Source organism: Chryseolinea soli (assembly GCF_003589925.1).
Taxonomy (GTDB): Bacteria; Bacteroidota; Bacteroidia; order Cytophagales; family Cyclobacteriaceae; genus Chryseolinea; species Chryseolinea soli.
Map to the genome: position 1 here is coordinate 1,728,378 of NZ_CP032382.1, position 57,671 is coordinate 1,786,048.

The window sequence follows — 57,671 nt, forward strand, 5'->3', positions numbered from 1 at the left end:
TTGTGAGTTTGGTACTTTCTTAATAGTGCTTTCCGCAGCGCGACAGAACGTCAAAACAAAGCCCATCTCTCTAACACTTTTCATGGAGTGTCAGACAAATGGGCTCACTGAACCTAATGTAGAAAAGCAAACACACTTTTCCAATGAGGTGCCTGTTTAATTCTTCCGCATCGACTCCAAATCCCTGAGAGCATGGAGTTGATCTTGCGCAAAACACGAGACAAAATTTAAATTGACCTGCTAATGGAAAGATCCTCCTTCGTCTCTTTAAACCGGAAGATAAAAAAACAAAACCCTGCATCCGTTGTTGTAACATACAACAGATGAAGAAACCATTGCCTGCGCAATAGGAATTTGTCTCTGACGAGCGACAACTTATGATACAGCAGGTCCGCGAGCCCTTTACGATCCTTAAAAAATCATTCCAGCTTATCAGCAACTCCAATCCCCTGCTGCTGTCGGCGGCAACGGCCTTTTTCACGACGTTCGCCTTAGCGCCTGTCCTGATCAATTTGAGCCACTTGTTAAGTCTTTTCTTCCGGGAAGACGTCATCCTTTCCAAGCTGTCTGCCAAGTTGATCACGGCGTTTGGAAAAAAAGCTACTCACGCCATAGAGCGCATTGTTGAGAATTTCTTGTCGTTGGAAACCAGTGCCTGGGTGACGGCGGCGTTAGCGGTGTTTTTCTATTTCGTGGCCACCACCTGGCTCAGTGCCATCCGGCAATCGATCCACCAGTTGTGGAGCATTCGAAAGAAGCCACATCAGAAGCTCCGGTATCATATCAAAGAGCGCCTTATTGAAATTGGATTGATCCTGCTTATCGGCGGGTTATTTCTCATCACGGTAGGGATAGACTACGGGCTGGTGAACCTGCGAAAAGCATTCGGCGGTTTTGTTCCGAAGTTTTTGTTTTCAGCATTAAACATTTTGCTTTCCATGCTGATCATCTCTACGTGGCTCGCGTTCGTGTATCGCTTTATGCCGGAAGCGCGTGTGCGTTGGCGGGTAGCGTTGGCAGGAGGACTGTGTACGGGTTTACTTTTTGTTTTAGGGCGCTTCGGTATCACGAAAATATTAGTAGAAGGAAAGTTGGGCGCGCTCTTCGGGCCGTCCAGTTCCATTGCTATTATTTTGCTGTTCATCTTCTACTGCTCATTCATTCTGTACTTCGGCGCTTCGTTGACCTACGAATATGCCAAAGCTACCGGTCACCCTATCCGGCCGGGTAAATTAGGGGAAAAATACAGCGAAGAATTGGTCGAGGCCGGCACGAAAAAGAGGCCGGCGCACTGACTTTTCCGGTCGGGATCAAAAAAAATAGATAACAAACCGGGCGATAGCGGGTTAAAAAAATAAAATTTCCGTCCATCGCTATGCCGTTGAGAATCCGGTTGCTTTTTGTTGTCATGCTTTGTACCTGCCGCGCACTGGCCCAGGAGCGGGATAGCGTTGAGAATTCGGTTGAGCATCAAAAATTTCTCACGCTGGTGAATGCCAACCGCGAGCAAAGCTACGTCACGTTCGGCAGCGGCATAGGCACCCTCGAGCCGCTCATCTGTGAAGCGCGGTTGTCGCCGAGCTATTTTTTCACGGGACAAAAACGCAGCTGGGCGCTCATGTTAAACCCTCAAGTGCAAATTCGCATGCTCAATAAAAAATCGTATCCCATACGAAACCCGAGCTACAAAGTGTACATCACCTATTACCACGACATCAAATTCTGGCAGACCAGTTTTCTAAAAAAAATTCTCTACAGCAACGCCCTATGGTATGCCGCCGTGGCCCATCACTCCAATGGCCAGGAAGGGACGTTCTACATTCCCGACGACTCCACGCATGCGCCAAACCTGAAAAACGGAAATTTCGCAACCAACTTCCTGGAGTTCGGGGTGTCGTCCTATCACCTGGAGAAGATCGGGAGTAAAAATTTTTCTATTCGCGAAATAAAAGTGTGGGCCGAGATCCATCCCCCTAAGGGGTCGCTCAAAGAAATGAGGGAGAGCTACGGCTTCTACCGCCTCTATGCCAAAGCCGGATTCCTCGGACCCATGCGCAAAAGAAAAGGCGACGCCGTAAACCGCTGGTTGCAGCAATCCAGTATCGAATTGAAGGGCGGGTGGATCATGGGAGAGATGAACGGAGCAAGCCCGCTCCAGGCGTCGCGACGGCTTGTCATTGATATCACGTATAAATATTATCCGACATGGTTTGATGAGATCGCTTTCTTCTTACGATTCTACCGTGGACAGGACTACTACAACATTTATTACCTGAACGGCGAACTCACACAGCTGAGCATTGGGATCACATCCAACATTATGAATTTTCAGAAGGCAGTGAAATATCTGGAATAACGATTGTTGCCCTTCCGGGGCAAGTGTGGATTTCTTACCCACTCCAAAAATCGTCGACCCTGCCGTGCGACGAGCCTACTGTCATTGTCGTCCTGGCACGGAATTTTTGGTTTTTTCCGAAAGGAATAGGGAAGACCAGCCCTGGCGTTACGAGGGCGGTTTCCTGAAATCGTTTCTGTTCACTTTAATCCTTACCGCTATGAGCCCCTTCACTTTATTTCACATCGACATGGCCACGCTCAACATTCAGAGCCCCGCGTTTGCGCACAACGGCTATATACCCGCGAAGTACACTTGCGATGCTGCTGGCGTCAATCCCCCGCTGACCTTCAGCGACATCCCCGAAAAGGCGCAAACCCTGGCGCTCATCATCGAAGACCCCGACGCACCCCATGGTACTTTTGATCACTGGCTGTTGTGGAACATTGCGCCCACCAACGCGATCGATGAGAACAGCGCGCCCGGCGAACAAGGATTGAACAGCCGACAGCAAAGCGGCTACACCGGTCCCTGCCCGCCACAGGGCGTGCACCACTATCACTTCAAACTATTTGCGCTCGACCTCACACTCGACCTGCCCGGTGGCGTGGATAAACATACGCTGTTAAAAGCTATGGACGGTCACGTGATCGGCACGGGCGAATTGATTGGCTTGTATAAACGACAATAATGTAAAATCAAAATTTCAAAATTATGCCTTGGACAAAATCAGATTATCCCGATTCGATGAAGAATCTCCCCGAAGCGGTGCGTGACAAAGCGATTGATATCGCCAACGCCCTGCTGGAGGAAAAGCACATGGACGATGGCATCGCCATTGCCACGGCCATCAGCCGCGCCAAAGACTGGGCCGCCAACCGCGACCTGGAAACAGAACGACCCGATGCCTCCGAAATCACCGACGTGAAACAACACGGTGAAGACCGCTACGTGGTGCCCCACGAAAAAGAATGGGCCATCAAAGTGGAAGGGGAAGCAAAAGTGGAGAAAGTGTTTCACACCAAAAAAGACGCCGTACGCCAGGCACGCCGCGAAGCGCGTTCGGTGAACGGTTCGCTCACGATTCAACAAAAGAATGGCAAAGTAGAGAAGCGGATCTCGTACAATCCGCGGAAAACCGCCGTGAAGCAAAGCTGATCGCGCGGATCGCATTTCAAATAGCAAGAGGCTGCCTCAGAAGGACAGCCTCTCGTTTTTTGTTTAGCCTATGCCGTGCGAAATGACAATCCTTCGGCCGCGAGCGCTTTTCGCAGCTTGGGGATGCTGCTGGGGCCCATGCCATGCAGCATCAGGATCTCGCGCTCGCTTCGCGACGAAAGTTGTTTGAGTGTGCTTATCCCTGCATTTTCCAGCGCGCGACGCGCCGGGGCACCAAGGAGGGCGAGAAAGCCGCTGTCCGGTTTGCGTTCTTGTTCGCAAACCGGGCAGGTCGGGCAGTCGGTGCTTTTGTAATATGTGTGACCTTGTTCACAAACCCGCAGGTTCTTCTTCGAAGGAGGCATTACTAGGCGTTGGCTTCTGAATATTTTTTAAAGTTGTCGAGAATGGCCTGCCAGCCACCGCGTTGCATCTCGATGGGGTTGATGGTCTCGGGGTCAAACGTCTCCGTGATCAGCGTTTCGGCGTCCCGTGATCCAAAGATTATTTTCACTTTGCGGCCATCGGCGATGGTGTACTCCACTACTTTGTGGGGAACCACGTTGGTGTAGGTGCCTTCGAAGTCGAAGCTGACGCTACCGTCTTTGGCGGCCATGGTGGTTACGAATTTACCGCCCGTGCGCAAGTCGTTTTCGGCTTTGGGTGCATGCCAGTCGTCGGAGGGTGAGCACCATTTTGTGATGTGTGCCGGCTCGAACCAGTGCTTCCACACTTTTTCTACAGGGACTTTTACCAATGCTTCTACGGTGATCTGGGTTTTTGTTGCAGTTTCCATGATAGGATATGTTTTGGTTTTTGTTTGCGTTTATGGATACAAACATAACGCACAAAACCGGCCCCGGAGTTGGCAAAAAGCGACTTTTTAGCGGGTCGATTGCGACAAGATCCTTTTTCCATGCCTTTCACTGCACGTCCTTTTTTTGGTGGAAAGCGAGTATTTCAAATTATGAAATAAAATTTCCATATTTGAAATATCATTCATTGTGGAGCACACACGATTTAACATGATAACCAAGATCAGAACCGCGGCAGAATACAAATTGGTGATGAAGAGCATCGAAGCTATGCTCCAAACCGCGACAAAAAAGGGAGGCTTCCACAAGCTTTCTAAAGATGAGTCGGCGACACTGGCTAAACTCTCCAAGCTGGCTGAAACCTACGAAGACAAAGACCTTCAGCTGATGCCCATAAAGCCGAAGACCATACAAGAAGCAGTAGAATTCAAACGCGCCGAAAAACGCCTCACTCAAGCCAAGCTCGCCAAAAAACTTGGCATCGGGGCACCCAAACTTTCGCAGATCCTATCCGGCAAACGCGAACCCGACGTGGTTTTCCTCAAAGCCCTTCACAAAGAGCTTAATATTGACGCGGAATTCCTGCTGACGCATGCCTAGTGCGCAACGCGCTACAACAAGCTCGACGGACTATAGCCATACAAATTCTTGAACGCGGTGGAGAAATGCGATATGTTCTCAAAGCCAACCTCGTGATAAACGTCCGTAGGCCGCTGATTTTTTTGTGCAATCAGAAAATGGGCCTGCTCCAATCTTTTCTTTAACAACCATTTCTCGGGAGAGGAAGCAAAGATCTTTTGAAAGTCGCGTTTGAATGTGGCCAGGCTCCGGCCCGTGAGGCTGGCAAACTGGTTTAACGAAACGTGATAGGTAAAATTCTGATTCATGAACGCCTCCAGGTCTATTTTGAAAGGTTCGGTGAAATCGAATAGAAAATTCTTCAAGTTCGGATCCCGTCGCAGCAGGAGCTCGATCGCTTCCTTGGTTTTTAATTCGGCCAATGCGGGCGAGAGTTGGTCGGGCTGGTCGAAGTAGGGCAACAACGAATCGAAATAACTTTTCAGGAACGGGTCGCGCGACAAGTTGATCATGGTTTCTCCGGTGTAGCGCCCGGGGGCGTGAAGGTTGTGCTCGGCACGATAGCGTTTCAGGGAGTCCTGATCCAGAAAAATGTTGATCGATTTGAACGGCGCGCCATCGGGGCCGGGCGCCTTGATGGTCTTGGTGAGCTGATTTTTGCGGATGAGGCCGATGGTACCTTCTCCGAAAACCTGCATGCCCTGGTTGGTATAGAAGTGCGATTCACCCGACACCACATAGCCCAGGGCATGCTCGACCACCAGTTGCTCGTTACTTCGTTTCTTGTGCTCGACACACGAATACAGGATATTATGTTGAAGCTGATGAATCATAGACCACTGCCAAGTTACTTCATTTGACTCATGATCATTTTATCCATCATGCGATCGGATAGTAGTTTCCGCGCGATGACCGCCGGCTTGGCCAGGTAGCCTCCCACATAACGTGCCTTGGGCCGTTTGGCTTCGATCGCCTTGCGGATCAGTTCGGCAATGACGATGGGCTCGGGATTTTTCTCTTCCGTCGCTTTAAAAGCATCCGCAAATTTATCGGCGAGCGGTTTGTAGGCCGTATGCCCTGAAACTTTCACGAGACTATCGAAGGCAATGCGGCCCCATTCCGATTTCACGCCACCGGGTTCGATGAGGATCACGTCGATGCCAAACGGCTTCACCTCGTTGCGCAGCGTGTCGCTAAGTCCTTCCAGGGCAAACTTGCTGGCATGATACCAACCTCCCAACGGCGTGGCGATCTTGCCCCCGATCGAAGAGATGTTCACGATCTTGCCGCCCTGTTGTCGACGCATGTGGGGTAACACCAACTGGATGAGACGCGCGGCACCAAACAAGTTCACGTCCAGTTGATACTTCGCGTCTCTCATGGATACATCCTCTACCGCGCCGTAGGACCCGAACCCGGCGTTGTTGATCAGCACATCAATGCGTCCCTCGTTGGCGATGACCTGGCGCACGCCGTCGGACATCGATTCATCGTCCGTCACGTCCATGGCGAGCAATTTCACGCCGTAGGTTTGGAGGTCACTCATTTTGTCTACACGCCGGGCGGCGCCGTACACCGTGTAGCCGTGTTGTGTTAAAAACCTGGCAGTTTCTTTGCCCATGCCGGCGGAGGCGCCTGTGATGATGACTACTTTTTTCATGATTATTTTTCTAAAATTTGAGCTGTCTTATTTCTTCGAGATACTTGCGGTTGCGCTTCATCGAAAACAGTTCGACGCCAACGCCCAGGAGACCAATCAAGAGCAGTCCAAGTCCTACGCCCTTCTGTAATTGCTTTTGAGCGAGCGTAAGTAACGCTATGCCAGCAACCGCCGCCACTGAGAATGTTACCAAACCCCCGATATAGGCCGTGGCCATTACTTTTTCCATTCGGCTCACCTCAGATCGTTGCAGGTCGACGTTGCTCGCCACGGGCATCTCCCTGGTGTGCAGTATCCGGCGGTTGTTGTAAAACACGGTGACGGTGGTTGCCAAAACGATGAGTGCACCGGCACTCGATAGTGCATACCCCAGGCCCCGCTGCAAACTCGTGTCGCCAGCGGTGCGCCATAACCCTATCGCAATAACAATAACGGTTGCGCCCAGGGCGATGCCCCAGGTTGCACCCTGTTTTTCGCTTGCATAATATTGAAGGATGTGTTCTTTCATGACGATCCCGTTTGATACTTCAAAAGTCGGTGGCGGCGGATTATTATTGTTTCGCCACCAGCTCAAAGTATTTTTCCCACCGGCTCATGCGCTGGATCACCCCGTTGGCGTCATTCCTTAAACTTTAAATTCCAGTTTTGCGGCTTACACGCATCTTATTATCTTTGCCGCCGTTAAAGTTGAATACTTAACACCATGATCACGAATCGCACATATCAAAACGAAACTGTCGGCAAGGCTTTTATCAAAGCCGTTCTTGCCAGCAGCCACATCGTCTTTATAGTAGACGGGGAGGCTTGCGTGTTTCCGGATGAAAGAGGATAGTGATATGGGTTATACCTATATATAAAAAGAGCCTCTCCCATTCGGAGGGGCTTTTTTATTGTCTCCCCTTTATTTTACTTCTCCAATACACATCATAAAAACAGCTATGACACTATCATTGAAATTAATAATCAACGAAATACTCACCCTGTCAGAGACATAGGTATCCGGTACGTCATGTGCCCGCGAAGCCTCTCATCTCTGATGGGAGGCTTTTTTTATGATGTGAAATCACTACGACAATTATTCTTTACTGTATTACAAGATGAAAACGAACAGACAAATACGAAATATAGGGATCATGGCCCACGTCGACGCGGGCAAGACCACCGTTACCGAACGCATACTTTATTATACCGGCATGATCCATAAAATGGGAAGTGTCGACGAAGGAAACACCACGATGGACACCGATCCGCAGGAAGCAAAACGCGGCATCACCATTTCGTCGGCGGCCATCACCACCTATTGGGAAATGAATGGCGCGTCGTACCAGATCAACCTGATCGATACGCCTGGGCACGTTGACTTCACGGCGGAAGTAGAACGCTCGCTGCGTGTGCTCGATGGCGCCGTGGCGGTGTTTTGCGCGCGATCGGGCGTGCAACCACAGTCGGAAACCGTTTGGCACCAGGCCGATAAGTATGGTGTGCCGCGCATCATCATGGTGAACAAGATGGACCGGCAAGGTGCCGATTTCATCCGGGTCGTAAACGAGATCCATGAAAAGCTCAACGTGGTGGCTGTGCCGGTACAACTGCCGCTTGGCGCGGAGGATTCTTTTAGCGGCGTGATCGATCTTATCGGATGGAAAGCGCTGCAATGGAACAACGCCGATGGAAAATCCTTCGAGGTGACGGACATTCCAGCGACGATGCTGGAATTGGCTGGTCATTGGAGGCAAAACCTCCTCGAGCAACTGGCGCTGGTGGATGAGACGATCTTCTCCAAGTTTACCGCATCCATGTCGGTGACCGAAGACGAGATCCGAAGGGCGCTGCGAAGCGCTACGCTGTCGTTACAAGTAACGCCAGTGTTGTGTGGAGCGGCCTTCCGCAACAAGGGTGTGCAACCTTTGCTGGATGCCATTGTAAACTATTTGCCCGCTCCTGCGGACGTTGCCACGATAACCGGAATTGATCCCGAAAATCGTCAGGCAATGAAACGCAACACGGATTTGGATGCGCCGTTGACGGCCCTGGTGTTCAAGGTCATTGCCGACGACTATGTAGGCAAACTCGTGTTGGTGCGTGTGTACTCGGGTTTCCTGGAAAGCGGACAACACGTGCTGAACAGCCGCACCGGCAAAAAGATGCGCATGAGCCGCTTGCTCAGAGTTCTTTCCGACAGGTTCGAACCCGTCGAGACACTCCAGGCCGGCGACATCGGTGCCTTGATGGGATTGAAAGACGCTCGTACAGGCGATACGTTGTCTGATCCTTTGCATCCCTTGCAACTGGAGAGCATGGACTTTCCTGCGCCGGTGATTGGCTTTGCCATTGAAGCAAAATCGACCGCCGATTCCAACAAACTGGGTGAGGCCTTGTCGAAGGTGGTGGAAGAAGATCCGACGTTGAGCGTCGAGGTCGATCCGCAATCGGGACAAACTGTCCTGAAGGGCATGGGCGAACTTCATTTGGAAGTGGTGCTGGAGAAGCTGGCGTCGCGCTACGATGTGATCGTCAACAAAGGCGAACCACGCATTGCCTATCGCGAAATGCTGACCCAAGCCGTTGTGCACCGCGAGGTGTTCAAAAAACAAAATGGTGGCAGTGGAAACTTTGCCGAAATCCATTTTGAATTGATCCCCACCGCGGAAGGCGCGTCAGGATTGGAGTTCGTGAACGATGCGAAAGGCGGGGCCATTCCACGGGAATTTATTTCTTCGGTGAAGAAAGGTTTCGAAGAGGGCATGCGCAATGGCGTGTTGGCCGGCTACCCCGTTGAGGCCATGAAGGTGCGCCTCTTCGACGGCGCGATCCACCCGAAGGACTCGCACGCGCAGGACTTTGAAATGGCCGCATGGCTGGGCTTCAAAGAAGCTGCCCGAAAAGCATCGCCGAAGCTGCTCGAGCCGCTCATGCGTGTTGACGTTCTGACACCGGAAGAATACACCGGCGCGGTAACGGGCGACCTGAACCGGCGACGGGCGATCATCCGTGGCATCCATGCCAAAGCAAATGTTCAATGGATCGATGCCGAGGTTCCATTGGCTGGTCTGTTCGGGTACGTCACCGCGCTGCGAACTCTTTCCTCCGGAAGGGCATCTGCTTCGTTGACGCTGAGCCGGTACCAACCGGTTCCCGGCAACATCGCCGGGCAGATCCTGGCAAAGGAAATGTGAGCTTGATCAACAGGCCTTCGAAAGGAGGCCTGTTTTTTTGCCCTGTTTAAGGCGCACTTAAATCAATGAATTTTTACAATTCCTCCTATCGCTTCGAGCATAATTTTACAATAAAAAAAATGAAAACGATTCGAATCACCGCGATCGCGATGGCCTTGTTCAGTTGCCTTCTCGCTTTCGCTCAACAACCTTCATCCATTGCAAGTCAAACGTCAAAAACAAAAGCCATGAAACAGATCTTCATCGACAAATTCGTCCTCCCGGAAAATGCAAAAGCAGAATTCTTTCAACGCATGAACTATAACCGCACATTCCTCAAAACCCAACCTGGATTTATCAGCGACGCGGCCTATGAACGCACCGACGAGCAGGGGAACCTGGTCGTTGTGACGGTGGCGGTTTGGGAAAGCGAGGATGCCATCGCCAAGGCAAAGGCCGCTGTGCAGAATGAATACAAGCGCATCGGATTTAACATGCCCGCCATGCTAGAGCGATTAAAGATCACGATCGAACGGGCCACGTACCACGAAATTGGGGAGTAAATAAATAAGTATCCCAGGCATTCCGCCTGGGATACTTACCTTTTGAAATACAGATGTCCTTTACATCTCGTGCAAAAACGTTGGCCTTAGAACTTAAAATTGGAAAGCAAAAAGCACTCTGGATCCTGTGAAAGCAGGATTTTTTTATTTGGCCCGGGCAACATTTCGTTGCGGCCTGTCAAAAAATCCATCAAAATATTTGCGTAACCGAACGGTTTCATTATGTTTGTAACCGATCGGTTACAAATAAAAAAATCATGCGCAGAGACGTATTTCAGGCCATTGCGGATCCCACGCGGCGGCAGATCATCAACATGATCGCCCATAAGCAGTTGAACATCGACGCCGTGGCCGGAAATTTTGATGTGAGCCGCCCGGCCATTTCCAAACACATCAAGATCCTTACCGAATGTGGACTGGTGGTGATCCACCAGCAGGGACGCGAGCGTTTTTGCGAGGCGCGGTTGGAAAAATTGAACGAGGTGTCGGATTGGGTTGAGCAATACAGGAAGTTCTGGAACACCAGACTGGACGCGCTGGAGAGCTATCTCAAGGAACTACAAGCCAAAAAAACAAAGCGGACGCGAAAGAAATGACGCGTTGCAGCGGTTTAAAAAGAAGATACAAGACCTCATATTCTCCATTCAAAAAGAAAAAATCATGGCACAAAAAAATGAACTCATTCACGAGCCCGTAAGCAGCGAGCTCGTGATCACCCGGCTCATTGCCGCCCCGCGTGCATTGACCTTCAAAGCGTGGACAGACCCCAAGCATCTTGCGCAATGGTGGGGTCCCAAAGGCTTTAGTGCTCCCGTTTGCCGGATGGATCCGCGCCCCGGTGGCGCCATTTATATTGAGATGCGCGGCCCGGATGGCGTGCAGTTTCCTATCCAGGGCACCGTGCGCGAAGTGGTGGTCCCGGAGAAATTTGTGTTTGTCACCACCGGCTTCGAAGATGCGCAAGGCATTCCTCAAGTGGAAATACTCAACACAGTGACCTTCGCTGAAGAGCAAGGCAAAACCCGGCTCACGCTCCGTGCGTCTGTGCTCCGCGCCACACCCGAAATGGCCGAGTCCATCGCGGGCATGGAAGAAGGTTGGACTCAAAGCCTGGAACGTTTCGAAACGCTTGTTCCGGGTTTGCTGGCACCGGTAGTGTGCGAGCGCACCTTCCATGCTCCGATCGCCACGGTGTGGAAGGCCATCACGAATGTGAACGATATGAAGCAGTGGTATTTCGACCTCGCCGAGTTCAAACCGGAAGTTGGTTTCACGTTTGAGTTCACGGCGGGCTCTCCCGAAAAAACCTATCTGCATCGTTGCAAGGTCGTGGAAGTCGTGCCTGGAAAAAAGCTGAGCTATAGTTGGGAGTATCCCGGCAACGAGGGTTTGTCGTACGTGACGTTCGAGTTGTTTGATGAGAACGGTAAAACCAAACTGAAGCTCACGCACGAAGGCGTGGAGACTTTCCCGTCGAAGGAAAATGCAGACTTCGCCAAGTCGAGCTTTACACAAGGTTGGAACGAGATCATCAATACGATGTTGAAAAACTTCCTGGAACCTGCATCCTGATGCCCTGAACATGACGCGCGGTATCGCGGTGCAAGCAAAAAAAATAGAACCATGCATACGATTATGTCAGAACCCAAAAGCGTAGAGGTTTTCAAAACGAATGTAAACGAGCGCGTGCATGCGCGGCAGCTCGTGGCGTTGCTCCAACAGCACTTCCCGGGCAGCCGCATCAATTTCGACCTCGACGATTGCGATAAAGTGCTGCGGGTGGAAGGTCACAACCTTCGGGCCGGTAAGGTGATGGACCTGGTGCAGGAAAACGGATTTCATTGCCGGATCCTCGAGTAACTTCTGTTCTCGTTTGGATATCTATAGGGCTGCTCAGGATGAGCAGCCCTTTTGCTTTGTGTCGCTGTTTCATTAAGGGAAGATTTGGGTCATCGTTGCACTTCAACGGCATTTTCAAATAAGAAAAATTTTGCTACTTTTATTTTCCACCTAAATCAATACCGTTTTGGAGTCCTCATCCGTTGATTCGCCAACTGAAACGTTGGTTTGTGAAAATTGTAAAGCCGTTAATTCAGCCACCCAAAAGTTTTGTTCGCGATGTAGTTTCCCGATTGGGGGAACGAGAGATGAACAGATGATCTTCCGGAGCAACATCGCCGTCCGGACACGCCTGCTCAAAGAATCAGAGCGAGGCATCAGCACCTGCAAAAAATTGCTGTATGTATTGGCGGCGATAAACCTCATCCTGGGACTCGTTGCCGGTTTTATGGCGGACGATTTTCCCACGATGATCTCCAGCATTTGTCTGGCCTTGCTCTTTCTCATCCTGACGGCCTGGGCCGATCGCAATCCCTTTGGCGCGATCCTAACGGCCTTCATTGTTTACCTCACGCTAAATGTGGTGGCCATTATTGACAATCCGGCGCTGCTGTTTCAAGGGTTATTATTCAAAATAATCTTCATCGTAGCGTTTGTAGGCGGCATCCGATCGGCCCGGCAAGCCGGGGTGCATCGGGCAGAACTGGAAAAATTAAAAGGCACCGGAATTGGAAACCACTGAGCCGCTCCCGGAGCCGATGCCGACTTGCCCAAATTGCCAGGGCATCGTTCAAGCAACCGACAACTTTTGTGGACACTGCGGCAATTCACTAGCCATCGCGAGCGATCGCGACCGGAAGGAAGATGTGTTTGACGTTCTCACGCCTACGTTGGCGTACTATTTTATAACGCTTGTGCTGCTGGGCATCTACAAGCTCACGTCCGTTTTCCCCGAGGGCTTCGAGGGCATCGTGATCATCACCGTCATTGACGTGGCCATCGTGATCGCGTTTTGGGGTAATTATTTTCAAACGCTCAAGCCGTTGTTTTCCTTACGAGGACTGAGTCTGACCGTCATGGCGCTCACCATATTGGGTGCGGTGGCGGGCAGTGTGGTGGTGTCGGTCGTGGCCAATTGGATCAATCTTTCCATCCAGGACGATGTGTTCTACAGCACGTATATGTTCCAGGACACCGCGTATCCCTTTTTATTATCCACGCTCTTCATTGCCGTGCAGCCCGCGATTTTTGAAGAGGTCGCTTTCCGCGGATTTTTGTTTGACAATATCCTCAAAGTAACGCCCGGAAAAAGCACCGTCTACATCACCGGGTTTGTTTTTGCCATCATCCACCTCAACATCATCAGCCTGCTCTGGCTCGTCCCGCTGGGATTGGTGCTGGGCTTTTTAAGGGGTAAGTATAATACGCTTTGGTATGGAATGATCGCTCACTTCACCTACAATTTTTCGATCACGGTGTTTGAGTTCCTGGGTTGGTTTTGATGCGGATCGTCCGTAAATCAACATAAACGCAAAGCCACAAAGGACGCACTCCTATCTTGTCGCTCACTGAGAATCCTGTAGCGTACAGGAATTTCGCCAGCGGGTGGTTGAGCTATAAACTTTATTTAATCGCCGCCTTTCTTCTCTCCATTTGTAGCACTCTAATTTTCGTGTATCTAAACACATTTCCCGGATCAGCACCCTTTGTTGGCTTAAAGCCTTTCGGATAACCCTTTGTCAGTACAACTCGTCCTGTTACTTCAACTACGACGGGAAGATGCTCCCCGTCAAATAGAGTGTCTACTTTCATTAGGTTGTCATTGGACGGCTCTAAATAATAATAATCTTTGTTCTCTTTTTCCGTGTCTTCACTCCACTGTGCACACGTGCAAGAAATGACATTGTAATATAGTGTCAACGTTTTCTCTGACTGGTTTTGGGGAATCCTTTTGTCAACTTTACGTTTTGTCTGTGCCAAACAAAACGTAAAAATTAGCAATGTAAAAAACAGGAATTTCATTTTTGAGTGTTTATATAAAATGGCTACTAAACGCTTGACTTTCAATCACTACTTCATGAGGCGCATCGGAAGATACCTTTCTATTCGTGATTCCCGGTTAAGTTCCGGTGTACCTGGAAAGATCAAGTTACACTAAAATAAAGAATCCTAGATCAATTGCGAGCTCCGTATAGCTCAAGATCGTTGACCTTGAGCCTCGCGGTTCAATTATTTTAGCGCGAAGGCACCCTAAATTCGTTCGCTCATTGTACGAATGCGAACAATCCCGCCCATGAAAAACCGCGTTCCCACAAGCGCCATGCACATTTATAATCCTGGCACAAATTTTAATACTACGGATAGGAATTAATTATGGCCGCATGAAAAAATTCCAGCTGGGCGAATTTGAAGAAGTTGTATTGCTCACCGTGGGTGTGTTGTACCCCGATGCCTATGGCGTATCCGTCAAAAAAGAAATCGAAGAGCGCCTTTCGCGGAAGGTGAGTGTGGGCGCGCTTCAATCGGCACTCAAGCGATTGGAAGACAAAGGCTACCTGAAGTCGTCGGAGGGGGAGGCCACACAGGAGCGTGCCGGCCGCCCGAAACGCTACTTCACCATCACGGCCCTCGGGCGCAAAGCCATGGAATACACCAAGCGCACGCGCGACGAGCTGTGGGCTGCTATTCCGAAGATGGCCTTACACCCGAAAATGACCGGCATATGAAGGCGCAAGAGCCTCATCCGCCACGCTTCCTGTTGAGATTCTTCCGCTGGTTCTGCCACCCGGAATTGCAAAAATATATTGAAGGCGACCTGCTTGAACTTTACAACGAACGGCTACAGCAGAGCAGTAAACGAAAGGCCGACTGGAGAATGGCAGGCGACGTGCTCCTGTTGTTCCGTCCATCCATCATTCGCCCCACACAAAGTGTTGACTACATAAATCCGCATGATATGTTTAAAAATTATTTCAAAGTAGGGATCCGGAATATTCTCAAGTACAAAGTATTCTCTTTCATCAACGTGTTCGGGCTTGCTGTGGCCATGTCGCTTTGCATGCTCATCATCCTCATGCTGGCGGATCAGCATCGCTATGATGCTTTTCACGAAAAGAAAACCCGCATCTATCGCATCCTGACCAACTATGAAGGTTCACGCCAAGGCTACGCCACGTCGCCTTACCCGCTGGCGGCGGCACTGAAGACCGAGTATACCGTCGCCGAAGATGCTGTCACGCTCATGCCGGGCGTAGGCGGCGATGCCACCTATCAGCAACGCATCGCCACCATGCGCGGCTATTTTGCAGATCCTTCGTTCTTCAACGTGTTCAGCTTCGACCTGGTACAAGGCGATAAAAAGACGGCGCTATCCGCTCCGTTCTCCGTGATCATCAGCAAGGCGCTGGCCGAACAACTCTTTGAACATGAAAATCCGCTGGGCAAAGTGATCGACTTTTCCGACCGGCAACTTGCCTTTCCGCTGGAATACGATGGCATCGGAGCCGCTCCGGTTAAATGGGGAAGCCTCACGGTGACCGGCGTGCTGGATCCAACAGCCTATAAATCGCATCTCGCATTTGATGCACTGGTCTCCACTTCTACCCGACAGGCACTGATCAATGAAAAGAAAGTGGAAGACCTCAGCAACAATTGGGAATTTTTTTATCGTGCTTATACCTATGCGTTGGTTCGACCGGATAAAAATGAAGATGATCTGAATACGGCCCTGTCCGACCTGGTGGCACGCAAATATGCCAACTTGAAATTCGACCAGGTGAAAGGATTCAATCTAACCGGTCAGGCATTGACCGATATTCAAACCAACCTTCAAGGCAACGACGTCAACAACCGGTTGCCACGCATTGGCTATTATTTTCTTTCCATCCTCGCCGCCATCGTTATGGTATTGGCTTGTCTGAACTACACCAACCTCTCAACGGCGCGCGCCTTGACGCGGGCGAAGGAAATTGGCGTACGCAAGGTAACGGGGGCGAATCGATCGGCGCTTGTTTTTCAATTTCTCAGTGAATCGATCATCACCTCGTTGCTGGCACTCGGTATGGCTGTTATGCTGCTTCTTTTTATCGCACCGGCCTTCAAGGGACTTTGGGTGAATCAGTATTTGAATTTTGAATTGCCTTCCACGTTCGAAGTGTATGGGATCTTTATTGGGTTTGCTATCGGCGTGGGTATCGTGGCGGGTTTGTATCCTGCGTTTCACTTGTCGTTGTATCAGCCCATCAAGGCGTTGAAGAACCTGGGTGGCGCGAGTGCAGGAAAGTTGGGGTTGAGAAAAGTGTTGAGTGTATCGCAGTTTGTGGTCTCGTTGTTTTTTATCACGACGGCCATCCTCATCTATCAGCAATTCAAACATTATCTTGAATTCGATTACGGATTTACGTCGAAAAATATTGTTAATGTTCAACTCCAGGGACACGACTACCGGAAAATCGCAAACGCGATGAGCACCGTGCCGGGCGTGTCTACCATCTCCGCCACCGACCTCATCCCCGCCGGAAACACCAACAACAATTGTGAGGTTCGTAAGATGAACACCTCCGGCGACTATATCTCGATGGGCAAGCTGACAACCGATGAAAATTTTACCAGCACGCTGGATCTCAAAATCATCGCCGGTAAAAATCTGCCCGCCGTGAGCGACTCGACTTCGCGTTTTATCCTGGTGAATGAAACGGCCGTGAAAGAAATGGGCTACGCCCACCCGGCCGACATTCTTGGCGAGGTGTTTGAAACCAAATTTGGCGGTGAGCTTTTGGAAGTGGTCGGGGTTGTAAAAGATTTCCGGTACAGGCTTTTGATCAATCAGCATGAGATCGGGCCGCTGGTCATGCAAAACAATCCTTCGAGTTTTGCTTTCCTGAACGTCAAGATCGCCTCACCCAACCTGATGGCTACTGTCGGAAAGTTGGAGCAAACGTGGAAGCGCATCGACCCGGTGCATCCTTTCCGTTATCAATTCTATGATCAACAACTGGCATCCTTGCACCAGGGGATATTTGACCTGGTGTCGATACTGGGTTTTATTGCCTTCCTGGCCATTACCATCGCGTGCCTGGGATTGCTGGGCATGGCCACGTATGCCTCGGAACGGCGCACCAAAGAGGTGGGCATCCGCAAGGTGTTGGGAGCCCAGGATAGCAGCATCGCCCTGTTGCTGTCGAGAGAATTCGTGTGGATGATCGCGCTCTCCATCGCCATTGGTGCACCGCTGAGCTATTTTGTCAACAACCTGTGGTTGCAAAGCCTGCCCAACCGGATCGAGTTTGGGATGGGTATTCTGATGCTGGGTGTCGCGATCTTGCTGGCCCTGGGCCTGATCACCATCGGTTCACAAACCTGGCGCGCGTCCCGTGCCAAACCGGTGGATGCATTGAAGGTTGAATGATGGGGAACCACCCGGCACTGCCCGTTGTTAGAGAGGCATCACTGAATATCACGCGTTATGGCAAAAGGCAGTTTTGCAGAATTGATTGGCAGCGAGAAGCCCACGGTGGTGGACTTCTCGGCCGAATGGTGTGGCCCCTGTAAAATGATGGCACCCATCCTGGAAGATTTGAAATCCAAGATCGGCGACACCGCCCGCATCATCAAGATCGACATCGATAAAAATCCCCAGGCCGCACAGGCCTACCAGGTACAGAGTGTGCCTACCCTGATCGTCTTCAAAAACGGAAATCCGGTGTGGCGTCAATCAGGCGTTGTGCCTACAGAGTACCTGAAGCGCGTGATCGATCAGCATCTGTAAATCATCCTATTTCAGCGGTTCTGTATTGCCTACCACTGCCCGGGAAAAACATACGTTGAGCCAGAGATACCCACCCAATCCCGCCATCACCGATGCGATCATGATAGCGATCTTGGAAGTATCGATGAAAGCAGGATCGTTGAAGGCCAGCAACGTCACAAAAATGGACATCGTGAAACCGATGCCGCCAAGGATGCCCACACCGAAAATATGCTTCCAGTTCAAATCGCCCGGCAGGGCGGAGAGTTTGAGTTGAGCGGCCAGGAAAGAAAACAGGAAGATCCCTATCGGTTTGCCCACGACCAGCCCCAACAAAATGCCCATGCTATTGGAGGTGAGCAAGCCTTGAAACCAATCGTTAGGAATGACCACGCAAGTGTTGGCCAGTGCAAACAAGGGAAGGATCATGAAGGCGACCGGGCGATGCAGCCGCTGTTGCAAAATATAGGAAGTAGATTTTTCATCACCGTTTCCAAACGGGATGGCAAACGCCAGCAACACACCCGAGATGGTAGCGTGAATACCTGAGTGGAGCATAAAGTACCACATCACCACGCCGCCCGCCAGATACGGAATGAGGTTCCTTACTTTGAGCCGGTTCAAGATCAGCAGCGCGCCGAACACCGACAACGCCACGAGTAAATTGGTCCACGCCAATGCGTCGGTGTAAAAAAAAGCAATCACCAAAATGGCGCCGAGGTCGTCGATAACGGCGAGGGCCGTAAGAAAAACCTTGAGCGAAGCCGGCACACGATTTCCCAACAGCGAGAGTGCCGCCAGGGCAAAAGCAATGTCCGTGGCCATGGGAATGCCCGCGCCGCCTTGCGTGACGGTTCCCCCATTCAAAAGATAATGGAGACCTGCCGGCACTAACATTCCTCCTAATGCAGCAATGACCGGCAGCAGGGCAAGCTTCACGTTGGACAGTTCGCCGATATACACTTCACGCTCCAGTTCCAGGCCCACCAGCAAGAAAAAAATCGTCATCAAGCCATCGTTGACCCAATATTCCACCGGCTGACCACCAATCGTATATTCCCAGATGTGTACATAAGATTCGTGCAAAAAAGAATTGGTGAGCAACAGCGAAAACACCGTGCAACCCATCAGCACCATACCGCCGGCTCTTTCGCTGTGAAAGAAATCGTTGAACAGTTTTGTGATCTTCAGATCCTGTACGGCCATGCTGTGTTGAACGGGTTAGGCCTCTGCTCCGTCGTTGTGATAATATTCAGGCACTCTGGTTTTGTTTCGCCAGGACCACATCAATAAAAATCCGATGATCGCTCCGCCAATATGTGCAAAGTGAGCGATGCCTCCTCCAAAAATCGAGACCCCTGTAACGCCCGAAAACAAATCCATCGCGATCAGCGCGGGGATGAAAAACTTGGCGGCGATGGGCACCGGGAAAAAGATAAGGGCAAGTTTGGCATTGGGGTATGTCATTCCAAAGGCGACCAGCACACCATAGATGGCGCCGGAGGCACCCACGGCGGGCGTATTGAACAAATAGTAGAAAGTAGCCAATTTTTCCTCCGGGAATACCAACAAGGCCTCAACGCCCCGTCCCGTGCTCAAAAGATGCTGAATATCCGCTGCCGAAATTCCCGCGGCCAGAAGATCGTCATAGATCGCATTGAATTGGTAATAGTTTACAAAAGTATATATCAAGGCGGCCCCGATGCCGGCCACAAAATAAAAGAAGAGGAACCGCTTCCCTCCCCACAATTCGAGAAGCGGCGTGCCGAAGGCCCACAAGCCATACATGTTAAAGACGATATGCATCCAGGTCTGGTCCGAATGCATAAACATGTTGGTCACCAGTTGCCAATAGTGAAAATGTTCGTTCTTTGGATAGTATAACGCAAAGGTCTCAAACATAACCTTATTCATACCCGGCGCATACATGGTGATCAGAAACATGATCGCGTTCACAACGATCAACCCAACAATGGCATTAAATGATCTCTTCACTGGCTCCATGATTCGTAAAAGTCCAAAAGATACCAAATTCAAGGGATATTCACGGGCTTTTCTGGCATGGCCGCATGGCCGCCGGTCACAACGTTATGGGTACGGGTCGAGAATGGGTCGGGGTTCGGATGGGAAAATATAAGCCGGCCGATCATTGTAAAATGCTCCGTACTTTTCTACCTTCGACACCGAGCCCATCGTCTCGTCAGCCATAACGGTTTGCGGGGAGATGGGTTTTTGTTGTTCCCCCGATCAATTTCCAAAGGCCATGATCGTTCCCTGCATTTATCGATGCATCGTTTCGATGGCCGTTTCAAACCAAAAAAACCAACCTCTTATGACACCCGAAGAAAAAAAGAAAGCGCGCCAACAGCTTAACATCAAAGAAGGCAACCGGGTCATTCTGACCATCGACGGCGGCGGTATGCGGGGAATCTTCACCTTGCAGCTTCTCAAAAAACTCGAAGAACTTGCCGGCGGACCCATTTATGAATGGTGCGACATGGTGGCGGGCACGTCCACCGGCGCCATCATTGCCGGCCTCATCACCACGAAGCGAAGCGCCGCGCAAATCGAAGAGCTTTATAAACAATTGGTATCGCGCGTCTTCACAAAACGCGGAATGCTCGCCAACCGATTCTACAACCCTCCCGCCTTCGACAAGAAAAACTATCGCCGGCTCTTGAAAGAAACCGTAGGCGACGTTACGCTGGCCGAACTAACCCGGACGACGGGACTGGACATGCTGTTCACCTCAAAGGACATGGCCGCCGGGGAAGAAACTTTCTTCACCTGTTTTGACAACGGCGGTGTAAAAGGCACCTACAAGGAAGCCTTGCTGCGGGGCGTGCTGGAAGCCACCATGTCGGCACCCACCTACTTTTCGCCATTCGAGCGTTTTGTGGATGGCGGCACCACCACCTTCAACAACCCTTCCGGCGCCGCCGTGCTGGAAGCGTTGTATTACAGCGGTGTAGGAAAATACAAACCCGACGCGCTCACGGTCCTCAGCTTCGGCACGGCCAGCCTCTACAGGTTTTTCGAACCTAAGGAAATACAAAACCCGAAGGGTCTGGATGCTTTGTTCTGGTTGAACTATGTAATGAACGAATCCTCGAAAGACGCCAGCGAGATGCAAGTCGATATGATGCGCAGTGGTCTCATCAGCAACCTCGACTATCGTCGCTTCCAGCTCTCGCTCGACACACATGCCGTACGCCAGATCCCCGACAAACCCATCGGCCATGTGCTGGACGTGGAAGCAGACAACCTCCATGCGCTTACGGACGAAGACCTGGGCAACATCGATATGGCCGATGTGTCTAAGTTCCCGCTCATGCAGGTGATCGGCGAAGCGGTGGCCGAATATATTTGTCCCCCGGCCGAAGCCAACCTGCCGGTGGCGCAACGGCAGGGCAACTGGTTCCGCGGCGACCTGCTTTCCAAAACATCCGCTCGCGGGGCCCTGGTCACAGCGCGGGGCGACATCGACACGATCAAAAAGCAACTCTCCAGCGCGGCGTGGATCGACGGGCAGCCGACAGAATAATTTTACTCTGGTACAAACGAATTCCTTTCGCTTGTACATCATCCTAAACCAGCAGCTTGCCGCGCGCACCACAGGAAAGCCCGGAAAAAGAATCGTTCCTAAACGGATTTTCCCTAATTTGAACGCCGCAAGCTGCCTATGGATCCGCTGGTTCTTGAAAACGTTTATCACACCTACAACGGTCAGCCCGCGCTGAGCGGCGTGAGCCTGCGTTTTCACGAAAAGAAGATCACGGCCGTGGTGGGAAGAAGCGGCAGCGGAAAGTCCACCTTGCTCCAGGTGTTGAACGGCATGCTGCGTCCGGCGCAAGGAACGGTTTTTTTCCGGGGCCAGCCCTTCGACTATTCGCGCGCTGCCGCCCTGCGATTGCAAATGGGCTATGTGATCCAAGGCATCGGACTGTTCCCCCATTTGACGGTGGCACAAAATATCCTCATCAACACACGCCTGCAGCGGCCGGCGAACGGAGCCGACCCCGTTGCGCGCATGCATTCGCTGATGCACAGGATGAATTTGCAGGAGGCGTATGGCAAAAAATATCCCCACGAACTTTCCGGCGGCGAGCAACAACGGGTCGGCATTTGCCGCGCACTGCTCCCCAATCCAACGGTGCTGCTGATGGACGAGCCGCTCGGCGCACTGGACTCTATTACCCGCGAGGACATTCAACGCGAGATCCTGCAGCTGCAACAATCGGAGGAACGCACGGTGATCTTCATCACCCACAACCCGCAAGAAGCCTTGGCCCTGGGCGACTACATCGTGGTACTGGAGGCGGGTAAAGTATTGCAATATGACACAAAGGAAAATGTGCTGAAAAATCCGGCGAACGCGCTGGTGGAAAGACTAACCTCAACCCGGTCTGTTTGAAGAAGCTGCTCATCATATTCCTGGCTACTTTTTCCGTTGCGGCTACGGCGCAAAAGATCACGGTAGGTGCCAAGCATTTTAATGAAGGCTATATTCTCAGCGAGATCATCGCACAACTCCTGGAAGAAAATGATTTCACCGTCGACCGGAAATATAATTTGGGAGGGACGATGGTATGCTTCAAGGCTTTGAAGCAAGGGGAGATCGACGTATATCCCGAATACACCGGGACGATCTCCTTTGAGATCTTGTCGTCGGGAAAAAATCTTTCGGTGGAAGAGATCCGCACGCAACTCCAGGACATGGGCCTTACCGTCGCGCCGCCGTATGGATTCAACAACACCTATGCGCTGGTCATGACGGAGGCCCTTTCGAAGGAGAAAAACATTCACAACCTCTCCGACCTTGCACAACATGCCAACCTGACGATCGGCCTCAGCTACGAATTCCTGAAGCGACAAGACGGCTGGGACAATCTTTCAAAGGCCTACGCCCTGCCACAGACGGCTGTAGGCTTAGAGCATGGCCTGGCGTATTCAGCTTTGACAGAAAACAAAATACAAATCACAGACGCTTACTCCACCGACGGCGAGATCATCCAAAACCATCTGACGGTGTTGGAAGACAACCAAAAATTCTTTCCCGACTATCTGGCCACAACTTTCTACCGGCCCGCCATCGGCGAAAAGGCCGAATCGATCCTGAAAAAATTAACGGGACAAATTTCCGAAAGCGAAATGCAGGCCATGAATGCCGCCGTGCTCTATGAAAAAAAATCCTTTCAGCAGGTGGCTTCCGATTTTCTCCGGAAGAAAGGATTTGTTGCCGGGGCAACCGCTGAGACTTCAACCTCCATCGTGCCGGATCTGTTGAACAAGACCGGTGTGCACCTGAAGTTAACGTTCCTGGCGTTGCTGCTGGCCATCGGGTTTGCCGTGCCGCTGGGCATCGTGCTGTACTGGCATCCTAAACCAGCGCGCTATGTTTTGTATTTCGTGGGCCTCTTGCAAACCATTCCCTCCATTGCTTTGCTGGCCATCTTCATTCCCTTCACCGGCATCGGTCAGTCGCCCGCCGTGTTGGCGTTATTTTTATATGGATTGCTCCCGATCCTGAGAAATACGTATACCGGTCTTCAAGGCATCGATCCCGTGCTAAAAAAAGTTGCCATCGGCATGGGCATGAATCGCGCACAACGCATGCGGCTATTGGAATTTCCGCTGGCCATTCCCTTTATCTCGTCGGGCATTCGCACCGCCGCTGTGATCAGTGTGGGCACCGCTACATTAGCAGCATTTATCGGTGCGGGAGGATTAGGGGAGTATATTGTTACCGGGTTGGCGCTGAACAACTCGTCGCTCATTTTGCGCGGTGCCATTCCCGCAGCCGTACTGGCGATTCTTATCGAGATCGCCTTTGAAATTCTCGAACGCATGCTCCGTCCAAAGTATTTGCGATAACGTGCAAACGATAAGCAGATATTCTTTCCAACAACTCAGGACTAAGGATTAATACTCCAGCATCTGCTCGTCCTCATAGCACCATGCCCACCGTTCGCCAGGCTCAGCCGAGATGGCCACCGGATGCCCCGCTGTTCTTGCGTGATGAGAGGCATGGCGCGCGGGCGATGAGTCGCAGCACAGCGTTGCGCCACACGTCTGACAGGTGCGCAAGTGCAGCCACCGGCCACCGATCTTCACACATTCTTCACAAACCCGTGCTTTAGGATGTTTGATCTCCTTCCAATTGTCGAGGTGAACGCAAAGCCCGGATTCGTCCGGTTCAGGTTTTGTACTCATAGGGATAGGGGGTTAATTTTCTGCCAGGTATTCATGGACAAACTTGATCGCCATAGAACCTTCTCCCACGGCCGAAGCCACGCGGTTCATCGCGCCCGATCGCACATCGCCCGCGGCAAATACACCCGGGCAACACGTTTCCAGGAGGAAAGGCTCGCGTGCAAGCTTCCAGGTTTTACGGAACGAGTCGTACTTCAACAAGTCCCGTCCGGTCTCCAGAAATCCTTTTTCATCTTTGATGATGTTCAGCTTGATCCAGTCCGTTACTGGTCTGGCCCCGATGAAAATGAAGAGCGCGCTGGCCTCCACTTTCTTTGTCTCACCGGTCACCACATTCCGAAGATCGATCGCGTCGAGGTTGCCGTCGCCATACGTGCGAGTCACTACCGTCTCGGGGATAATGGCAATATTCGGTGTCGCCTTGATCTGATCGATCAGATATTGCGACATACTGGATGACAAATCGTCCTTGCGGATCACAATGTAGACCTGACACGCATAGTGCGAGAGATACATAGCGCTCTGTCCCGCAGAGTTTCCGCCACCGACCACATAGACGTCTTTGTCCCTGCAGGCGTGCGCCTCCGTAGTGGCCGCTCCATAGTAAACACCGGCGCCGGTGAAGCGCTCGACATCGACCGCGTCCAGCGTGCGATAGTCAACGCCCGTGGTGATGATGATGCTGCGCGAGTTCATGGTGGTGCCGTCGTGAAGGGTGATGATCTTATAGTCGTCCTTGATATCGATGTCCACGACCTCTTGGGGTGACAGGAATTCCACACCAAAACGGGTGGCCTGCGTGATCGCTCGTCGCGACAATTCGGATCCGCTTAGACCATTGGGGAAGCCCAGATAGTTTTCGATGCGTGAACTGGTGCCCGCTTGCCCGCCGGGAGCACGTTTTTCTACCAGCACGGTGTTCAATCCTTCGGACGCGCCATACACCGATGCCGCCAGGCCAGAGGGACCGGCGCCAATAATGGTGACGTCGTACATCGGTTTCGAAGCCTTGGAACGCATGCCCGTTTTCTCACCCACTTCGCGGATGTCGGGATTGATCAAAAATGTGCCGTCTTCAAAAAATACAGCGGGAAGATTTTTAACACTGATGCCGTTAGACACCACCAGCTCATTCGCGCGGTCGCTCACTTCGATGTCGAGCCATTGATAGGGAATCAGATTCCCGCTCAAAAAATCCTTCACGTCATGCGAACGTGGTGACCATTGATAGCCCACGATGCGAATACCCTGAAATTCGGGTTTGTGGTGGCTTTGCCATTCTTCCAGCTGATCGTTCAAAACCGGGAAGAGCTTTTCTTCGGGCGGATCCCAGGGTTTCATGAGGTAGTAGTCCAATTGCACATCGTTGATGGCACGAATGGCAGCTTCTGTATCGGAATAGGCCGTCAGCAGGATGCGACGGGCTTCGGGAAATATCTCTTTGGCTTGTTTCAGAAAATCGACACCGAGCATATCGGGCATGCGTTGGTCGGCCAGGAAAAGCGCGATGGTCTCGTTTTTGTTCTTTAGCTCAGCCAGCGATTGCAGTGCATCGTTGGCCGAGCCCGTGCTCATGATGCGATAATCTTTTCCATACACACTCCGCAGATCGCGCACCACGGCGCGAAGCACCTGTTGATCGTCGTCGATAACAAATAGTATAGGCTTCTTCATGGATATTTTCAAAGGCAGAAAGATAGGAATTTACCGTGATGCGTTACAGCGGAAAGCAAACCTCGAAGGAAGTTTGGCCGGGCACAGATCTCACCTTCACTTCGCCATCGTGGCGGCGAAGAATTTGGCGTACGATCTCCAAACCTAAACCGGTTCCTTTCCCTACGGGTTTGGTCGTATAAAAGGCGTCGAATATTTTATCCTGAATTTCCTTGGGGATGCCGGGGCCATTGTCGGTGACCGTCACCACGATGAATTCGCGATCTCTTTCCGTGGTGATCTCTAGCCGGGCGTCGTCCTTGCCTTCCAGCGCATCGAGGGCATTGTCGATGATGTTCATCCACACCTGGTTCATGGAGCTAACGTAGATCTTTGGCTTTGGCAGGTTGTCGGCAAAATGCAGGGTCACCTGCACGCGATTGCGTTTAATCTTGTGGTTGAGCAGGGTTAGGGTGCTCTGCAGGCCTTCGCGAATGTCGGCAGGCTCTTTGGCCGGTGCCTGATCCATGTGGGTGTAGCTCTTGATGGAACTCACCAGGGTGTTGATCCGTCGCGCAGCTTCCTCAATGTCGTGCACAAGCCGCTCGGTGGTCAGCACCTGGAAGAGCCAGTCCACCACGGCATTCTTGTCTTCGGGGCGGAGCATTTTTGCCAGGCCTTCCATGTCGTCGCGGTTGAAGCCGAAATCGGAAAGGGTTTCGGCCATCATATAGCCTTCCTGGATTTCGTTGTCCTCCAGCCATTGCAACATCACGTCTTCCTTCTTTGTTTTCTCCATCAGCGAAAGCGCCGGTTGCGTCGCGTTTATTTTCGAAAACAGCAGGTCGTTCACACCGTCTACGATCACTTCGGTGGCTCGAATGCGGATCACGCCTTTGAAATGTTCGGGCAGGTTGGCCAGATGTTTTTTCAATTCCTGCGCTCCCCGCACGACCGCGGCCGATGGGTTGTTCAACTCATGTGCCAGGCCGGCGGAAAGTTTTCCCAGCGCCATCATTTTGTCGTTTTGCTGCTGGAATTTGGTGAACTCACGCACGCGATCGGTCATGGCGTGCACCAACACTTCGGCCAGCTCGTAGTTGGTGGTGATCAATTCATGAAAATAATCCGAATGGAGTCTGTAGGAGATCGCTTCTTCCACGGCCACGCCAATGGCGCCGGCGCCTTTCATGCGACTGTAAGGCAAGCGTCCCGAGATCTCGAAGGGTTCCACCACATCGAAATAATACAGGTTCCCTCCCTGTTCCATATAGAGATTGATGCGGCCCTTGAACAAAATGCGCAATTCGTTCATAGGATCGCCCAACTTAAAAAGCTGTTCACCGTCCGGGTGAACGCTGATGGTTCCTTTGGTAGCCATCCACTCGATCTGGGACGGGGGCAGGTTTTTGAATTCCGGCACCTTCAGCAAATTCGTATAGATTTCTTCTTTGGTCAGCATGCGCGAAAAATTTTCAGAAAGCTATAAAACTCTTGGGATTCATAAACCATCCCAGGCCAACTCCCTTTCTTTCATCCGAAACCAGCAGAACGGACACGGATTCGTACAACAAAATTCTACAACCTCTCCGCTACAGCAAGTCCCACGCTTTCCGGTATTTCCGCGAAAGCAGGGCATCGGCTTCCTTGTCGTCGACGAACTTTTCTTTTTCGACGTTCCAATTCAGCTTCCGGCCCAACCGCCACGAGATCACCGCCAGGTGCATGGGCATGGTCATGTCTTTTACATAGGCCAAGTTGGATTCGGGTGAGGTCCGCGCCTTCACGGCATCCACAAAATTCTGTTGATGCCCTGGCGAACGCGGCAGCTTTTGGGCCACCTCGGGCAGATCCGAAACCGTTTCGCCGTTGATGGTGATGGAGCGGGTCTCGTAGTCGCAGATCAGCGTTCCTTTGTCGCCTTCAAAATAGGCGCCGATGCCACGCTCTGCTGCGCCGGGTACGTTGGGTGGCAGCGTGGTCCAATACAATTTCAGGTTTTCAAATTCAAAATCCGCATCCAGCCACTTGGGCGCATCGGCCACACCATCGGTCTTCTCGCCACGCGCCGTAACGCTTTTCAATCCGCGCGGTTGAACGGCCCACCACGCCACGTCAGCAATGTGACACCAGAAATCGGCAAATACTCCGCCGGAATAATCCAGGAAATAACGATAGTTCAAATGAACCCGCTCCGGGTAATAGTCTACCAAGGGTGCGGGACCGAGCCACATATCCCAGTTCAGCGTTTTGGGCGGCGTTTGAGGTTTGGGATGGCCCATGCCCGGTGAAAAACCGTTCTTCCAAAGCCGTACCGTGTGCACTTTACCAATGGCGCCCGACTGGATGATCTCCACCACGCGATGGTAATTGTCGGTAGCATGGATCTGCGTGCCCAATTGAAAAATGCGATTGTGTTTTGTCAAATTCTTTAGCATCACCCCGGCTTCCTTCACATCGTAGGAAAGCGGTTTTTCGCCGTACACATCTTTGCCGGCCTGAAACGCCAGCGAAGCAATTTGCGCATGCCAATGATCGGGCGTGGCGATGGTGACGGCATCGATGTCCTTGCGGTCGAGCACCTGGCGGAAATCGCCATAGGTTTTTGCTTGTGTATCGGGATGAAGTTTTTTCAACGATTCCAGCGTCCCGTTCAAATGAAGTTCATCGACGTCGCACAACGCCACAATCTCAACGTCTGGCAAAGCAGCGAACCACTGCATGTGCTGGTTGCCCATGCCACCCAAACCGATGTGCGCAATGCGCAACCGGTCGCTGGGTGCGTGCCGGGAAATAAAGGAAGGAAGAATGGCGAAGCCCAATGCCGCGGCACCGCTCTTTTTTATAAAATCACGTCTGTTCAATGATTGATCCATGATAGCGTTAGGGGATTTGGTTGCTCCCTAAGCTATTAAAAATGCCTTGATAATCCTTGCCGAAAAATGATGGACGGCCCGGGAAAAGAGCAAGCCCATCACGAATGGGTTTACTTGCGCGACAAACGTGCGCCGGGCCTTGACGAAAAGCATTTGCTAATCCTTCAGGGCATTCCAAAGGATTTCCACTGGATGCAATGCCCGTCTTCCCGTACCGTCTTTGATCTGGTGACGGCAACTGGTGCCCGGGGCAGCGATGACCACTTCCTCGGGCTGCTTGCGCACGGTGGGGAAAAGGACAAGCTCGCCAATTTGCATGGAAAGATCGTAGTGTTCTTTTTCATACCCGAACGATCCGGCCATGCCACAACACCCGGAAGGAATGAGGTGCACCTCATTTTTGCCCAGCACCGTAAGAATTTTCTTCATCGGCGTCAACGTAGAGAGCGCTTTCTGCTGACAATGCCCGTGCATCTTGATGAGCAGACGCTGTTCCTTGAACGCGCTCGCATCGATGCGTCCGGCATCAAGTTCTTTTGCCAGGAATTCCTCGATCATGAAGGTGTGCGCTCCAATGTTATAGGCACTGGTTTTCTCATCGCCGCGGAGCAAATCGGGATACTCGTCGCGGAACGTGAGAATGGCCGACGGCTCTACACCAATGAGCGGTGTGTCGGCGGTAACCAAATCCTTAAAGAGGGCCACGTTCTTCTGTGCCAGATCCCGCGCTTCTTCCAACATTCCCTTCGACAAAAAGCTGCGCCCCGAATCGTGGTGCTCCACAAACTTGATGGCGTAGCCCAATTTGTCCAATAGCTTTACCGTGGTGATGCCGATTTCGGCCTCGTTGTAGTTCAGCAGTTCATCTATAAAGAGATAGACGGTTTTGGTTGGATGTTTAACCGTGGGTCTGAACTTCGTGGTAAACCATTTCTTCCAACTCACAGGCGAGAGGTGTGGCATGCTTCGATCCGGAGCAAAACCAATGACCGATTTTGCCACGTTGCCCAGGGCTTTGTTGCCAAAGACAAAACGATAGCCCCAAGGCATCAAGGACGCAAGCTTCATACCGAGCGAAAAATTACCGATCAGGCGGGTGCGGAACGGAATGCCCTTGGTCTTATAATATTGATATTGCCATTCCTGTTTCAACTTACCCATGTCCACATTGGAAGGACACTCCGACTTGCAACCTTTGCAACTCAGACAGAGGTCCATCACGTCCTTGATCTCTTCTTGTGCGAAGGGATTCACCTTGTCGGTACGGGTGATCATTTCGCGAAGGATGTTCGCCCGTGCGCGGGTGGTGTCTTTCTCTTTGCGCGTGGCCATGTAGCTGGGACACATCGTGCCACCGCTGATCTCCGTCTTGCGACAATCGCCCGAACCATTGCACTGCTCGGCCGTACGCAAAATGCCCATGGTCGACGAAAAGTCCAGCACGGTGTCAAATTCTTTGGTCGTCTGACCTTTTTCGTAGCGCAGGAAAGTGTCCATGGGTGGAGTGTCCACGATCTTACCCGGATTGAATAAATTATGCGGGTCCCACGTGCGTTTCAGATCTTTGATGAGTGCATAGTTGTGGGGACCGATCATTTGGGGAATGAACTCACCGCGCAACCTGCCATCGCCGTGCTCGCCCGAGAGTGACCCGTCGTATTTTTTTACCAACGTGGCAATGTCTTCCGCGATGGTTCGGAACAATTGAACGCCTTCGGTTTTTTTCAGATCGATGATGGGCCGCAAATGCAACTCACCCGAGCCGGCGTGGGCATAGTGAACACTGTATAAACCATGCTTCTTCAAAATATCGCCAACCTCTGCGATATACGACGGAAGGTCCTCCACGTCAACGGCCGTGTCCTCAATGACGGGCACCGGCTTGTCATCGCCAGGAATGTTGGAAAGCAATCCCAATCCTGCTTTGCGCAGGGTCCACACTTTCTTGATGTCGTCGCCACCCACCACCGGATAGGAATAGCCAAGCCCTTTGCTTTTCAGGTCTTCGATCAATGCCAACGCGTCGGCATCAACCTGGGCTGCGGTATGACGCGTAATTTCGGCTACCAGGATGGCTTGCGGATCGCCTTCGATGAAGAAACGGTTTTCCGCTTGTCCGCGATTTCGTTTTGTGGCTTCAAACACGTAGTGATCCATCAACTCCACGGCCGAAGGCTTGTGGTGCAGGGCCACCAGGTTTGCCCGCAACGATTCGTCGATGCTGTGGCAGTGAATGCACACTAATTTTTTATGTGGCGGATCGATGGGTGTGAGCTTGATCTTAGCCGACGTCACAAACGCCAGCGTTCCTTCCGAGCCCGCAATGAGGCTGCAAAAATTGAAAAGGTCACCCCCATCACGGAAGGGCTGCATGCGCGCCAGCATGTCGATGGCATAGCCTGTATTTCTTCTTTGGATGGAACGCTTGGGAAATTCCTTTTCAATCTCGGTTATGTTGTCGGCGTTGGAAAGCATGGTCTCGATGTGGCGGTATACTTTGTTTTCGAGGGCTTCGCCTTTTGTGCGCGACAAAAATTCTGTTTTGGTCAAAGGTCCGAACCACACCTTGTTGCCATCGGAAAGGATGGCATTCACTTCGAGCAGGTGTTCGCGGGTGCTGCCATAGACCACCGAGTTGGAACCGCACGAGTTGTTGCCGATCATACCACCGATCATGGCGCGGTTTGCCGTGGACGTTTCGGGTGCAAAGAAATAACCATAGGCTTTCAGATGCTGATTGAGGTCGTCGCGCACAATGCCGGGTTCCACCAGCGCCCAGCCCTCTTCCTTATTGACTTCAAGGATGCGATTGAAATGTTTGGAAACATCCACCACAATGCCAGCGCCCACTACCTGGCCTGCCAACGACGTGCCGGCGGTGCGGGGGATCACGGAGGTTTTGTTCTCGCGTGCAAAGTGGATGAGCTTGACAAGATCAGCCTCCGTCTTCGGGATCGCTACGGCTTGGGGGATTTCGCGGTATGCAGAAGCATCGGTGGCGTATAGTTTTCGGGTCGTTTCATCGGTAAAGAATTCTCCTTCCAGCGTTTGCTTCAGACTATTGAGGTTCATGTCTCAAAACTAATTTATTTGATACGAAGTAACAACGCGCAAACAACCGAAGGAGTGTTAGGTTGGGATGGTTCTGAACGACCGCTGAGCCCGCTCACGCACCGCCTCAAAGGTATGCGATCTCCTGATCTCACCATTCTCGAACACAACCTCCATCACATCTTCCAAATCCAAACGTTCGTGTTGCTCAATCGTTTTATATTTCCCGGCTTCATTCACGAGTTTCAATCTACCCGCTTTCGAAGTCTTAAACGAAGCCACCAATTTTCCAGCCGCATCCATTTCCACCGGCTGCTTCTTCACGTCCAATCCTTTTCCGTCCACTTCGGCATAGGAACATTTCAACGCAAATTTCTGCGTGTCGCGATTCACTTTTTGCAGCAAGGCGCCCCCCATGCCCAGCACAAGGTTTTCCGCGGAGATCCCTTTTTCTTTCAAGGCCTTGTAAAGCATCGGAATCGACTCATGATCCACCCCGTCACCTTGAATGACGCGGACCTGGGGTGGAAGCACGCGATAGCCCTTGGTGTTTGTTGTAAATCCGAATTTGGCGAACAAGATGTCGAACACGCTCAGCAGCGTCATCACCGGGTCGCCGGAATCGGGACGAATTACCAGGGTACCCTTGCGCTTCAATATTTCGTCTTTAAATTCTCCTCCCCAATAATCCTCCACAGCCCGGAAGATGTTGTAGGAATCCGAAACACAAGCCACCAAGCCTTCGGGATAAGCATCGAGTACATGCCTGAAGATTTGTTTCTCCCCTTCCGGCCCTAATAACGTCATGATAGAGTGTTCCGTTGCGGGAATAGATTTGCCATACACTTCTTTCGCCTCGTAATACCGCCGTGCAAAACGCGACGCCAACACCGTGTCGCTCCCCATGAAGTTCAGCAAGTGAGCCGACCCACCTAAACCAGCACTTTCCACGGAACTGACACCCCGGAAACCAAAATCATTCAACACAAAATCGATCGCCCCACGCGAGGCGTCATCGGCCGTGGCTTCAAAATATTTTGTTACGGTTTTCCGGACTTCCCGTGAGAGCGTGGCCACCGTGTTGGGATACCACACTTGCATGAGCAGGGTTTCCAGAAAATTGGTGAGCCAGAAGCATGCGGGATCGGTGTTCTCGATCGTCATCAGCACGTTGTGCACGGGAATGGCCAATCCTTCCGGCACCGCCTTGATGCGGACCGGTAGGCGGCCGCCGTGTTTTTCCAAAATGTAATCGAAGTTCTCGCGGCGGAAGACATCCTTTCTGCCAAACACACCGTTCATGATTGCTTCTGCTTCGTCTACATCCTGGCGAGTGAAGGCCTGGCCTTCCAGGTATTCCTTCAAATAATATTGCAATCCATAAAATACCGTTTCCGGGAACAAGCCCCCGCGGCTCTCCAAATAAGAATAGATTTTGGACGTGCCCGGGGTGTAAAGTTTGTAGTGCGAATATTTATAAGCATCCGCAAGCAACAACAGGTTTTCTTTCATAACTGTATCATTTAGCATACTTCTTCAAAAGAAATTGTAAAAGGGGAAGGTGCGTGTCTACCACCTCGTGGTTATCCATCATGTGCAGAACCTTGTCCAGCGGGAACCATTCCACAGAAGCAACATCGTCGCTGCCTTGGGGATCGCCGGAGATGAAATCGGTCGAGAAGAGCGTAGTAATGATCTTGTCGCCCTCGGTTCGATAGCGCCAGTCGTCCACGCGGCGGGAGGTTTCATATTGCATCGGCATGATCTCGATCGGGCCACATTCTTCGTGCAATTCGCGTTGCGCAGCCATTTCGAAACAGTCGTCTGTGGGATCGCTAAATCCGCCCAGCAAACGCCACTGGTTGTCGATCTCCTTTTTGCCTAGCAGTATTTCTTTTTTGTTATGGCGGAACACGGCAATATCGACGGTGGGATAGACTTTGAGATAGGTGTTAGCATATGCGTAGATGATCCCGGAGCGAAACGCCTCCGCGTCCATTACCTTGTCACTGAATTTTTCACGGAGTGCGGTCGAGTTGTGCTTGCCTTGTTCCGGAAGGGCAACCACCTTTTTGTTTCCGGAGTAGCTGGTCATGAAACTGTCGCGACTGCCATAGAGCGTGAAGGTGGAACCGGGAAAAGTCGTGGTGAGCAAATGATCGAGCGCCTGCGTCCATCGCGTGTCCAGGGGATGATCGGAGAGTGGGAGCACCACCATGTCGGGATACTCCTTCTTGATCATCCTCTCGCGCGTCGGAAAATCCAAAGGGTTGCGGCGACTGCCCAACACCGGTGAAACACCGAGTACGATCACCGTTTTGTTGTGGTTTTGCTGCACCGTTTCAATGATTGATTTGTGGCCCTCGTGCAGGTAGGGCGTTTGAAAGCGGGCGATAATGACACCGATGTTATTCATATTTACAAAAGCGTTAGTCCAATTTTCTTTGCAATGGCGGGGTCTTGAGGAACAAACACACTCTCCAAGGGAATTTTAAGTTTATCCAATTGGCGATTGTTTACATACTGATATTGCTCGTTTACAAAAAACGTCATGTCTTCTATGCTTACGATCTGAGTCGATCCGAATTGCTCAAGCATTCCTCCTTTCAACCCCAACTGAATCGCTCTTCGCACCGTCGTATTTCCGAAGGGGTCGTGATCAGGATCCCACTGCAACCTTCCTTCATACTGTTGAAGCGACTGCCTCCACTCATCTTCATTTTCATACACGTCTCTTTGAAAGGAAGCGTACGCACTTTGAGCCAGGATCCGTTCGAAATCCTTTTTTCGAATGGTTATGGCCAGGATCCGTTCCTGCCCTTCCTTCTGCGCCCAGCCACTGCGAAACATCATCCATAAGAAACTGGTTTTGATCCATGACATCCGGTTGTAGCTGTAATCGTTCCCTCCAAAGGTTTGATGCTTCACGGCATAATCGGCAATTGAATTTCTGAAGGCTTGGTAGACGACGATGTGATCTGTGGTTACCCTGCCGATAATGTGATTGCCTTCTTTCGGCAATCTCTCGACGCTTTCGTGATACGGCGTGGTTGATGTTGTTATGATGTTCATTTGTGTAATATATACGCAAATATAAAAGCGACGTTGGATTTCTGGTGATCTAATTTGCGTAATTTTTACACAAATTAGACAACCCCTTGACTATGAGTAGAAAAGATCGGAGTGATAGCCCCGCTCTTTCAGCTCGAAATACTTCTTTTTGTTGAAGCGGTAGAGTTTTGCCGGGCGGCCGGCCTTGCGCTGTAAGGTTTTATTCACCTCCTCCAGGAACCCGAGCGCCATGATGCGTTTTTTGAAATTGCGCCGGTCCAGGTCGTTGTCGAGCAACACCTGGTAAAGTTTCTCCAGGTCGGAAAAGGGAAACTCTTTGTCCAGTAATTCGAACCCTATGGGCTCGTACACGATCTTGCTCCTCAATCGTTTGATCGCGACGTCGATGATCTGCTTATGGTCGAAGGCCAGACGGGGAATGCGTTTGATGCTGAACCACGCCACATCTTCTGCATCGGTTTGCGCGGAGAGTTGGTAGTCGTCGGGGCGCACCAGGCCGAAGTGGGCCACCGAGATCACACGGTTGCGCGGGTCGCGGGCGGGCTGACCAAAAGAATAGAGCTGTTCGAGGTAGTTGACGTCAATTCCCGCCTCTTCTTGCAGTTCGCGGTGCACGGCTTCTTCCAGCGATTCCTCGTTCAGCACCAGTCCTCCGGGAAGTGCCCATGATTTTTGGAACGGTTCATACTTCCGTTTGATCAGCAGGACCTGTATGCCTTCTTCCGGAGAGTAGCCGAAAACGACAGCGTCGACCGAGACTTTTATATCTTGTTTCATGACGTGGGGACCTATTTGCGTACAAATAACACAAAAATCGCCAAGCGGAAAAAGCGGTTTACTTCTTATACACGATTTCTCCCCCAAACATCGTCCACAGCACCTGCGTGGTTTTTACGTCCTCAGCAGAAACCGTGAGCACATCCCGGTCAACCAAAACCAGGTCGGCTTGTTTTCCCGGTTCAATAGACCCGATGGTGGTGTTCCACAACACCTTGGCGGCGTTGATGGTGTAGGCTTTCAGCATTTCTGCGCGGGGCATGCTTTCGCGAGGGTTCAGAACACCCAACTTTCCCAGGCGCGTTTCGGCCACGTATATCGCTTCAAAAGGATTCGCCGAACTCACCGGCCAATCGCTGGCACCCGCAATGACGGCACCCTGATCGAGCATGGATTTGGCGGGATAGTGAACGGCGAATAGTGTGGAGTCGATGTAAGGCTTTACCAATTCAACCGTATACGTGTCGGCCGTTGCCCAAAGGAGTTGATAGCTGGCCAGGACATTCAGCGCCGCGAACCGTTTGAAGTCGGAGGGCACCACCAGTTGAAGATGCGTAATGAAATGAGAAAGCCTGTTGTTGCCATTGGCCGCACGGGCATACGCGAAAGCGTTTAAGGCTTCGGTCACCGCCCGGTCGCCTATAGCATGGACGTGTACCAACAGTTGTTGTTGATCCGCTTTGGCGACAAAGTTTTTGAACTTGCCCGGCTCGAACATGAGCGATCCTTGTCGTCCTGAGTTTTTATAAGGAATAGAGACCGCTGCCGTTTGCGTGGGATATTCCAACACGCCGTCGGCAAAGATCTTGAAACCAAGCACCGACAAATCCTTCACGGTGTTGAAATGCATTTGAAGCGCCTTCAGGACATCTATTTGTTTTTGAATGTCACCGTCGCCATCGGCTACCACTGTAGCTGCTACGTGTGCGGTGAGGTTCTTTTTTAAGGAAAGCTTTTCATAAAGTTGCAAGTCGCTGTTTTGTGCACCGTTGCCGGTGGAGCCGGTGGCAGGATCGAGCCAGGCGGTAATGCCGAGACTGTTCAAGTGCTGAACGCCAGCCCGGGCTGCTTCGTAAGCATCAACGGCGCTGGCAGGCAAAACTTTTCGAATGGTGTTGAAGCCGTCTTCGGAGATGCGTCCGGTGGGTTCGCCTTTCTCATCGACACCAAAAAAAGGACGCTCACTTTCATTCAGAGATGTGATGAAGGCGCGGTTCACACCGGCACGTTGAAGCATCACCCGGTTCACCCACGCCGTGTGCCCATCCGAGCCCCGGAGCACGACAGGTTGCTTGCGATAGCCATCGCCGTTGAAGAGTGCATCAAGCTCATTGAGGTGCGCCCACGTGGCGCTATGCATGCCTTCTATTAGGATGACATCACCCCGCATGCCTTTGCGTGTCTTCAAAATGTTTTCCGCATAGGCAGCCAATTGAAGTGTGGCCAACCATACGTCGCCGACGTTGGCAGCACTGAGGCTTTTGCCGCCACTGAGGGCGTGGTTATGACTGTCGATCAAACCCGGCAAGAGAAATTTTCCTTGCAGATCGATTTGGGTGGTCTCTCCTTTCAGTGCTTTTTGAACATCGACCATCGATCCCACCGCGATGATCTTATCGCCCGAAAGGGCTACCGCTTCTGCAACGGGCTGGTTGGGGTTGGCTGTAAAGATCTTGCCATTGAACAGGATCTTCTGCGATGCCTTTGTCTGAGCTTGCAGTGCGCCTCCGGCAATCGCCAGAGCCAAGAGAAAGAAAAGTCTGTGCATGTGAACGGCTTTGCGTACGGAGATTCAAGATAGGTAAAACTCATCTATCAGCATTCCCCGCATGCCATTCGACGAAGTGCCTGTCAATTTCTCTTCTTTAAACTTCTGATGAAACGTCTGAGGATAAAAAAGTCAGCCACAGCGAAAGTCAGCATCACCAGCCCCACCCAGGCATAGCCTGAATAAGACAAATTCTTATATCCCGGATGGGCAATTTTATCGCTTAAAAGCCCAATGTAAAGGGTTATTAACAGCCCGGTAAAACAAAGAAAAATCACCAGGCCAAATCTGGCTAGTCCTCGAAGTGGTTCATTCATAACGTAAGATCTCCAAAAAATTCGTTAGTCCAAGAACTGCAATTTTCTAATTCCAAATTCTTCACTTCATGAAAATTACCCTACAGCAGCACTGTTCATTTTTGATCAGCCCGATGTACATATTTGACTATTCAAGAATATAAAAAAGCGAAAGCAAACCCTCTGGGAGCTTGCTTTCGCGGTTACTAAATTTGGTAAGCCATTTGATTCAGGGTTGGCGAAACACTATTTCAAACATGAGAACGCTGATCGCCCTTATCCTTTGGTGCATGTTGTTTGTCCTTTGCTGGCCCATCGCCCTGATGGTGCTTTTTCTTTTCCCTTTAATTTGGCTGGTGCTGCTGCCGTTCCGCATCCTGGGATTCACGTTAGAGCTAGGCTTCAAATTGGTCGGCGCCATTCTGCTTTTTCCGTTTCGTGTGTTCCGGTGAACTGGCGAGATGATGCTTCTCCTTAAAGCCCACTTGCCATTGACTCGAAGGCTTTCACCATGTTGATAAACTCGACACGGTACCCTTCTGTGTCCTCGCCCCTGGCACTCTGTGCCATTTTTACCACTTGGTCGTATGTGAAATGATTGGCATATTCCGACTCGCGCAACAACATGCCGAAGGAAGCAACAGAAGCCGACCAGCGGAAATTGTCGGTGGTCTTTGCCAGTGGCGTGTTGTCGTCTACCAAGGGGTGCACGATGAGCTTGCTCACATCTTCGTCGGGCTTTTTATAACGCAGTTTGATCGTTAGCAATTCTTCGGAAGTGTTGGCTGATGGGTTTACTTGCATGGTCTGGTATTTTAGGTCGTCTATTTTGTAGAACTCGCTCTCCACGCCCACGGGGATGATCTCATACAAGGCGGTGACGGTGTGGCCCGAGCCCAATTCGCCGGCGTCCTTTTTATCGTTGTTGAAGTCTTCGCTTTTCAGCATCCGGTTCTCGTAGCCGATGAGGCGATAGGCTTTCACTTTCGCGGGGTTGAACTCCAGTTGCAGTTTCACATCTTTAGCAATGGTGAACAACGTGCCACCGAATTCATTCACGAGCACCTTGCGCGCTTCGATGATGTTGTCGATGTAGGCATAGTTGCCATTGCCTTTGTCAGACAGGGTCTCCATTTTGGAGTCTTTGTAGTTGCCCATGCCAAAGCCCAGTGCCGTGAGGAACACGCCGTCTTTTCTTTTCTCTTCGATCAAACGCTCCATAGAAGCATCGCTGGATTCGCCAATGTTAAAGTCACCATCGGTGGCGAGGATCACGCGGTTGTTGCCGCCGGTCTTGAAATGTTTTTTTGCAATGTCATAGGCCAATTGGATGCCGGCACCGCCCGCTGTTGAGCCACCGGCCTGGAGATTGTCGAGGGCTGCGATGATCGTTTTCTTGTTGGCGCCCGAGGTGGGTTCCAATACCAATCCGGCTGCACCGGCATACACCACGATGGCTACGTGATCTTGTTCGCGCAATTGTCCCACCAACATTTTGAAAGACGTTTTCAGCAACGGAAGCTTGTTGGGTTCGTCCATAGAGCCCGACACGTCGATGAGGAACACGAGATTGGAAGGCGGCAGATTGTCGGTCGCGATTTTCTTTCCTTGCAGGCCGACGTGCACCAGTTTGTGTTTGGCATTCCAGGGTGCGATCGATATTTCGGTGACCACGGCAAAGGGGTCGTCGCCTTCTGGTTGATCATAATCGTAGTCAAAATAGTTGATCATCTCTTCGAGACGCACGGCGTCTTTGGGAGGACGTTGACCGTTGTTGATGAAGCGACGCACATTGCTGTAGGAAGCAACGTCCACATCGATAGAAAACGTAGACAGAGGATTCTTCAATGCATCTTGGAAACTATTTTCAACTATGGCGCGGTATTCTTCGGTGCTCGATTGAAGTTGTTGTTCCTCGAGGTCTGCCGAATCCCTGCGCAATTCCTGGACTGCAGACCCTTGCCGTTCACATGAAAACATCAACATAACTATAATCATCACATAAAAAGACACAATGAAGCGTTTCATAAAATTTTGAGTTTTAAGATTATTAAAAGCAAAAAAATATAGACGTCGTCAGCCAGGCCTGCAGGACACTTGCGGACAGAGGACTCAGAAAAGAAGAATCAGAAAATTAAACCGTGCCGGCGAGGAATGCCGTCGGGTGGAAGAGAACAGAGCCTCCCGGAATCGGGAAGCTCTGAAAGTTTACAGGTAGGTGTGTGCTTATTGCTTTGCGGTAGAATCGCCAGCCACAGGAGCTTGTGTAGTATCGGCTTCTACAGGAGCAACCGTTTCCGTAGCAGTGGTGTCCTTTTCAGTAGCCGTTTCTTCAGTTTTAGGCTTGCATGCTCCTATCGTAACCGCAATGGCCAGAACAGCAAAAATTGTTTTCATTGCATTCTTCATAGTTTCTAGTTTAAATTTTCCCTTCATACCGCGATTTCCGGAAGGTCACCCACGCAGAAAGATCTTTTTCTTTGGGTTACCTTCGGGGCGACTTTGTATAAAACCAACCTTACGTAAAACGTGGCCTATTATTTCGACGAGCTGATTGTTTCAGAGATCCGGAAGAAGAACGAGGGGGTGCTCCGGGAGCTTTATAAGACCCATTACGCGATGATCGTGAACCTGGTCTGCACCAACAGCGGCACCGAACAAGAAGCCAAAGACATTTACCAGGAGGCCGTGCTCGCTTTTTATGAGCGGGCACAGCAAGCGAATTTTATTCTGACCTGCAAGATCAAGACCTATCTCTACGCTGTGTGCAGAAGGCTGTGGCTCAAGCAATTACAGGCCAAAAAGCGCTTTCAGGGCACCCTTGAAGAGACGGAATCGTTCCCGGGGGCCGATGAGGAGGCGCTCAACGCAGAAGAGAAGGAAAAACAGTTTGCGGACATGAAAACTGCGCTGGAGGGGCTTGGAGAACCCTGCCGCAGCATTATCGAGGATTTCTACATACACGACCTTTCCATGGAAACCATCCGCGAAAAGTTCGGGTATACCAATGCCGACAATGCGAAAAATCAGAAGTACAAGTGCCTGCAACGCTTGAAGAAATTGTTTTTTGACGCCTATAAAGACCACTGAAAATATGAACACCGAACAAGATCTGCTGGACCGCTACGCCAAAGGCACCCTTTCCGCCCAGGAAACGGCCGCCCTGGAAGAGCGGATGAAGCAGGACCCCGCCTTCCGGGAACAGGTGGAAAAACACCTCTCCCTGATCAATGCCCTTCGATTTTACGGCGAACGCTCCCGCCTTCTCAAAACGCTGGATGACGCCCACCAGGAAATAGAAACGCCTGTAAAGGTCGTGCCCTTGGCCCGTCCCGTCGGTTGGAAACGCTATTGGATGACCGCCGTGGCCGCCTCCGTGGCCCTGATCAGTATTTTGGGAACACTGTTCATGACCCGCTCGCTGGATACCAAGCAAACCGCCATCTATAAGGAATTGCGACGGAATGTAGAGCAAATCAAAAAATCACAAAAGCTCATGATGGAAGACATGGCCGAAGTGAAAGAGAAACCCAAGCCCTCACCCGAGGCCTACGCCGGCACAGGTTTCCTCATTTCTTCGAACGGCTATGTGGCCACCAGCTATCATGTGATCAAAGAATCGGACTCCGTTATAATAGAGAACGCCAGATTTGGACGCCTCAAGGCTACCATCATTCACAACGACCCGGCGAATGATGTTTCCATTCTGAAGATCGAACAAAAGCTCGACGACCTGGCACAACCACTTCCCTACACGCTGTCGATGACCGAAGCCAATCTGGCCGAAGATGTCTACACCCTCGGCTATCCGCGCGAGGACATTGTGTTTGGCGAGGGCTCCGTGAGTGCACTGACGGGCTTCAAACAAAACCCCAATGCCTACCAGGTGTCGGTGCCAGTAAATCCCGGTAACAGCGGCGGCCCGTTGTTGAACGCGAAAGGCGACCTGGTGGGAGTGATCAGCGGCATTGAGACCGGAACTATGGGCGCTGCGTTTGCCATCAAATCCACCGTACTCATGGACGTGATCGGCCAGGTAACGGTCGACAGCGTGGCGTTGCCGTTAACACTGCCCAAGCAGAACACCATGAAGAACAGCACACGCGTGCAGCAGGTGAAGCGTTGGAAAGACTTTGTGTTCATGGTGCGCGTATACAAGAATTAGATCTTTTTTTGAAAGAATACCACGATACGGCTACCGGTAGATTTTCCGGTGGCCGTATTGCGTTTAGAGTGAGTGTGTTAGCGGGAGAGAAAGGATGATCCCTGAAAGCATGGATTGTAGATGCCCGCGTGTTGTTCTAATTTGGTCGCCCTGAACATCGAAACCTAGCGTTATGATACCGCCTGTTGCCAGAACTTACCGGCTTGTTGACTCCAGAATTGTTTTCATTATTACCTTGCTGGTGATTGCACTAACGATCGTGGGTGTGTACCTGTGGGGGCTGGGGAGTCACCACACGTTTTTTGAGAATTCATTTTTATCCACCACCATTTTGTCGGCAGCCTTTTGCTCGTTTATCACGGTAGGGCTATTCCACGGCATAAAATTAAAAGACAACATCGGCCGGATGACGGATAAGATCCCATCCAAAGCGTTTTCCAAAATGCCAGACGTTTCGCCGGCGGGGCCAATCCTGGAGGTTGGCGACGGGTTTGGCGAAGTGATCCTGGGTGCTATCATCAGCATTTTGCTTTGGATCGCGATTGCGGTTGTGCTGGCCGTGGTGTTGTTAATGTTCGGTCAATTGCTGGTCATTTCGTTGTTCACTTTTGCAGCTATGTTGTATTGGATCTTCTTTCGTGCTTTACGACTCGTCTTCAAAAATTCTAAACGCACCAAGGGTGATCTCCCCATGAGTGTTATCTACGGCGTCTTCTACACGTTCTTGTATAATTTTTGGATCTACGGCATACTTTTTCTGGTCGCTTATTTTAAGGGAACTGCGACGCTCTCTTTTTAGAATTCGGATAAATAACACAAAATTCCATTTCATCCCTTCCGGCATCGAAAAAGTGCGTTTATATTTGCAACGCATTTCACCTGATCGTATTCATTTAGAAAGCGGGAGAAAGTTTATGCTGGTGCTCACTTTACATATCACCCTGTAGCCGCTACGGTAATTCTTACCGGACCTGAAAGGCTATAGCCAATCAAAAAAACATTTTAGTTCATTTTAAATCGCAGACGCAAGTCTGAAGAAAGGTCACTATTTATTTTCCAGGATTTTGCCGCAAAACTTTGCGTCACAGCTCCGGGACCGTAAAGCACCAATCTTCTATTTACGTCCGCTCAATATTCCTATGGGCAAATACAAACTTATCCTTCAAGATATGAAGGGCATACCTTTTCCCTCGGATGTGATCAGAAGCCTGGCGCTAAACATTATGAATCGCCACTTCAAACACACACCGATCGAGGAAAAAATAAATCAGATTACCGATGTGCTGGAGCATCCGGAGAACTATCGTCATCACGAGCTGCTCGGCATCATCGCATTAAAACTTTTGTCGAAAGAAGTCACCGAGCCTTTGTATGAGGCTTTCGATCTGGACGAGTCGCCAAAACCTTTCGAGGTCTTTGGTCACAAACACATCGAACGCAATGCGCTGCAGCAAATGGAGGTCGCCATGCGCTTGCCGATAGCCGTGAAAGGCGCGGTCATGCCCGATGCACATCAGGGCTTCGGCCTGCCCATCGGTGGGGTGTTGGCCACCGAAAACGCGGTGATCCCCTATGGCGTGGGCATGGACATCGGGTGCCGCATGGCACTGACCATCCTCGACCTGCCGGGAAGCTACGTGGTGCACCACGACTACGTTTTGAAAAAAGCGTTGGGCGACTACACGCATTTCGGCAACGACGGAGGACTTGACTTCCGACAGGAGCACGAGATCCTTGATCACCCGGGTTTTCAAGACACCGAACTGTTGCGAAAGCTGCATGGTAAAGCCGTACGTCAGTTGGGAACGTCAGGCTCCGGGAATCACTTCGTAGAGTTCGGCACGGTCCAACTCGATGCGGAAAATACGCTTGGCATTCCAGGGGGTGTATATGCTGCCTTGCTTTCGCATTCGGGCTCGCGAAGCCTCGGTGCCAACATCGCGCAACATTACACGCACGTGGCCATGGCCAAATGCAAATTGCCGGGAGCAGCAAAAAGCCTGGCGTGGCTCACACTGGACAGCGACGAAGGACAAGCGTACTGGCACGCCATGCAACTGGCCGGCGACTATGCCAAGGCATGTCACGATCAGATCCATCGCAACCTGTGTCGCGCACTGGGTTTTCAAACCCTTGCCACTGTGGAAAATCATCACAACTTCGCATGGAAAGAGTTGGATGAGGATGGACGCGAACTGGTCGTGCACCGAAAGGGAGCAACGCCTGCACGAGAAGGCGTGTATGGCATCATTCCCGGAAGCATGCTGTCGCCAGGATATATTGTTCGCGGCCGCGGCAACACGCTGTCCATAAATTCTGCGGCACATGGCGCGGGGCGTAAGATGTCCCGTCAGAAAGCGAAAGAGTCCATCACGATGAGCAGCTTGAAAAAAATGTTGCAGGCAGAGAAGATCACGCTCGTCGGTGGAAGTCCGGAAGAAGCACCGGGTGCGTATAAAGACATCGACACGATCATGAAGAGTCAAGGCACCTTGGTTTCCATCGAAGGAAAATTCTATCCCCGTGTGGTGCGGATGGCAAAAGACTAAAACGTTATGAGTGAAGATTTGAAATCCTCCTCCGTTTCCTGGCAAAGTCAACTAAAAACCCCCGGATCGATCCGGGGGTTTCTTTTTTCTGAAATGCTACGCTGCCCTCAACTCAAGTCGCATGCAACGCCATGTATGCCCACCCGTGAAACGGAAATTGTTCCTTTCGAGGGAAATTTGATTTTAGTTGATTCAAGTCGGAAATGGACTTGAAGAAGATCTGCACGTCGTCTTCGTATAACAACGAATCGTTTTGGTTTCGCAGTTTGACGAGTGCGTAGTGCGGGTGATGACCCTCGAAGGGAAGTTGTCTTGAAAATTTTACTACAAACCAGTTCGGATCGAGATCGTCGTGGTCCTTTAGAACAATGCGGCTCACGATGTCACCCTCATACTCGCCATCGAGTATTTCGGCCAGGCGGTGATTATAAGGATCGTTGCTAAGGTTGATCTTCAGCCCCACATAATTATGTGCGCGTATGGAATTAACGAAATACCAGCTGGTCAGCAGTGTGCCGCGTTGCAACGTGCCGTACCCACGCTTCTCGCGGCTGCTGAAATAAATGTCGCGCCAGTAGCCTCTCACCACGTTGAAACTGCTGAGGTTGGAGGCAAAGAAAATAATGCTCATCGCGGCGAACGGCAAGCTGGAGTAAAATTCATAGTTCGCTTTTTCCGGCCCGCGCATGAAAGCCACCAGTACATACTCAAACGCAAAAATAAAAGTGAGACCCAATGCCACATATTTAGATTTCTCCAAAAGATTCACTTTGCCATAGGTAAAGAAGGGAGAATTATTCAGGCAATTGTTAAGAATAATGATCCACACCTGTACCATGAAGATGAAGTACACCACGAAAAGAATGTAATGATCGTGCATGAGCAGGAAATCGTACAAACCATGTACCGCTGCTCCGATCATGAAACTGACAGGCACGGAGATCCACGCGCTGATGTGCTTGAGTTGAAACCGGCTTACCACAAAGCCATAGACAACGATGGATGCAGCAATCATGTGGCCGATAACCGACAAATAGGCCCTTCCATGAATAATACCCGCCGACAAATTCTGAAAGTAGAGCACGTTCTCGACAAAGGCAAACCCCAACGCGCTGGCAGAAGCATAGACAATAAAGTCGATCGGCTCCTTTAGACGTGGTGTCAACATCATGAACAGCAGAAAGGGAAAAAATTTCACAAGTTCCTCCGGTACGCCGATCATAAAAACGGTATAGAGCAAATCGTTCCAAAAGGTGTTGTCCATTTCCCACGGAAAATACAACTCCCGAAAATCGCTAAAGGAAAGAACCGCCAAGGTGGAGATCATTCCGCCACAAAAAAGGCACAGCATGATCAGCAGATCATTTCGCTGGCGGAACACTCTCAAATAACCAATGTAGCTCAACCACATAGCCGAAATGAGCAAGGCGGCAACAAAGCCCGGCGCGTTGACCATATGGCCAATGGATTGCAGCAGCGAGGTAACATACGCTGCAAAATCACCCGTCTCCCAATGCAACCGCCGACGCAGTCCGTCTGGAAATAGTTCGGGCGAAGGGTCGTATTTGAGCAATTCCTTTAGCATCGAGAAATTCTTGTGCTCTTCATATTGTTTCAGGAGATAGGAAAATGCTCCACTGAAATTGCCACCCTTTATATGAAGCTCGCGTTCAAATTGCTCTTCGGCCAGTCGCGGTTCTCCCCCATCCATGTAGAGCACCCCACGGCAAAAATGGACATAGGGGAAATCGTCCCGTTGAATGCGATACAAGTGAAACGTTGCTTTCTCCCGATCCTCCTTCTTTAAATAGATAGCGCCCAAACCGAAATGGCCGATTGCGGAAGCCACACTGTCCCTGCTTTGGGAAAGTTGCTCATATTTTTTTTGCAACGCATCCAGATCCTTGCCGTCTCGCGAGAGGTAATGAATACGGCGGTAATGAAATTCAGGAGATTGTTGTACCAACCCGAGCCAGGTGGTGTCACCCAGTGTCGACCGGGCAACGACATCGTCCGCGAGGGAAACTTCGGTTGGGGGATCTTTAAAGAAAACATTTACGATCGCCGCTGCGCACACCAGGAGTGTCACGCTGCTCATCAATGCGAGGAACAACGGCGAGCGAAAAAATATTTTTTTGTTTGAGAGCGCGTTGAAACGCCATCCTAAATACGCACCGCCAATCAACAAGATCAAAAAGTAAACCATAACCACACACTTAGCGAAGAGGGAACCGTATCAAAAAAGCTGATTCTGAGCGGCGGATTTTTCTTGAATTAAGTAAAATCCGTGCAGGTCTGCAAGTGCGGGATCACTTTCACAAACAGGTCCACATTTTCCGGTTATCAAACGCCGATTTACGCTTGCGGTGCTGAAATCGCTAAGCGCTCAGCCCATTCCAACCCGTTCGGCAATTCCTGTGCATTGAATTCCAGGTGGATCACCCTCCGGTGTTTCGGGCTGGTGGCTTTGGAGGAAGCATGCAGCACCAAGGGTTTCATCAAATGAATGCTACACGCTTTCGCTTCGCAAACATGCGGGATGCTGTTTTGTGTGATCAACGCAATGGCGTCGTCCGACAATTTTTTCTGATGCGATCCGGGCACGATCTTCAGCGCGCCGTTCGATTCGTCGGCATCGTCCAAGTGGATCCTCACGGTGACCGTGTCTTTCAAAATTTGTTCCGGCGGGCAAACATCGTGCTCGCCGTTTTTCTTTGTCCAGGCTGTGAAGCCTTCGGTCTCGATTTTTTCCTTGACATGAATCACGATATCCTGGTGCCACGTGACATACCAGTTCGATTCCGGAGTTTTGTCAAAATAAATGGCCTTGGTAAGAAACAGATCCGGGTTTATTTCCTTTAAGATCGCCGTAAGATTCGTATTGAATAGCAACGGTTTCAATTCGGGCAGTTCCTGCAAAAGATTTCGAACAGCGTAAGCATCCTCCGCCGGCCGGCTTTTCAGATACATGTGTAGTTTCGCGCTGATGGCATTCACGTCCCGCTTCCTAAACACGTGATGCAACACGGACGATCCTTTGTAGATCAGTTTGTTGATCTGATTTTGCAGCGATCCCCGGTTGAACTCGAACTGATATTGATCCAACGCCTCCCCCAAGATGTCGCGGATCCGTCGCTTCAGTTTTTCGGGCGCCAGAATTTTTATGCGGTTGCCAAAGCCGAGGATCTCTCGCTCCAATTCAAAATTGAGTTGTACCTGCAAGGAAAATACGACACCCGTAGTAAGCCTCTCCTCCACGTTCTGTGAATGATGGATGGGTTTGGTCGCAATGTAGGGAGCCGTTTCATGGTCGGCATGCAAGAGCACCTTTTCGGTCTTGCCGTCCTGGTTCACCGAAACACCCACCACGTCATGGAAGAAACTGGAGATGTTGAAATCGGTCGCCGGCGCATATTTCGCCGGGCACTCGCCGATGCTCACGATGCGATCGAGGGCCAGGTTTAGGATGGGCGTGTTTCGCTTTTTCACCCCAAGTACAAACCAACGGTTGCGGTATTCTTTCAAGCAATAGGGGTGAAAAACAAAGGTGTTCGCACTGCGCGCCTTGAACGATTGATAACAAAGTTCTACCGGACGCTTTTTAAGGATCGTCTGATACAACGCATCGATATGCTCCAGTCCCTTCAGGTTTTCATTCTTTTCAAAGTCAATAACCGGTTCCTGATTGGTCTTTGCAGCATCGATCTTGTTTTCCAGGCGCTGCACCATGCCGCTCAGTTCCTGGAAGTGGCTGAAGCCTTTGAACTGCCGGAGGATCTCCACCACCTCCGTTAATTTGCCCAGGTCCTGGTCGGTCAGCGGGATGTTGGTGATGGAATATTCGGGGTCTTCATAGGTGTAGAATTTTTTTTCCAACACCACGATCGGCGCATTGTATCCCAGCTTGTCGCTGCGCATGAGTTGGATGTCCATCTGCACGGTGCGCCGGCTCACGCCCTTGTCGATGCCCTCATATTCATAGAGCGTCTCGGAGCATGCGTCGATCAAATCCTCCAGCGTCCAACGCCGTTGGCGATTTTTAAGACAGGCATCGATGGTGCGAAAACGGATAAGGGCGTTGCGGTTAACCGGCATATCGGATCATATTTGCCGAAAAGATGGCAAAAATTCCATTCTGCGCAAAGAGACTGCGCAGATGCCGCTCGGATGAAAATGATTTAAAATCAAAGAAGCTGTCCTTGTGAGACAGGCTTCTTTGCCTTATCTGAAAAGTATTTTCAAAAGAAATAAAAAAAATTCACTGCGCAAAAAGACTGCGCAGATGCCCCTGATCTTTGATTCATCATTTACGCGGAATGATAGCAGCTTCAAAGCGGCCCTCTTCCACAGCGGTGGAAGAGGTTTATTGGGTCTTGTAGCTTAAAAGGAAAAGCCTGCGGTAAAAGTAGATCGCACCGCAGTGTGCCGGGATGATTCCGTTATGGCTGCGCGCTATAACGGATAGAATTTGCAGATGCACCGAAATACCGCTCGGAGAAGTATAGTAGGGAAGCGCATTTAGAGCCCGGCTGCCCGCAAGGGAATTCCGGTTCGAATCCGGAGGAGGCCACAAAAATGTTCATTGAATTTGAAATTGATGTCCGCCTTTGGCGGATAAAAAATCTTCTCTCCATCCCGAAAGGACTGGAGGAAGCGCGGAAAAAACTAAGGCAAAAAGACCGGATGCGAGTTTCTGTATAGCTCCATAGTACTGCGGCTGGCCCGCAGCATGCTGCTTTCGCCGATGTTGTTTTCCCCCACTTGCGTGTCGAAGGTTCGAATCCTTCTCCGTTACGTAGCGGATAGCTCAGTTGGTAGAGCAGCAATCCATGGACTTTAAATCCATACTTGTTGAAGAAGACAGTCACTTCTCAAAAAAACGACTACCGTACAGAAAAGCAGCGACAGGCAAACCGGTTCACCCTTCTCCGGAAGGATTGAACACGTCGGCCGGAAGCTTGTAAAGGTGAGGATACCGTGCAGGATCGTTCGCATACTTTTTTGCAAAGCATTTCTTTCCGAGTCTTTCGCTTTTGCGAGGGATACGAAAGAACATCTCTTCAAAAAATTATCCGCACGAAAATACACTCAATCGCTCTTCCGCCTCCGGAAGATGGTTTGCGGGTCGCGGCTTTCTTTTTAAATGAATTTTTATTTTTTATTAATTTCTATTGTTATGAAAAGGATCAGGATCAACACCGGCTACATCGGCCTGGTGTTCAAAAATGGCAACTACAAAAAAGTGTTGACCGAAGGCGTGTATTGGCTGTCGTTCAACGAAACGATCATGTTCTATGACATGACCAAGCCCTTCCATCCTTCCCTGGAGCTGAACATCTTGCTGCGCGACCAGGCGTTGGCCGATTTGTTGACCGTTGTGGAAGTGAAGGATACGGAGATCGCCCTGCACTCTGAAAACGGGAACTTCAAAAGCTTGCTGACACCCGGACGCTATGCTTTCTGGAAGGGCGTGGTAGACCACACCTTCGTGAAAGCCGACCTGAGTAAAATCGAAGTAACAGAACCTATCGATGTCAGCACGTTGATGCGAAAAGAGGTGCAGCCCTACATCCGTGTATATGCTGTGGAGTCGTATGAGAAGGGTATCCTGTTCATCGACGGAAAGTTTACCAAGGTGCTGGACACCGGCGTGTACTTCTTCTGGAAGAATCCCGTGGTCGTCACTGTGTTGAAAGCCGACCTGCGTCAATTGCAGTTGGAAGTTTCCGGTCAGGAGATCCTGACCCGCGACAAGGCCGGGCTGCGTTTGAGCTTCTTCGCGCAATACAAAGTGGTGGACATCCTCAAGGCGTTGATCGAGAACAAGGATTATGAAAAGCAACTGTATGTCATCATCCAGCTTTGCTTGCGCGAATTCGTGGGAACGCTTTCCTTAGACGAACTCCTGGAGAAGAAAGAGTCCATCGCCCCCTACATGCTGGAGTCGTTGAAAGACAAAGCTTCTGCATTGGGTATCGAGGTGCGCGACTGCGGGATAAAAGACATTATTTTGCCCGGTGAGATGAAGGAGATCATGAACCAGGTGCTGGTGGCACAGAAGAAAGCCGAGGCCAACGTCATCATGCGTCGTGAGGAGACCGCTTCCACGCGAAGCTTGCTGAACACGGCCAAATTGATGGAGGAGAACACCATGCTGTTCAAATTGAAAGAAATGGAGTACGTCGAAAAGATCGCCGATAAGATCAATAGCATCTCGCTTTCGGGAGGCAACCAGATCATCGATCAGTTGAAAGACATCTTCGTGCCCCGCAAATAAAAAACGTTGTGCGATAGCAGGGCTGTATTCCGGAATACAGCCAATTTTTATTGCGATCGCCAAACGCTAAAACAAAAGAGGGTGTGACAAAACATTTTAAATCCGCCCGTCTTAACTTAACATCGAAAATGAAACTGACAGGAAACGATCTTAAAAAAATAGGATACGCAGAAGGCAAAGCACTTGGCCTTGCCTTGACCATTATTGAAAGAGAATACGCTGCATGGAAACCAGCGGATCAACTCAACTTGCTACAACGCGTGAAAGACGATCCGGCCCGCTATATCCATGACGAAAAGCTTTCGCCTCTCGCAATGGAAATACTGAAACCTGCAGATTCAACCATCGCACTGGAACCTGCCGGTAAGCCCTATAAAATATACGGTGCCGAAGCCATCGAAGAAGGCGCCATCCACCAGATGGATATTGCCTCGCGGCTGCCCATCACCGTTGCCGGCGCGCTCATGCCCGATGCGCACCAAGGCTATGGATTGCCCATCGGCGGCGTGCTGGCCACCAAAAATGCCGTGATCCCTTATGGGGTTGGGGTGGACATTGGTTGCCGGATGTGCCTGACTGTGTATGACCTGCCGGTAACCCTGTTGGAGGACAATAAAGAAGCGTTAAAAAAAATGCTCGTCAACAACACCATGTTCGGGCAGGCTACTTTTAAGCAGCCAAAAGATCACGCCATTTTTGAGCGCGATGAGTTCAGCGACATTGCCGTGGTGAAGGGCTTGAAAGACAAGGCCTGGAGACAGATCGGCTCGTCTGGTGGCGGAAACCATTTTGTGGAGTTCGGCATTGTAGATATCCCGTCCGTTGCAGACGAGTTGGGGCTACAACCTGGAAAATACCTGGCGTTGCTTTCACACTCCGGCTCCCGCGGTTTGGGGGCCACCCTGGCCGCTCACTACACCCGGATCGCCATGGATGTTTGCAAGCTTCCACAAGAAGCCAAGCACCTCGCCTGGCTCGACCTCGACACGGAAGCCGGTCAGGAATACTGGCTTGCCATGAACCTGGCTGGCGATTATGCTTCGGCATGCCACCACCAGATCCACGAGCGGATGGCCGTGGGGCTGCGTTCCAACCCGCTCATGATGGTAGAGAATCATCACAACTTCGCGTGGAAAGAGCAAGATGCGTCCGGTGAGGAAGTTATCGTGCATCGTAAAGGCGCTACGCCTGCAGGCAAGGGAGTGCTCGGGATTATTCCCGGGTCCATGGCCACACCGGGATTTATTGTGAGAGGAAAAGGTGTATCGACATCAATCAACTCCGCATCTCATGGTGCGGGCAGATTGATGTCGCGTACCAAGGCGAAGCAAACGATTTTGCCGGGTCATGTCAACAAAGTGTTGACGGCTGCGGGCGTGGAATTGATTGGTTCGGGTCTTGACGAAGCGCCGATGGCCTACAAGAATATCCACGAAGTGATGGCCTCCCAGCACGAATTGGTAGACGTTTTAGGAACATTCATGCCTAAGATCGTGAGGATGTGCGGTGATGAAAAATTCAAGGAAGTGGACTAACGCTCCCTATCTCCCTGAAATTTTCTCCAGCTTGATAAAGGTGTTTTAAAAACTTCTTTATACTTTTACATCATGAACACAATGCTACACCAAATTAACCAAGCACAGAAGTCGACGGCGCAAGTCCGCGACCCTAAGTGCTATTATGTCCGGAGTAGTATGTTGAGATGATTGATAAGATCAAAGTCATACAGAAAGCCCGGACGCTAAAATGTCCGGGCTTTTTTATTTTAAACCACTTTCATCATGACTGTCGATAGCATACTTAAAACCGTTGAGAAGGAAGCGATCAGCACCTTTTCCCTGCTGGATGGCTGGTTCGATGAAGAACAAGCTGTGTTGGACTACCGCCCGCAAGCGGAGGCGTTGAATGCCCATGAAATATTGGTGCAGTCCATGCTTACGTGCCGCGATTTGATGGAGGAGGTCGACAAGGGCAGTGCACGCGCGCTGGAGTGCGCACAGGAGAACGAAGGGTTCGATTGGAATCAATATACGCTGCTACCGCCGGAGGCGATCGAAGCGCACAGCCGCCCTCATGATCACGCCCGCATGTTGGAGGGCACGATGGCGGGTGACTTCTTCCCTGCGGACGACGTTCGCGTATCCTTGCGCACACAGTTGCTGAAATGCCTGGAGCATCTTGATATGCTGCAAAACGGCGAGGGTGTGCACTATAAGATCTCCTATACCGATTATGGCATCGGCGACCTTGACATCTACCAGTACCTGTATCTCTTGACCCTTTCCGTGAAAGGGCAACTTGACCAGCTGCGTTACAACAAAAAAGAATATTTATCGCTCAAAGCTTAGTGTTTTATGTGGAGGACTTTATATCGACCGACCGGGCCGAATGAATTGGCGCTGATCGTCGATTCGGGGATGAAAAGATTTCCGCCCCGTCTTTTCTGGCAACCTATATTTTATCCCGTATTGAATGTAGAATACGCTTCTGAGATCGCCGAGCGGTGGAACAGAGGCGATGAGGATTCGGACGATGCCGGCTTTGTAACCGCTTTTGAAATTCCGGAAGATTATTTTCGGCAATTTCAAATTCAAACCGTCGGGCTGGATCATCACCAGGAGTTGTGGGTGCCTGATCACCAGTTGTCTGAATTCAACGACCAGATCGTAAACGGCATTCGCGTAGAGCGGTCGTATGCAGGAAGAAATTTTGTCGTGCCCGATACGCTCCAAGCGATTCTTCCTAAAATAGAAAGCCCGAGGTAAACCCTCGGGCTTTTGTTTTTTTTATAAGAACGATGTATTAAAGCAAGTTTTATTGGCCTTTTTTGAACCTTAACGGCGCTTTAGCAAACTGTTCATGCACCGTTTTCTCCGACTTTTTCGGGATGATCTTGCCCTCATTGATGAGCACGTGAGCGACGAGTTTCACCTGTTCCAACAGCTGCGGCCAGTTCTTGGCATCGATGGCACGTGCCACCTCCGGAGGGCCAAAGGTCCCGTCGGAACCACATTCGTCAGCCATTCTTAGAATCGTTCTACGGATGTCCTCAGCAAATATCATAAGTGGCAAGATAAAGGAGGGTCTGAGGAGGTAACACGGTTGCCGCGAAATCAGTTCTCCCGGTTTCCATATAATTAACCGTTGTTTACTTTTGTACCATGACTGTGCGCACGTTCATTGCCGATCAACCCTCGCCCCAGCGGGAGATCATGACGATTCTCCGCTCGTGGATTCTTGATCTTGGGCAGCACACGCAAGAAAAAATCAGCGCCAAGATCCCCTATTTTTACTTCTATGGCCCCCTTTGCTATCTCCACGCACAGCCCGACGGCGTAGACCTGGGTTTCACTAAGGGCTATGAACTCACGGACGAAGAGAAGCTATTGGAGTCGCGTGGGCGCAAACATGTAAAGACCATCACTTTTTATAGCGTAACCCAACTGGAGGAGCAAGAGGAATCGCTCCGGCATATTTTGAACGAAGCCGCCATCCTGAACGAATACCGGTATAAACAGCAACAGAAGAAGAAAGCCAAATGAACGAACCCGAGATCCTCGAGCAGGACGACGATGAGCTTTTCGAGCACCATCGCATCACCGCCGATGCCAAACAAAGTCTGGTGCGCATCGATAAATTTTTGATGGCCCGCTTGCCCAACGTCACCCGTACCAAGATCCAGGCCGGCATCCACGAGGGGTTTGTACGCGTGAACGAAAAAAGCATCAAGCCCAACTACAAGGTTCACCCCAACGACGTGATCACCGTTTCCATGCCCGAGCCACCCCGCGACACCACGGTGGTGCCCGAGAACATTGCGCTGGACATCGTGTATGAAGATGCTCACCTGATGGTGATCAACAAACCCGCCGGCATGGTCGTGCACCCAGCCTACCAAAACTGGACCGGCACCGTGGTGAACGCCCTGGCCTACCATTTCCAGAACCTCCCCGAACTGCCGGGCAACGACGGACGCCCCGGACTTGTGCACCGCATTGATAAAGACACGTCTGGGCTACTGGTCATCGCGAAAGACGAGACAACGCTTACCGCACTGGCCAAGCAATTTTTCGATCACACCATCGAGCGTCGCTATCATGCCATCGTGTGGGGTGTGCCGGAACCTCCTCAAGGCACCATCAACGTGAACGTGGGGCGCAGCCTGAGAGACCGCCGCATCACCACCGCGTTTCCCGAAGGCGACATGGGGCGGCATGCCATCACCCACTATACCTTGTTGCAGGACTTGCGTTATGTCTCGGTGATCGAATGCAAATTGGAGACGGGGCGCACGCACCAGATCCGCGCCCACATGAAATACCTAGGCCACCCGTTGTTCAACGATGCGCTGTATGGCGGCGACCAGGTGCTGAAGGGAACGGTGTTCACCAAGTATAAACAGTTTGTGGAAAATTGTTTCGAGGTCATTCCCCGCCAGGCGCTGCATGCCAAAACATTGGGCTTCGTCCATCCCGTGACCAAACAATTCATGCAATTCGAATCCGAGCTGCCGGCTGATTTTAAAGCGGCAATCGAAAAGTGGGAACATTATGTGAAGTATAACTGACGGTTACCGTTCAGAGAAGAACCGGTTTAAAAAAGGGGAAAAGGAAGTGATTCAGTGCGTGGTAACGCACAGGCTATACAACGAAGAAGATCAAAAGTCTGTCTTAAAACGCGGTGCCGAACTTGCGTCCTTTACCCAGCGCCTGACGGATCTCCTTCAGGGCTTCCCGTTTAAGCTTCTGATGCGTGGCATCGTCTTTCGACGAGTACACCAGGCTTTTGATGTAGGCCAAAACTTTTTCAGTTTGGGTCTGATCCAGCGAGTCCAAAGATTCGAGGATCGCGTGTTTTTGATGGATGGTTGTCATAGCAAGTAGTGGTTGCTACTACAAAGAACGTAAATAACGGTACTGAGGTTCAAGCCCTTAGAGCGCTATTCATCATAATACAACACAGAAGTAATATTCCGCTTATAATGTCCACAATTTGACCCTCTCCCCAGCCGTTGCGCGACCCGGTTCTAACGTTTGAAACCACTTGATTTGGGCTTAAAACAGGATATAGTAGGATTGACAATAAGGAGATTCTGCGTACCTTTCCCCTTCCTAGCCAAGAATCTTATGTTAACATTCCATTTTCGCCCGGCCGCTCTGCTGGGCATGGTGGCCCTGGCCGCCTTCAGCTGTCAACAGAAACCCTCGGGCGCTGGCGGCGAACACTCTACGGAAAGCTCCCTGGCCGATCTCAAAGTGCACGATGGCCTGGAAGTGACCCTCTTCGCTTCCGAACCCATGTTTTCCAATCCCACGAACATTGCCATCGACGAACGCGGCCGTGTTTGGGTGTGTGAAGCTTATAACTATCGCAGCGAATACAACATCAAAAACCCCGTAAAGAAGGAAGGCGACCGCATCATGATCCTGGAAGACACCGACGGCGACGGCAAGGCCGACAAAAGCAAGGTGTTCTACCAGGGTACCGACGTGAATTCAGCCCTTGGCATTGCCCTGTTGGGAAACAAGGTGATCGTTTCCTGCAGCCCGAATGTATTTGTGTTTACCGACGATAACGGCGACGATGTGCCCGATAAAAAAGAGATCTTCTTCAAAGGCATTCAGGGCCTGCAACATGATCACGGCATGCACACTTTTGTGTTCGGGCCCGACGGACGTCTGTATTTTAACTTTGGGAATGCCGGTGTGTCGCTGCTCAATCCCGCCGGCGACACCGTCGTAGATGTTCACGGCCACAAAGTGGTCACGAACGGAAAGCCTTTTCGCGAAGGCATGGTGATGCGCTGCGATGTAGATGGAAGTCACGTGGAAGTCTTGGGAAATAACTTCCGGAACAATTTTGAAGTGAGCATCGATCCCTACGGCACGATGTGGCAATCCGACAACGACGACGACGGCAATAAGGGCACGCGCATCAACTACGTGATGGAATATGGCAACTATGGCTACCGCGACGAGATGACGGGCGCCAGCTGGGGTTCGCGCCGCACCAATATGGAGAAGGAGATTCCCTTCCGCCACTGGCACTTGAACGATCCGGGGGTAGTGCCGAACGTGTTGCAAACCGGTTCAGGCTCTCCGGCGGGCATCACAGTGTATGAAGGCGATCTGTTGCCCGAAATATTCCGCGGCCAGATGATCCACGCCGAACCTGGGCACAACGTCGTGCGGTCTTATCCTGTGGAAAATGATGGCGCTGGTTATAAAGCTACGATCGTAAACATCCTGGAAGGCCAGAAAGATCAATGGTTCCGCCCCAGCGACGTAGCCATCGCACCGGATGGTTCTTTGTTTGTTGCCGACTGGTACGATCCGGGCGTAGGCGGCCACCAGGTAGGTGATCTGGATCGCGGGCGGATCTACCGTGTGGCACCGACCGGTTCCAAATACACCACGCCAAAAACAGACATCAGCACCATCGACGGTGCGCTGACCGCCCTGCTAAATCCCAACGCCGCCGTGCGCTATCTGGGATGGAATGCCCTGGCCGCCGCCGGCGACAAAGCGGCGCATGCTTTGGAAAAAATCTGGAAAGGAAATAACGCCCGTCAAAGAGCCCAGGCCTTGTGGCTTCTCACCCGGCTTCCCAAAAGCGACGACTACCTTGCCCAGGCCTTGGGTGATGCTGATGCAAACATTCGCATCACGGGTATCCGGGTGGCACGCTTGCTGAAAAAAGATATCCTACCCATAGCCATGAAGTTGCAAAGCGATACATCCCCTCAGGTTCGTCGCGAAGTCGCCTTGGCGATCCGGGGAAATTCATCTGCCGAAGCCGCAGAGATATGGACAGCGTTGGCGCAGCAATACGATGGCAAAGACCGTTGGTACCTGGAGGCGCTTGGTATCAGTGCAGAAGGAAACTCGGATGCGTATTTCAGCGCCTGGAAAAAGAAAGTCGGTGCCGATTGGAACACGCCGGTGAACCGCGACATCGTGTGGCGAAGCCGCAGCAAATATGCGATGCCTTTGCTGGCGGAGCTCATCAAAACATCGAGCGACCAGGAAATGCTGCGCTACTTCCGTGCGTTCGACTTCCAAACCGACGCATCCAAACAGCAGGTGCTCACTCAACTGGTGCAGCAAAGTCAGGGCGACCGGTTG

At 51.1% G+C, this 57,671-nt stretch carries 54 protein-coding genes (1 of these 54 only partly in view); 30 read left to right on the top strand and 24 right to left on the bottom strand.

Annotated features, from left to right (window positions below; all coding sequences use genetic code 11):
• Positions 1–377: 377 nt before the first annotated feature.
• From D4L85_RS07420 to D4L85_RS07435, 4 genes are all read left to right on the top strand, one after another.
• Complete coding sequence (locus D4L85_RS07420; RefSeq protein WP_119753730.1) at positions 378–1,295, top strand: YihY/virulence factor BrkB family protein; 918 nt, start codon at positions 378–380, stop codon at positions 1,293–1,295.
• An 80-nt stretch (positions 1,296–1,375) separates the two neighbouring features.
• Complete coding sequence (locus tag D4L85_RS07425; RefSeq protein WP_160143591.1) at positions 1,376–2,356, top strand: hypothetical protein; 981 nt, start codon at positions 1,376–1,378, stop codon at positions 2,354–2,356.
• A 199-nt stretch (positions 2,357–2,555) separates the two neighbouring features.
• Positions 2,556–3,026 (top strand): YbhB/YbcL family Raf kinase inhibitor-like protein, encoded by a 471-nt coding sequence (locus D4L85_RS07430; protein ID WP_228450799.1) that lies wholly within the window; start codon positions 2,556–2,558, stop codon positions 3,024–3,026.
• Positions 3,027–3,049: 23 nt separating this feature from the next.
• Positions 3,050–3,493 (top strand): DUF2188 domain-containing protein, encoded by a 444-nt coding sequence (locus tag D4L85_RS07435; RefSeq protein WP_119753732.1) that lies wholly within the window; start codon positions 3,050–3,052, stop codon positions 3,491–3,493.
• A 68-nt stretch (positions 3,494–3,561) separates the two neighbouring features.
• Here D4L85_RS07435 and D4L85_RS07440 read toward each other — a convergent pair whose 3' ends face one another.
• Positions 3,562–3,858, bottom strand: coding sequence for an RNA polymerase alpha subunit C-terminal domain-containing protein (locus tag D4L85_RS07440; protein ID WP_119753733.1), 297 nt, complete (start codon positions 3,856–3,858; stop codon positions 3,562–3,564).
• 2 nt (positions 3,859–3,860) lie between these two features.
• Positions 3,861–4,289, bottom strand: coding sequence for an SRPBCC family protein (locus D4L85_RS07445; protein WP_119753734.1), 429 nt, complete (start codon positions 4,287–4,289; stop codon positions 3,861–3,863).
• A 229-nt stretch (positions 4,290–4,518) separates the two neighbouring features.
• On the opposite strand from D4L85_RS07445, the gene D4L85_RS07455 reads away from it, so the two are divergent.
• On the top strand, positions 4,519–4,908 hold the full coding sequence (locus tag D4L85_RS07455; RefSeq protein WP_119753736.1) for a helix-turn-helix domain-containing protein: 390 nt from the start codon (positions 4,519–4,521) through the stop codon (positions 4,906–4,908).
• 11 nt (positions 4,909–4,919) lie between these two features.
• Here D4L85_RS07455 and D4L85_RS07460 read toward each other — a convergent pair whose 3' ends face one another.
• Genes D4L85_RS07460 through D4L85_RS07470 form a run of 3 tightly spaced genes read right to left on the bottom strand, consistent with a single transcriptional unit; the run spans position 4,920 to position 7,055 of the window.
• A complete protein-coding gene (locus D4L85_RS07460; protein ID WP_119753737.1) occupies positions 4,920–5,720 on the bottom strand; it encodes a helix-turn-helix domain-containing protein in 801 nt (266 codons plus the stop codon).
• Positions 5,721–5,734: 14 nt separating this feature from the next.
• Positions 5,735–6,547: an oxidoreductase gene (locus tag D4L85_RS07465; RefSeq protein ID WP_119753738.1), complete on the bottom strand. Its 813-nt coding sequence runs from the start codon at positions 6,545–6,547 to the stop codon at positions 5,735–5,737.
• 10 nt (positions 6,548–6,557) lie between these two features.
• Entirely contained in the window at positions 6,558–7,055 is a 498-nt protein-coding gene (locus D4L85_RS07470; RefSeq protein WP_119753739.1) for a hypothetical protein, read from the bottom strand.
• A 625-nt stretch (positions 7,056–7,680) separates the two neighbouring features.
• Here D4L85_RS07470 and fusA point away from each other — a divergent pair.
• The 7 genes from fusA to D4L85_RS07505 all read left to right on the top strand — a co-directional run bounded on the left by fusA (position 7,681) and on the right by D4L85_RS07505 (position 13,606).
• Positions 7,681–9,723 (top strand): elongation factor G, encoded by a 2,043-nt coding sequence (gene fusA / locus D4L85_RS07475; protein ID WP_236849099.1) that lies wholly within the window; start codon positions 7,681–7,683, stop codon positions 9,721–9,723.
• A gap of 119 nt (positions 9,724–9,842) precedes the next feature.
• On the top strand, positions 9,843–10,265 hold the full coding sequence (locus D4L85_RS07480; protein WP_228450800.1) for an antibiotic biosynthesis monooxygenase family protein: 423 nt from the start codon (positions 9,843–9,845) through the stop codon (positions 10,263–10,265).
• A 257-nt stretch (positions 10,266–10,522) separates the two neighbouring features.
• Positions 10,523–10,861 carry an ArsR/SmtB family transcription factor gene (locus D4L85_RS07485; RefSeq protein ID WP_119753741.1) on the top strand — a complete coding sequence of 113 codons (339 nt, stop codon included), beginning with the start codon at positions 10,523–10,525 and terminating at the stop codon, positions 10,859–10,861.
• 64 nt (positions 10,862–10,925) lie between these two features.
• Positions 10,926–11,837, top strand: a complete 912-nt coding sequence (locus D4L85_RS34720; protein WP_119753742.1) for an SRPBCC family protein — start codon at positions 10,926–10,928, stop codon at positions 11,835–11,837.
• Positions 11,838–11,900: 63 nt separating this feature from the next.
• On the top strand, positions 11,901–12,125 hold the full coding sequence (locus tag D4L85_RS07495; RefSeq protein ID WP_119753743.1) for a hypothetical protein: 225 nt from the start codon (positions 11,901–11,903) through the stop codon (positions 12,123–12,125).
• A gap of 295 nt (positions 12,126–12,420) precedes the next feature.
• Positions 12,421–12,846: a hypothetical protein gene (locus D4L85_RS07500; protein WP_119753744.1), complete on the top strand. Its 426-nt coding sequence runs from the start codon at positions 12,421–12,423 to the stop codon at positions 12,844–12,846.
• A complete protein-coding gene (locus D4L85_RS07505; protein ID WP_160143592.1) occupies positions 12,833–13,606 on the top strand; it encodes a CPBP family intramembrane glutamic endopeptidase in 774 nt (257 codons plus the stop codon). The genes D4L85_RS07500 and D4L85_RS07505 overlap by 14 nt, the downstream gene beginning before the upstream one ends.
• Before the next feature lie 121 nt (positions 13,607–13,727).
• On the opposite strand, the gene D4L85_RS07510 is transcribed toward D4L85_RS07505, so the two are convergent.
• Positions 13,728–14,126, bottom strand: coding sequence for a hypothetical protein (locus tag D4L85_RS07510; RefSeq protein WP_119753746.1), 399 nt, complete (start codon positions 14,124–14,126; stop codon positions 13,728–13,730).
• Between the two features lie 359 nt (positions 14,127–14,485).
• Here D4L85_RS07510 and D4L85_RS07515 point away from each other — a divergent pair, with 359 nt between their 5' ends.
• The 3 genes from D4L85_RS07515 to trxA are packed head-to-tail and all read left to right on the top strand — an operon-like array spanning position 14,486 to position 17,871.
• The gene (locus D4L85_RS07515; RefSeq protein ID WP_119753747.1) at positions 14,486–14,830 is read left to right on the top strand and encodes a PadR family transcriptional regulator; all 345 of its coding nucleotides are present in this window, start codon (positions 14,486–14,488) and stop codon (positions 14,828–14,830) included.
• The gene (locus tag D4L85_RS07520) at positions 14,827–17,511 is read left to right on the top strand and encodes an ABC transporter permease (RefSeq protein ID WP_119753748.1); all 2,685 of its coding nucleotides are present in this window, start codon (positions 14,827–14,829) and stop codon (positions 17,509–17,511) included. The genes D4L85_RS07515 and D4L85_RS07520 overlap by 4 nt, the downstream gene beginning before the upstream one ends.
• Positions 17,512–17,568: 57 nt before the next feature.
• On the top strand, positions 17,569–17,871 hold the full coding sequence (gene trxA, locus D4L85_RS07525) for a thioredoxin (protein WP_119753749.1): 303 nt from the start codon (positions 17,569–17,571) through the stop codon (positions 17,869–17,871).
• 6 nt (positions 17,872–17,877) lie between these two features.
• On the opposite strand, the gene nhaA is transcribed toward trxA, so the two are convergent.
• Positions 17,878–19,056 carry a Na+/H+ antiporter NhaA gene (gene nhaA / locus D4L85_RS07530; RefSeq protein ID WP_228450801.1) on the bottom strand — a complete coding sequence of 393 codons (1,179 nt, stop codon included), beginning with the start codon at positions 19,054–19,056 and terminating at the stop codon, positions 17,878–17,880.
• 15 nt (positions 19,057–19,071) lie between these two features.
• Complete coding sequence (locus D4L85_RS07535) at positions 19,072–19,845, bottom strand: rhomboid family intramembrane serine protease (RefSeq protein ID WP_228450802.1); 774 nt, start codon at positions 19,843–19,845, stop codon at positions 19,072–19,074.
• A 337-nt stretch (positions 19,846–20,182) separates the two neighbouring features.
• Between D4L85_RS07535 and D4L85_RS07540 the strand changes: the two genes are divergently transcribed.
• The 3 genes from D4L85_RS07540 (at position 20,183) to D4L85_RS07550 (ending at position 23,724) form a co-directional block, all read left to right on the top strand.
• Entirely contained in the window at positions 20,183–21,394 is a 1,212-nt protein-coding gene (locus D4L85_RS07540; RefSeq protein WP_160143593.1) for a patatin-like phospholipase family protein, read from the top strand.
• A 138-nt stretch (positions 21,395–21,532) separates the two neighbouring features.
• Complete coding sequence (locus tag D4L85_RS07545) at positions 21,533–22,264, top strand: ATP-binding cassette domain-containing protein (RefSeq protein ID WP_119753752.1); 732 nt, start codon at positions 21,533–21,535, stop codon at positions 22,262–22,264.
• Complete coding sequence (locus tag D4L85_RS07550; RefSeq protein ID WP_119753753.1) at positions 22,261–23,724, top strand: glycine betaine ABC transporter substrate-binding protein; 1,464 nt, start codon at positions 22,261–22,263, stop codon at positions 23,722–23,724. Before D4L85_RS07545 ends, D4L85_RS07550 begins: the two co-directional genes overlap by 4 nt.
• A 48-nt stretch (positions 23,725–23,772) precedes the next feature.
• On the opposite strand, the gene D4L85_RS07555 is transcribed toward D4L85_RS07550, so the two are convergent.
• The 10 genes from D4L85_RS07555 to D4L85_RS07600 all read right to left on the bottom strand — a co-directional run bounded on the left by D4L85_RS07555 (position 23,773) and on the right by D4L85_RS07600 (position 37,260).
• Positions 23,773–24,063, bottom strand: a complete 291-nt coding sequence (locus D4L85_RS07555) for a UBP-type zinc finger domain-containing protein (protein ID WP_119753754.1) — start codon at positions 24,061–24,063, stop codon at positions 23,773–23,775.
• A 12-nt stretch (positions 24,064–24,075) separates the two neighbouring features.
• Complete coding sequence (locus tag D4L85_RS07560) at positions 24,076–25,737, bottom strand: response regulator (protein WP_119753755.1); 1,662 nt, start codon at positions 25,735–25,737, stop codon at positions 24,076–24,078.
• Between the two features lie 43 nt (positions 25,738–25,780).
• The gene (locus D4L85_RS07565; RefSeq protein ID WP_119753756.1) at positions 25,781–27,178 is read right to left on the bottom strand and encodes an ATP-binding protein; all 1,398 of its coding nucleotides are present in this window, start codon (positions 27,176–27,178) and stop codon (positions 25,781–25,783) included.
• A 130-nt stretch (positions 27,179–27,308) separates the two neighbouring features.
• Positions 27,309–28,592 carry a Gfo/Idh/MocA family protein gene (locus tag D4L85_RS07570; RefSeq protein ID WP_119753757.1) on the bottom strand — a complete coding sequence of 428 codons (1,284 nt, stop codon included), beginning with the start codon at positions 28,590–28,592 and terminating at the stop codon, positions 27,309–27,311.
• 156 nt (positions 28,593–28,748) lie between these two features.
• A complete protein-coding gene (locus tag D4L85_RS07575; protein ID WP_119753758.1) occupies positions 28,749–31,664 on the bottom strand; it encodes an FAD-binding and (Fe-S)-binding domain-containing protein in 2,916 nt (971 codons plus the stop codon).
• Between the two features lie 57 nt (positions 31,665–31,721).
• Positions 31,722–33,155: a nicotinate phosphoribosyltransferase gene (locus D4L85_RS07580; protein ID WP_119753759.1), complete on the bottom strand. Its 1,434-nt coding sequence runs from the start codon at positions 33,153–33,155 to the stop codon at positions 31,722–31,724.
• A 7-nt stretch (positions 33,156–33,162) separates the two neighbouring features.
• Complete coding sequence (locus D4L85_RS07585) at positions 33,163–34,059, bottom strand: NUDIX domain-containing protein (protein ID WP_119753760.1); 897 nt, start codon at positions 34,057–34,059, stop codon at positions 33,163–33,165.
• Positions 34,060–34,061: 2 nt separating this feature from the next.
• A complete protein-coding gene (locus D4L85_RS07590) occupies positions 34,062–34,715 on the bottom strand; it encodes a DUF4291 domain-containing protein (protein ID WP_119753761.1) in 654 nt (217 codons plus the stop codon).
• 90 nt (positions 34,716–34,805) lie between these two features.
• Entirely contained in the window at positions 34,806–35,492 is a 687-nt protein-coding gene (locus D4L85_RS07595) for an NUDIX hydrolase (RefSeq protein WP_119753762.1), read from the bottom strand.
• A 58-nt stretch (positions 35,493–35,550) separates the two neighbouring features.
• Positions 35,551–37,260, bottom strand: a complete 1,710-nt coding sequence (locus D4L85_RS07600; RefSeq protein ID WP_119753763.1) for an amidohydrolase — start codon at positions 37,258–37,260, stop codon at positions 35,551–35,553.
• A gap of 553 nt (positions 37,261–37,813) precedes the next feature.
• Here D4L85_RS07600 and D4L85_RS07610 point away from each other — a divergent pair.
• Positions 37,814–38,008, top strand: a complete 195-nt coding sequence (locus tag D4L85_RS07610; protein WP_160143594.1) for a hypothetical protein — start codon at positions 37,814–37,816, stop codon at positions 38,006–38,008.
• A 22-nt stretch (positions 38,009–38,030) separates the two neighbouring features.
• On the opposite strand, the gene D4L85_RS07615 is transcribed toward D4L85_RS07610, so the two are convergent.
• Entirely contained in the window at positions 38,031–39,584 is a 1,554-nt protein-coding gene (locus tag D4L85_RS07615) for a vWA domain-containing protein (protein WP_119753766.1), read from the bottom strand.
• 198 nt (positions 39,585–39,782) lie between these two features.
• Positions 39,783–39,965 (bottom strand): hypothetical protein, encoded by a 183-nt coding sequence (locus D4L85_RS07620; protein ID WP_160143595.1) that lies wholly within the window; start codon positions 39,963–39,965, stop codon positions 39,783–39,785.
• A 120-nt stretch (positions 39,966–40,085) separates the two neighbouring features.
• Between D4L85_RS07620 and D4L85_RS07625 the strand changes: the two genes are divergently transcribed.
• The 4 genes from D4L85_RS07625 to D4L85_RS07640 all read left to right on the top strand — a co-directional run bounded on the left by D4L85_RS07625 (position 40,086) and on the right by D4L85_RS07640 (position 44,270).
• Positions 40,086–40,646 (top strand): RNA polymerase sigma factor, encoded by a 561-nt coding sequence (locus D4L85_RS07625; protein ID WP_228450803.1) that lies wholly within the window; start codon positions 40,086–40,088, stop codon positions 40,644–40,646.
• Between the two features lie 4 nt (positions 40,647–40,650).
• On the top strand, positions 40,651–41,721 hold the full coding sequence (locus tag D4L85_RS07630; protein WP_119753768.1) for a trypsin-like peptidase domain-containing protein: 1,071 nt from the start codon (positions 40,651–40,653) through the stop codon (positions 41,719–41,721).
• Positions 41,722–41,893: 172 nt separating this feature from the next.
• Positions 41,894–42,520, top strand: coding sequence for a hypothetical protein (locus tag D4L85_RS07635; protein WP_160143596.1), 627 nt, complete (start codon positions 41,894–41,896; stop codon positions 42,518–42,520).
• Between the two features lie 370 nt (positions 42,521–42,890).
• Positions 42,891–44,270, top strand: a complete 1,380-nt coding sequence (locus D4L85_RS07640; protein WP_228450804.1) for an RtcB family protein — start codon at positions 42,891–42,893, stop codon at positions 44,268–44,270.
• Positions 44,271–44,382: 112 nt separating this feature from the next.
• On the opposite strand, the gene D4L85_RS07645 is transcribed toward D4L85_RS07640, so the two are convergent.
• Positions 44,383–46,476 carry a PrsW family intramembrane metalloprotease gene (locus D4L85_RS07645; RefSeq protein WP_119753771.1) on the bottom strand — a complete coding sequence of 698 codons (2,094 nt, stop codon included), beginning with the start codon at positions 46,474–46,476 and terminating at the stop codon, positions 44,383–44,385.
• A 149-nt stretch (positions 46,477–46,625) separates the two neighbouring features.
• Positions 46,626–48,365, bottom strand: coding sequence for a WCX domain-containing protein (locus tag D4L85_RS07650; RefSeq protein ID WP_119753772.1), 1,740 nt, complete (start codon positions 48,363–48,365; stop codon positions 46,626–46,628).
• 1,081 nt (positions 48,366–49,446) lie between these two features.
• Here D4L85_RS07650 and D4L85_RS07655 point away from each other — a divergent pair.
• The 4 genes from D4L85_RS07655 (at position 49,447) to D4L85_RS07670 (ending at position 53,312) form a co-directional block, all read left to right on the top strand.
• On the top strand, positions 49,447–50,547 hold the full coding sequence (locus D4L85_RS07655) for a slipin family protein (RefSeq protein ID WP_119753773.1): 1,101 nt from the start codon (positions 49,447–49,449) through the stop codon (positions 50,545–50,547).
• A gap of 128 nt (positions 50,548–50,675) precedes the next feature.
• Positions 50,676–52,082, top strand: a complete 1,407-nt coding sequence (locus D4L85_RS07660; RefSeq protein ID WP_119753774.1) for an RtcB family protein — start codon at positions 50,676–50,678, stop codon at positions 52,080–52,082.
• Between the two features lie 246 nt (positions 52,083–52,328).
• Positions 52,329–52,895: a hypothetical protein gene (locus D4L85_RS07665; RefSeq protein WP_119753775.1), complete on the top strand. Its 567-nt coding sequence runs from the start codon at positions 52,329–52,331 to the stop codon at positions 52,893–52,895.
• Positions 52,896–52,901: 6 nt separating this feature from the next.
• Positions 52,902–53,312, top strand: a complete 411-nt coding sequence (locus D4L85_RS07670) for an ADP-ribosylation/crystallin J1 (RefSeq protein WP_119753776.1) — start codon at positions 52,902–52,904, stop codon at positions 53,310–53,312.
• 49 nt (positions 53,313–53,361) lie between these two features.
• Here D4L85_RS07670 and D4L85_RS07675 read toward each other — a convergent pair whose 3' ends face one another.
• Positions 53,362–53,571: a DUF3253 domain-containing protein gene (locus D4L85_RS07675; protein ID WP_160143597.1), complete on the bottom strand. Its 210-nt coding sequence runs from the start codon at positions 53,569–53,571 to the stop codon at positions 53,362–53,364.
• A gap of 137 nt (positions 53,572–53,708) precedes the next feature.
• On the opposite strand from D4L85_RS07675, the gene D4L85_RS07680 reads away from it, so the two are divergent.
• Together D4L85_RS07680 and D4L85_RS07685 are read left to right on the top strand one after the other, a co-directional pair.
• On the top strand, positions 53,709–54,089 hold the full coding sequence (locus D4L85_RS07680) for a DUF1801 domain-containing protein (protein ID WP_119753778.1): 381 nt from the start codon (positions 53,709–53,711) through the stop codon (positions 54,087–54,089).
• A complete protein-coding gene (locus D4L85_RS07685) occupies positions 54,086–55,114 on the top strand; it encodes an RluA family pseudouridine synthase (RefSeq protein WP_119753779.1) in 1,029 nt (342 codons plus the stop codon). Before D4L85_RS07680 ends, D4L85_RS07685 begins: the two co-directional genes overlap by 4 nt.
• Positions 55,115–55,217: 103 nt before the next feature.
• On the opposite strand, the gene D4L85_RS07690 is transcribed toward D4L85_RS07685, so the two are convergent.
• A complete protein-coding gene (locus D4L85_RS07690; protein ID WP_119753780.1) occupies positions 55,218–55,421 on the bottom strand; it encodes a hypothetical protein in 204 nt (67 codons plus the stop codon).
• Positions 55,422–55,673: 252 nt separating this feature from the next.
• Here D4L85_RS07690 and D4L85_RS07695 point away from each other — a divergent pair, with 252 nt between their 5' ends.
• Positions 55,674–57,671: the 5' portion of a PVC-type heme-binding CxxCH protein gene (locus D4L85_RS07695; RefSeq protein ID WP_119753781.1), read on the top strand. It continues 1,032 nt past the right edge of the window; 1,998 of the gene's 3,030 nt are visible here — the first part of the coding sequence; its start codon is at positions 55,674–55,676; the stop codon falls past the right edge of the window.

Bases quoted from the DNA above. Each gene is read 5' to 3' on its own strand.
- D4L85_RS07420 (WP_119753730.1), top strand. From the start codon at position 378: ATGATACAGCAGGTCCGCGAGCCCTTTACGATCCTTAAAAAATCATTC.
- D4L85_RS07425 (WP_160143591.1), top strand. From the start codon at position 1,376: ATGCCGTTGAGAATCCGGTTGCTTTTTGTTGTCATGCTTTGTACCTGC.
- D4L85_RS07430 (WP_228450799.1), top strand. From the start codon at position 2,556: ATGAGCCCCTTCACTTTATTTCACATCGACATGGCCACGCTCAACATT.
- D4L85_RS07435 (WP_119753732.1), top strand. From the start codon at position 3,050: ATGCCTTGGACAAAATCAGATTATCCCGATTCGATGAAGAATCTCCCC.
- D4L85_RS07440 (WP_119753733.1), bottom strand. From the start codon at position 3,858: ATGCCTCCTTCGAAGAAGAACCTGCGGGTTTGTGAACAAGGTCACACA.
- D4L85_RS07445 (WP_119753734.1), bottom strand. From the start codon at position 4,289: ATGGAAACTGCAACAAAAACCCAGATCACCGTAGAAGCATTGGTAAAA.
- D4L85_RS07455 (WP_119753736.1), top strand. From the start codon at position 4,519: ATGATAACCAAGATCAGAACCGCGGCAGAATACAAATTGGTGATGAAG.
- D4L85_RS07460 (WP_119753737.1), bottom strand. From the start codon at position 5,720: ATGATTCATCAGCTTCAACATAATATCCTGTATTCGTGTGTCGAGCAC.
- D4L85_RS07465 (WP_119753738.1), bottom strand. From the start codon at position 6,547: ATGAAAAAAGTAGTCATCATCACAGGCGCCTCCGCCGGCATGGGCAAA.
- D4L85_RS07470 (WP_119753739.1), bottom strand. From the start codon at position 7,055: ATGAAAGAACACATCCTTCAATATTATGCAAGCGAAAAACAGGGTGCA.
- fusA (WP_236849099.1), top strand. From the start codon at position 7,681: ATGGCCCACGTCGACGCGGGCAAGACCACCGTTACCGAACGCATACTT.
- D4L85_RS07480 (WP_228450800.1), top strand. From the start codon at position 9,843: ATGAAAACGATTCGAATCACCGCGATCGCGATGGCCTTGTTCAGTTGC.
- D4L85_RS07485 (WP_119753741.1), top strand. From the start codon at position 10,523: ATGCGCAGAGACGTATTTCAGGCCATTGCGGATCCCACGCGGCGGCAG.
- D4L85_RS34720 (WP_119753742.1), top strand. From the start codon at position 10,926: ATGGCACAAAAAAATGAACTCATTCACGAGCCCGTAAGCAGCGAGCTC.
- D4L85_RS07495 (WP_119753743.1), top strand. From the start codon at position 11,901: ATGTCAGAACCCAAAAGCGTAGAGGTTTTCAAAACGAATGTAAACGAG.
- D4L85_RS07500 (WP_119753744.1), top strand. From the start codon at position 12,421: ATGATCTTCCGGAGCAACATCGCCGTCCGGACACGCCTGCTCAAAGAA.
- D4L85_RS07510 (WP_119753746.1), bottom strand. From the start codon at position 14,126: ATGAAATTCCTGTTTTTTACATTGCTAATTTTTACGTTTTGTTTGGCA.
- D4L85_RS07515 (WP_119753747.1), top strand. From the start codon at position 14,486: ATGAAAAAATTCCAGCTGGGCGAATTTGAAGAAGTTGTATTGCTCACC.
- D4L85_RS07520 (WP_119753748.1), top strand. From the start codon at position 14,827: ATGAAGGCGCAAGAGCCTCATCCGCCACGCTTCCTGTTGAGATTCTTC.
- trxA (WP_119753749.1), top strand. From the start codon at position 17,569: ATGGCAAAAGGCAGTTTTGCAGAATTGATTGGCAGCGAGAAGCCCACG.
- nhaA (WP_228450801.1), bottom strand. From the start codon at position 19,056: ATGGCCGTACAGGATCTGAAGATCACAAAACTGTTCAACGATTTCTTT.
- D4L85_RS07540 (WP_160143593.1), top strand. From the start codon at position 20,183: ATGACACCCGAAGAAAAAAAGAAAGCGCGCCAACAGCTTAACATCAAA.
- D4L85_RS07545 (WP_119753752.1), top strand. From the start codon at position 21,533: ATGGATCCGCTGGTTCTTGAAAACGTTTATCACACCTACAACGGTCAG.
- D4L85_RS07555 (WP_119753754.1), bottom strand. From the start codon at position 24,063: ATGAGTACAAAACCTGAACCGGACGAATCCGGGCTTTGCGTTCACCTC.
- D4L85_RS07560 (WP_119753755.1), bottom strand. From the start codon at position 25,737: ATGAAGAAGCCTATACTATTTGTTATCGACGACGATCAACAGGTGCTT.
- D4L85_RS07565 (WP_119753756.1), bottom strand. From the start codon at position 27,178: ATGCTGACCAAAGAAGAAATCTATACGAATTTGCTGAAGGTGCCGGAA.
- D4L85_RS07570 (WP_119753757.1), bottom strand. From the start codon at position 28,592: ATGGATCAATCATTGAACAGACGTGATTTTATAAAAAAGAGCGGTGCC.
- D4L85_RS07575 (WP_119753758.1), bottom strand. From the start codon at position 31,664: ATGAACCTCAATAGTCTGAAGCAAACGCTGGAAGGAGAATTCTTTACC.
- D4L85_RS07580 (WP_119753759.1), bottom strand. From the start codon at position 33,155: ATGAAAGAAAACCTGTTGTTGCTTGCGGATGCTTATAAATATTCGCAC.
- D4L85_RS07585 (WP_119753760.1), bottom strand. From the start codon at position 34,059: ATGAATAACATCGGTGTCATTATCGCCCGCTTTCAAACGCCCTACCTG.
- D4L85_RS07590 (WP_119753761.1), bottom strand. From the start codon at position 34,715: ATGAACATCATAACAACATCAACCACGCCGTATCACGAAAGCGTCGAG.
- D4L85_RS07595 (WP_119753762.1), bottom strand. From the start codon at position 35,492: ATGAAACAAGATATAAAAGTCTCGGTCGACGCTGTCGTTTTCGGCTAC.
- D4L85_RS07600 (WP_119753763.1), bottom strand. From the start codon at position 37,260: ATGCACAGACTTTTCTTTCTCTTGGCTCTGGCGATTGCCGGAGGCGCA.
- D4L85_RS07610 (WP_160143594.1), top strand. From the start codon at position 37,814: ATGAGAACGCTGATCGCCCTTATCCTTTGGTGCATGTTGTTTGTCCTT.
- D4L85_RS07615 (WP_119753766.1), bottom strand. From the start codon at position 39,584: ATGAAACGCTTCATTGTGTCTTTTTATGTGATGATTATAGTTATGTTG.
- D4L85_RS07620 (WP_160143595.1), bottom strand. From the start codon at position 39,965: ATGAAGAATGCAATGAAAACAATTTTTGCTGTTCTGGCCATTGCGGTT.
- D4L85_RS07630 (WP_119753768.1), top strand. From the start codon at position 40,651: ATGAACACCGAACAAGATCTGCTGGACCGCTACGCCAAAGGCACCCTT.
- D4L85_RS07635 (WP_160143596.1), top strand. From the start codon at position 41,894: ATGATACCGCCTGTTGCCAGAACTTACCGGCTTGTTGACTCCAGAATT.
- D4L85_RS07640 (WP_228450804.1), top strand. From the start codon at position 42,891: ATGAAGGGCATACCTTTTCCCTCGGATGTGATCAGAAGCCTGGCGCTA.
- D4L85_RS07645 (WP_119753771.1), bottom strand. From the start codon at position 46,476: ATGGTTTACTTTTTGATCTTGTTGATTGGCGGTGCGTATTTAGGATGG.
- D4L85_RS07650 (WP_119753772.1), bottom strand. From the start codon at position 48,365: ATGCCGGTTAACCGCAACGCCCTTATCCGTTTTCGCACCATCGATGCC.
- D4L85_RS07655 (WP_119753773.1), top strand. From the start codon at position 49,447: ATGAAAAGGATCAGGATCAACACCGGCTACATCGGCCTGGTGTTCAAA.
- D4L85_RS07660 (WP_119753774.1), top strand. From the start codon at position 50,676: ATGAAACTGACAGGAAACGATCTTAAAAAAATAGGATACGCAGAAGGC.
- D4L85_RS07665 (WP_119753775.1), top strand. From the start codon at position 52,329: ATGACTGTCGATAGCATACTTAAAACCGTTGAGAAGGAAGCGATCAGC.
- D4L85_RS07670 (WP_119753776.1), top strand. From the start codon at position 52,902: ATGTGGAGGACTTTATATCGACCGACCGGGCCGAATGAATTGGCGCTG.
- D4L85_RS07675 (WP_160143597.1), bottom strand. From the start codon at position 53,571: ATGGCTGACGAATGTGGTTCCGACGGGACCTTTGGCCCTCCGGAGGTG.
- D4L85_RS07680 (WP_119753778.1), top strand. From the start codon at position 53,709: ATGACTGTGCGCACGTTCATTGCCGATCAACCCTCGCCCCAGCGGGAG.
- D4L85_RS07685 (WP_119753779.1), top strand. From the start codon at position 54,086: ATGAACGAACCCGAGATCCTCGAGCAGGACGACGATGAGCTTTTCGAG.
- D4L85_RS07690 (WP_119753780.1), bottom strand. From the start codon at position 55,421: ATGACAACCATCCATCAAAAACACGCGATCCTCGAATCTTTGGACTCG.